General features: G+C 51.0%; 57 protein-coding genes and 1 pseudogene. 8 read left to right on the forward strand and 50 right to left on the reverse strand.

The genetic code is table 11. The features are described from left to right. Positions 1-474: 474 nt before the first annotated feature. Positions 475-1,353 (reverse strand): nucleotidyltransferase-like protein, encoded by an 879-nt coding sequence (locus IEY46_RS35065; RefSeq protein WP_189000710.1) that lies wholly within the window; start codon positions 1,351-1,353, stop codon positions 475-477. Positions 1,354-1,490: 137 nt separating this feature from the next. Here IEY46_RS35065 and IEY46_RS35070 point away from each other — a divergent pair, with 137 nt between their 5' ends. Beyond that, positions 1,491-1,862 carry a YgzB family protein gene (locus tag IEY46_RS35070; protein WP_189000713.1) on the forward strand — a complete coding sequence of 124 codons (372 nt, stop codon included), beginning with the start codon at positions 1,491-1,493 and terminating at the stop codon, positions 1,860-1,862. Positions 1,863-1,938: 76 nt separating this feature from the next. Here the strand turns inward: IEY46_RS35070 and IEY46_RS35075 are convergent, their stop codons facing one another. From IEY46_RS35075 to gatC, 6 genes are all read right to left on the reverse strand, one after another. Then, a complete protein-coding gene (locus IEY46_RS35075) occupies positions 1,939-3,666 on the reverse strand; it encodes a glycosyl hydrolase family 18 protein (RefSeq protein WP_189000715.1) in 1,728 nt (575 codons plus the stop codon). A gap of 190 nt (positions 3,667-3,856) precedes the next feature. Further along, positions 3,857-4,288, reverse strand: a complete 432-nt coding sequence (locus tag IEY46_RS35080; protein ID WP_189000718.1) for a Fur family transcriptional regulator — start codon at positions 4,286-4,288, stop codon at positions 3,857-3,859. 78 nt (positions 4,289-4,366) lie between these two features. Beyond that, positions 4,367-6,376, reverse strand: coding sequence for a DUF4097 family beta strand repeat-containing protein (locus IEY46_RS35085; protein WP_189000721.1), 2,010 nt, complete (start codon positions 6,374-6,376; stop codon positions 4,367-4,369). A gap of 342 nt (positions 6,377-6,718) precedes the next feature. Further along, a complete protein-coding gene (gene gatB, locus IEY46_RS35090) occupies positions 6,719-8,161 on the reverse strand; it encodes an Asp-tRNA(Asn)/Glu-tRNA(Gln) amidotransferase subunit GatB (RefSeq protein WP_189000724.1) in 1,443 nt (480 codons plus the stop codon). A gap of 39 nt (positions 8,162-8,200) precedes the next feature. Next, positions 8,201-9,658: an Asp-tRNA(Asn)/Glu-tRNA(Gln) amidotransferase subunit GatA gene (gene gatA / locus IEY46_RS35095; RefSeq protein ID WP_189000727.1), complete on the reverse strand. Its 1,458-nt coding sequence runs from the start codon at positions 9,656-9,658 to the stop codon at positions 8,201-8,203. Between the two features lie 65 nt (positions 9,659-9,723). Beyond that, positions 9,724-10,011 (reverse strand): Asp-tRNA(Asn)/Glu-tRNA(Gln) amidotransferase subunit GatC, encoded by a 288-nt coding sequence (gene gatC, locus IEY46_RS35100; RefSeq protein WP_189000730.1) that lies wholly within the window; start codon positions 10,009-10,011, stop codon positions 9,724-9,726. A 245-nt stretch (positions 10,012-10,256) separates the two neighbouring features. Here gatC and IEY46_RS35105 point away from each other — a divergent pair, with 245 nt between their 5' ends. Beyond that, on the forward strand, positions 10,257-11,042 hold the full coding sequence (locus tag IEY46_RS35105) for a hypothetical protein (protein WP_189000733.1): 786 nt from the start codon (positions 10,257-10,259) through the stop codon (positions 11,040-11,042). Positions 11,043-11,143: 101 nt separating this feature from the next. On the opposite strand, the gene IEY46_RS35110 is transcribed toward IEY46_RS35105, so the two are convergent. The 28 genes from IEY46_RS35110 to IEY46_RS35245 form a co-directional block, all read right to left on the reverse strand. After that, a complete protein-coding gene (locus IEY46_RS35110) occupies positions 11,144-11,524 on the reverse strand; it encodes an ATPase (RefSeq protein WP_189000736.1) in 381 nt (126 codons plus the stop codon). Positions 11,525-11,626: 102 nt separating this feature from the next. Then, on the reverse strand, positions 11,627-12,469 hold the full coding sequence (locus IEY46_RS35115) for an AraC family transcriptional regulator (protein WP_229750756.1): 843 nt from the start codon (positions 12,467-12,469) through the stop codon (positions 11,627-11,629). A 95-nt stretch (positions 12,470-12,564) separates the two neighbouring features. Next, a complete protein-coding gene (locus IEY46_RS35120; protein ID WP_189000739.1) occupies positions 12,565-13,653 on the reverse strand; it encodes a Gfo/Idh/MocA family protein in 1,089 nt (362 codons plus the stop codon). Positions 13,654-13,665: 12 nt separating this feature from the next. Then, the gene (locus IEY46_RS35125; RefSeq protein WP_189000743.1) at positions 13,666-14,436 is read right to left on the reverse strand and encodes a sugar phosphate isomerase/epimerase family protein; all 771 of its coding nucleotides are present in this window, start codon (positions 14,434-14,436) and stop codon (positions 13,666-13,668) included. An 83-nt stretch (positions 14,437-14,519) separates the two neighbouring features. After that, positions 14,520-15,686: a Gfo/Idh/MocA family protein gene (locus IEY46_RS35130; RefSeq protein WP_189000746.1), complete on the reverse strand. Its 1,167-nt coding sequence runs from the start codon at positions 15,684-15,686 to the stop codon at positions 14,520-14,522. After that, positions 15,683-16,591: a sugar phosphate isomerase/epimerase family protein gene (locus IEY46_RS35135; protein ID WP_189000844.1), complete on the reverse strand. Its 909-nt coding sequence runs from the start codon at positions 16,589-16,591 to the stop codon at positions 15,683-15,685. Before IEY46_RS35135 ends, IEY46_RS35130 begins: the two co-directional genes overlap by 4 nt. Positions 16,592-16,972: 381 nt before the next feature. Further along, a complete protein-coding gene (locus IEY46_RS35140; protein ID WP_189000749.1) occupies positions 16,973-18,196 on the reverse strand; it encodes a M24 family metallopeptidase in 1,224 nt (407 codons plus the stop codon). Positions 18,197-18,325: 129 nt separating this feature from the next. Further along, complete coding sequence (locus tag IEY46_RS35145; RefSeq protein WP_189000752.1) at positions 18,326-18,811, reverse strand: hypothetical protein; 486 nt, start codon at positions 18,809-18,811, stop codon at positions 18,326-18,328. Positions 18,812-18,867: 56 nt separating this feature from the next. Next, the gene (locus IEY46_RS35150) at positions 18,868-19,293 is read right to left on the reverse strand and encodes a hypothetical protein (protein WP_189000755.1); all 426 of its coding nucleotides are present in this window, start codon (positions 19,291-19,293) and stop codon (positions 18,868-18,870) included. Positions 19,294-19,538: 245 nt separating this feature from the next. Further along, entirely contained in the window at positions 19,539-19,691 is a 153-nt protein-coding gene (locus IEY46_RS35155) for a hypothetical protein (RefSeq protein ID WP_189000758.1), read from the reverse strand. 56 nt (positions 19,692-19,747) lie between these two features. Then, on the reverse strand, positions 19,748-20,626 hold the full coding sequence (locus IEY46_RS35160; RefSeq protein WP_189000761.1) for a hypothetical protein: 879 nt from the start codon (positions 20,624-20,626) through the stop codon (positions 19,748-19,750). Further along, positions 20,614-20,841, reverse strand: coding sequence for a hypothetical protein (locus IEY46_RS35165; protein ID WP_189000764.1), 228 nt, complete (start codon positions 20,839-20,841; stop codon positions 20,614-20,616). The genes IEY46_RS35160 and IEY46_RS35165 overlap by 13 nt, the downstream gene beginning before the upstream one ends. Beyond that, positions 20,817-21,752 carry a type II secretion system F family protein gene (locus IEY46_RS35170; RefSeq protein WP_189000767.1) on the reverse strand — a complete coding sequence of 312 codons (936 nt, stop codon included), beginning with the start codon at positions 21,750-21,752 and terminating at the stop codon, positions 20,817-20,819. Before IEY46_RS35170 ends, IEY46_RS35165 begins: the two co-directional genes overlap by 25 nt. A 2-nt stretch (positions 21,753-21,754) precedes the next feature. Next, the gene (locus IEY46_RS35175) at positions 21,755-23,146 is read right to left on the reverse strand and encodes an ATPase, T2SS/T4P/T4SS family (protein ID WP_189000770.1); all 1,392 of its coding nucleotides are present in this window, start codon (positions 23,144-23,146) and stop codon (positions 21,755-21,757) included. After that, positions 23,146-23,976: a CpaE/TadZ family protein gene (locus IEY46_RS35180; RefSeq protein WP_189000847.1), complete on the reverse strand. Its 831-nt coding sequence runs from the start codon at positions 23,974-23,976 to the stop codon at positions 23,146-23,148. Before IEY46_RS35180 ends, IEY46_RS35175 begins: the two co-directional genes overlap by 1 nt. A 2-nt stretch (positions 23,977-23,978) precedes the next feature. Continuing rightward, positions 23,979-24,713 carry an SAF domain-containing protein gene (locus IEY46_RS35185; protein ID WP_189000774.1) on the reverse strand — a complete coding sequence of 245 codons (735 nt, stop codon included), beginning with the start codon at positions 24,711-24,713 and terminating at the stop codon, positions 23,979-23,981. Between the two features lie 172 nt (positions 24,714-24,885). Next, positions 24,886-25,488: a TetR family transcriptional regulator gene (locus IEY46_RS35190; RefSeq protein ID WP_189000777.1), complete on the reverse strand. Its 603-nt coding sequence runs from the start codon at positions 25,486-25,488 to the stop codon at positions 24,886-24,888. 91 nt (positions 25,489-25,579) lie between these two features. Next, positions 25,580-26,752: a YhgE/Pip domain-containing protein gene (locus IEY46_RS35195; RefSeq protein ID WP_189000779.1), complete on the reverse strand. Its 1,173-nt coding sequence runs from the start codon at positions 26,750-26,752 to the stop codon at positions 25,580-25,582. A 187-nt stretch (positions 26,753-26,939) separates the two neighbouring features. After that, on the reverse strand, positions 26,940-28,484 hold the full coding sequence (locus tag IEY46_RS35200) for an MDR family MFS transporter (protein ID WP_189000781.1): 1,545 nt from the start codon (positions 28,482-28,484) through the stop codon (positions 26,940-26,942). A 32-nt stretch (positions 28,485-28,516) separates the two neighbouring features. After that, positions 28,517-29,188 (reverse strand): cell shape determination protein CcmA, encoded by a 672-nt coding sequence (locus IEY46_RS35205; RefSeq protein WP_189000783.1) that lies wholly within the window; start codon positions 29,186-29,188, stop codon positions 28,517-28,519. A 12-nt stretch (positions 29,189-29,200) separates the two neighbouring features. After that, positions 29,201-29,881, reverse strand: a complete 681-nt coding sequence (locus IEY46_RS35210) for a polymer-forming cytoskeletal protein (protein ID WP_189000785.1) — start codon at positions 29,879-29,881, stop codon at positions 29,201-29,203. A gap of 12 nt (positions 29,882-29,893) precedes the next feature. Continuing rightward, positions 29,894-30,517 (reverse strand): YhbD family protein, encoded by a 624-nt coding sequence (locus tag IEY46_RS35215; protein ID WP_189000787.1) that lies wholly within the window; start codon positions 30,515-30,517, stop codon positions 29,894-29,896. A 204-nt stretch (positions 30,518-30,721) separates the two neighbouring features. Then, entirely contained in the window at positions 30,722-31,159 is a 438-nt protein-coding gene (locus IEY46_RS35220) for a GNAT family N-acetyltransferase (protein ID WP_189000850.1), read from the reverse strand. 134 nt (positions 31,160-31,293) lie between these two features. Next, a complete protein-coding gene (locus tag IEY46_RS35225; protein ID WP_189000789.1) occupies positions 31,294-31,644 on the reverse strand; it encodes a type II toxin-antitoxin system PemK/MazF family toxin in 351 nt (116 codons plus the stop codon). 3 nt (positions 31,645-31,647) lie between these two features. Then, positions 31,648-31,929, reverse strand: a complete 282-nt coding sequence (locus tag IEY46_RS35230; RefSeq protein WP_189000792.1) for a CopG family ribbon-helix-helix protein — start codon at positions 31,927-31,929, stop codon at positions 31,648-31,650. A gap of 223 nt (positions 31,930-32,152) precedes the next feature. After that, positions 32,153-33,337, reverse strand: a complete 1,185-nt coding sequence (gene alr, locus IEY46_RS35235) for an alanine racemase (protein WP_189000853.1) — start codon at positions 33,335-33,337, stop codon at positions 32,153-32,155. A gap of 143 nt (positions 33,338-33,480) precedes the next feature. Further along, complete coding sequence (locus IEY46_RS35240) at positions 33,481-34,734, reverse strand: DUF4367 domain-containing protein (protein WP_189000795.1); 1,254 nt, start codon at positions 34,732-34,734, stop codon at positions 33,481-33,483. A gap of 213 nt (positions 34,735-34,947) precedes the next feature. After that, positions 34,948-35,580 (reverse strand): hypothetical protein, encoded by a 633-nt coding sequence (locus IEY46_RS35245; protein WP_189000798.1) that lies wholly within the window; start codon positions 35,578-35,580, stop codon positions 34,948-34,950. Positions 35,581-35,765: 185 nt separating this feature from the next. On the opposite strand from IEY46_RS35245, the gene IEY46_RS35250 reads away from it, so the two are divergent. The 5 genes and pseudogenes from IEY46_RS35250 to IEY46_RS36845 all read left to right on the forward strand — a co-directional run bounded on the left by IEY46_RS35250 (position 35,766) and on the right by IEY46_RS36845 (position 38,182). After that, complete coding sequence (locus IEY46_RS35250) at positions 35,766-36,647, forward strand: SPFH domain-containing protein (protein WP_189000801.1); 882 nt, start codon at positions 35,766-35,768, stop codon at positions 36,645-36,647. A 15-nt stretch (positions 36,648-36,662) separates the two neighbouring features. Beyond that, entirely contained in the window at positions 36,663-36,875 is a 213-nt protein-coding gene (locus tag IEY46_RS35255) for a type II toxin-antitoxin system antitoxin (protein WP_189000804.1), read from the forward strand. A gap of 114 nt (positions 36,876-36,989) precedes the next feature. Beyond that, positions 36,990-37,187, forward strand: a pseudogene (locus IEY46_RS35260) (helix-turn-helix transcriptional regulator); the annotation flags it as partial. Positions 37,188-37,320: 133 nt separating this feature from the next. Further along, a complete protein-coding gene (locus tag IEY46_RS35265; protein ID WP_189000809.1) occupies positions 37,321-37,950 on the forward strand; it encodes an SRPBCC domain-containing protein in 630 nt (209 codons plus the stop codon). 97 nt (positions 37,951-38,047) lie between these two features. Further along, entirely contained in the window at positions 38,048-38,182 is a 135-nt protein-coding gene (locus IEY46_RS36845; RefSeq protein ID WP_268239562.1) for a hypothetical protein, read from the forward strand. 171 nt (positions 38,183-38,353) lie between these two features. Here IEY46_RS36845 and IEY46_RS35270 read toward each other — a convergent pair whose 3' ends face one another. The 11 genes from IEY46_RS35270 to IEY46_RS35320 form a co-directional block, all read right to left on the reverse strand. Continuing rightward, positions 38,354-39,964, reverse strand: coding sequence for an extracellular solute-binding protein (locus IEY46_RS35270; RefSeq protein ID WP_189000812.1), 1,611 nt, complete (start codon positions 39,962-39,964; stop codon positions 38,354-38,356). Positions 39,965-39,987: 23 nt separating this feature from the next. Then, positions 39,988-40,884 carry a carbohydrate ABC transporter permease gene (locus IEY46_RS35275; RefSeq protein WP_189000815.1) on the reverse strand — a complete coding sequence of 299 codons (897 nt, stop codon included), beginning with the start codon at positions 40,882-40,884 and terminating at the stop codon, positions 39,988-39,990. An 18-nt stretch (positions 40,885-40,902) separates the two neighbouring features. Further along, entirely contained in the window at positions 40,903-41,850 is a 948-nt protein-coding gene (locus IEY46_RS35280) for an ABC transporter permease (RefSeq protein ID WP_373288955.1), read from the reverse strand. Positions 41,851-42,252: 402 nt separating this feature from the next. Further along, entirely contained in the window at positions 42,253-44,391 is a 2,139-nt protein-coding gene (locus tag IEY46_RS35285; protein ID WP_189000818.1) for a helix-turn-helix domain-containing protein, read from the reverse strand. Between the two features lie 249 nt (positions 44,392-44,640). Continuing rightward, entirely contained in the window at positions 44,641-45,948 is a 1,308-nt protein-coding gene (locus IEY46_RS35290; protein ID WP_189000821.1) for an ABC transporter substrate-binding protein, read from the reverse strand. 154 nt (positions 45,949-46,102) lie between these two features. Next, positions 46,103-47,305, reverse strand: coding sequence for an AGE family epimerase/isomerase (locus tag IEY46_RS35295; protein WP_189000823.1), 1,203 nt, complete (start codon positions 47,303-47,305; stop codon positions 46,103-46,105). After that, positions 47,305-48,261 carry a glycoside hydrolase family 113 gene (locus IEY46_RS35300; protein ID WP_229750757.1) on the reverse strand — a complete coding sequence of 319 codons (957 nt, stop codon included), beginning with the start codon at positions 48,259-48,261 and terminating at the stop codon, positions 47,305-47,307. The genes IEY46_RS35295 and IEY46_RS35300 overlap by 1 nt, the downstream gene beginning before the upstream one ends. A 73-nt stretch (positions 48,262-48,334) precedes the next feature. Continuing rightward, entirely contained in the window at positions 48,335-49,171 is an 837-nt protein-coding gene (locus IEY46_RS35305; protein ID WP_189000825.1) for a carbohydrate ABC transporter permease, read from the reverse strand. 3 nt (positions 49,172-49,174) lie between these two features. Further along, positions 49,175-50,053 (reverse strand): carbohydrate ABC transporter permease, encoded by an 879-nt coding sequence (locus IEY46_RS35310; protein ID WP_189000827.1) that lies wholly within the window; start codon positions 50,051-50,053, stop codon positions 49,175-49,177. 351 nt (positions 50,054-50,404) lie between these two features. Then, entirely contained in the window at positions 50,405-51,910 is a 1,506-nt protein-coding gene (locus tag IEY46_RS35315) for a response regulator (RefSeq protein WP_189000829.1), read from the reverse strand. Between the two features lie 34 nt (positions 51,911-51,944). Beyond that, positions 51,945-53,021 carry a LacI family DNA-binding transcriptional regulator gene (locus IEY46_RS35320; protein WP_189000831.1) on the reverse strand — a complete coding sequence of 359 codons (1,077 nt, stop codon included), beginning with the start codon at positions 53,019-53,021 and terminating at the stop codon, positions 51,945-51,947. Positions 53,022-53,259: 238 nt separating this feature from the next. Here IEY46_RS35320 and pepT point away from each other — a divergent pair, with 238 nt between their 5' ends. Next, entirely contained in the window at positions 53,260-54,495 is a 1,236-nt protein-coding gene (pepT, locus tag IEY46_RS35325) for a peptidase T (RefSeq protein WP_189000862.1), read from the forward strand. Between the two features lie 125 nt (positions 54,496-54,620). Here pepT and IEY46_RS35330 read toward each other — a convergent pair whose 3' ends face one another. The 4 genes from IEY46_RS35330 to IEY46_RS36665 all read right to left on the reverse strand — a co-directional run. Beyond that, positions 54,621-55,466, reverse strand: a complete 846-nt coding sequence (locus IEY46_RS35330) for an alpha/beta hydrolase family protein (protein WP_189000833.1) — start codon at positions 55,464-55,466, stop codon at positions 54,621-54,623. A gap of 352 nt (positions 55,467-55,818) precedes the next feature. Next, positions 55,819-57,063, reverse strand: a complete 1,245-nt coding sequence (locus tag IEY46_RS35335) for an MFS transporter (RefSeq protein WP_189000835.1) — start codon at positions 57,061-57,063, stop codon at positions 55,819-55,821. A gap of 142 nt (positions 57,064-57,205) precedes the next feature. After that, positions 57,206-57,349 (reverse strand): helix-turn-helix domain-containing protein, encoded by a 144-nt coding sequence (locus IEY46_RS35340; protein WP_189000838.1) that lies wholly within the window; start codon positions 57,347-57,349, stop codon positions 57,206-57,208. 26 nt (positions 57,350-57,375) lie between these two features. Continuing rightward, on the reverse strand, positions 57,376-57,592 hold a 217-nt coding region (locus tag IEY46_RS36665), incomplete at its 5' end, for a transposase (protein WP_505814320.1).

Here is a 57,592-nt window from a genome sequence, read left to right on the forward strand (position 1 = left end):
TAGGCACGCCGCCAGCGTTCGTCCTGAGCCAGGATCAAACTCTCCATAAAAGAGATCCGAGGATCTCATACCTTACAGATAAGCTAAAAACAGCTCATTCTTTAAAACCTGTTTGACAGGTCGCTCATTGTTCAGTTTTCAAAGAACAAATGCTTCTTCTTGCAGGCTCCATAAGGCTTTGCCTGCTTCGTAAGCTGCCGTGCTACGTTTCAGCGGCGACTTGATTAATATATCACATCCGCCTAGCTGATTGCAAGTACTTTTTTTAAATTGTTGTTTCTCCGTTCCGTTCAACCAAAGGGTTGTCCCGGAGGCGGTAATGAGTAATTTATCATAGATGCATTTAAGAAGTCAATAGGTTTCTCAAAAGTTGAAATTTCAGCTATAAAATCATCCGTTATCAATACTGAAATAAAGAAAAGAACGCCCTCCAACAGGACGTTCCGCGTGTTACTCTTGCTCTAACGCATTCAATCAGACCGTTTCGCAGCAGTACCGAAGTTCTAGCGCATTCATATCTCCGGAAGGAGGCAATACAGCGACCTCACGGATATATCCGCGCTTCACTAATTTTTGAAGCAGCAATGATATATCGATATGTAAATCCTTAAGATGGGGATGAAGCTTTAGTTCCATGACACTCCATGGCTCCTTGCGGCTCAATAATATGGCAAACAACAGCTCACAGCAGGATTTCATTTTATTCATTACCGAAAATTCGCAAGCAAGCAGAACGAGCTTGACTCGCTGCTCGAGTGTCTCCGGGCTGACGGTCAATTCTTCGTATAGTTTATAGATACCCGGATTAAACCGCCGCATCTGTTTCCATACTGTCAGCTCGGGATGAATCCCTTCTTCAATGAGTGAAATATGAGCCCAGTGGTGAAGCGCAGTCAGGACATGTCCGTATGCATCAAGCATGTTATTATCTTTAAGATCCTGTTTGGCCTGAAGATAGGTACGAATGAACTCGGCAAATTCGACAAGCTGCTTCTGTTCCCGCATGGATGACGGGAAATCTAGAAGATTTTCGCGAATTTGAAGCAAATAATTGTCTCGATCCAACAGGATATCCCCCCGAACGAGCCATTGTATAATACTGCGATTCTCTCCGCCGCCTAGCCAATGCTCCAGAATTGCCGGACTGACGGCACGAATCTGAACGCGTTCTCCTTCAAATTGAACATGTGACGTTTCTTCCGACAACGTGGCTTCTTCCCTTACCACAAGCAGTAGAAGGTCAAGTCCATCGATCAGCGGGTTATAAGCAAACGGATTCTCAATTGCCATCAGGCCGATCAAATCCTTATCCTGCTCAAACCAGGTTTTAAAATGATATTTAATAGGCTTCACAACTATCCCCCATATAGCTTCAATCTACTATTTGAGCTATAATGATTTCGCACGTTTATTTCTTGTTCGACAATACCTGTCCGGTTTCCTGCCTGTTTAAGAGAAATCGTACCGAAGTGCGAGAAGGGATTTGAAATATGTTTGCAAAATCAAGTAAAATCAACGAGTTTCGGTTGTGGGGATTAGTACTGACACTTGCAGGAATGGGCCTTATGATTTTGGGTACGGCCGGCATTGTTTTCTGGGGACAAGCCGGTAAAATATTCGCTGGTATTTTCATGGTCATCGGTATGATCACTATGCTGGGCAGCGTGGCCATCTACTTCTGGGCCGGCATGCTGTCCACAAGCGCTGTCATCCTTACTTGCCCCGAATGCGGCAGACAGACCAAAATGCTCGGAAAAACCGACCGCTGCATGTTCTGTAAAACCATGATCACTCTTGATCCCGATAAAGCAACACATATGCCAAGCGAGATTGATGAGACTTCCGAGCAGCCCCAACCGTAAAAAAACACAAACGCCCCGCTTGCAGCAGCTGCAAGCGGGGCGTTTGTGCTCGGGTGCCTCCTTGGCATATAAGGAATTAGGGCATTTTGGTTAAAGACTCATGAATAACATTCCAAATATCTTCAGACTGAAAAGCTCTTTGCCATGTCGCCACACCGGCCAATTTATATTTTTTGGCAAGTGCGACACGGGCTTGAATGGAAAAGGAATCTTCGATCCATATTCGTTTCAAAGCTTCATCTTCCTTATACTCCACATAATGCTGCCCCGCTTCTCCATCCAGTACAGGAGTAAGCTTGCGCTCGGCAATAATTTTTTTTACGGATTCCATCCCGAGCGCCTTGGAAGTTACTTTCACAACCCCCTTTTCATCCTTTGCTTCCGTCCACACTCGCGCGTACAAAGGCATTCCCAGCACCACTTTGCCCGGCGGTACCTGGTCCTCCTCAAGAATACGGGTTACCGACTGCTCTACCCATTTCAGAGAAGCTACAGATCCCGATTTGGGACTTGAGGCCCAATGCTCGTCATAGGCCATCACCATCATATAATCTACGACCTTCCCTAGAGCAGCCCGGTCCAGGAATAGCGACCATAACTCGCTGTTGGATTTGGGTGTGACATCGATGGAAACAACCGCTCCCGCTTCATGCAGCATCGGCGTCAATTCCCGGACAAACTGAACAAGGTTGGCCTTGTCGGCCGTTACCACGTTTTCAAAATCGATATTGATGCCCTGCAGCTTGTACAATTGAACATAGGCCACTAGCTGCTGGACCATTTTAAACCGGGTATCGGTGCTGGCCAGAGCTTTGGTCGTCCGTTCCGGTTCAAATCCATTGCTGAACATTGCCCAGACCTGCATATTTTTCTTATGTGCCCAATTCACGTATGCCGGGTCAGCCTTGCTTCTGATTTGACCATCCCCGTTTAACAACTCAAACCAGGAGGGACTCACGACATTCACGCCTGGCATATCCGGTATTTTTGCGGGGTTAGGCGCTTTCTGATAAACTGCCTCCCATGTGAGATTGATTTTGCTGCCGACAACTTTCCAGGCCACGAAGGGATCCTCAGCTTTTACCTGTTCAATCCTCTCCACATCGGTTAAGGTTACATCCTTCTTGGCAACAAAACCGGCGGTTCCATCCGTGCTTTGTACCCGGTACCAGCCTTTCTCCTCATCCCAGATCCGAACGATATCCTGTGCCTGAAGTTTATGCACAATGGGGGCGCGTATCGTTGGCTCGCTGCGGATCTCCGCATCTTCAGGGGCTATCGCACGCTGAACGGCATCACCTGCGCGTATTACCGTAACAATCCCTGTTTCCTTATTTATCTCCGCATAGACCCCGTACAACTCCTGAAGCGGAACGGACGGGATAAATACCTGTTTGTCTTTCACTTCTGCCGCGACTCTCAGTTCGTAAGGCTGGCTGTTAACCGTCGCCGTTAAAATATTGGTTTGAAGCCGCATGACTTTATCCGTATTGGTCAGTACGATGGACCCTGTTTTTTCTTCATAATGGACTGCTTCTTTCAGACCCAGCTTGTCCTGTATGAACGGCAGAGGCAATTTGATGGACTCTCCTTCAGCAACAGCACCCGTTCCCATGGCTTTTCCTTTGTATAGGATCGGATTCGGCGAACCGTAATCCGGCTTGATTTCTTCCCCATTCGGTACAAACCGCTGCCATCCATACCACATGCCAATTCCCATTGCCAGTATTCCACTAAACAGCACAAGCCATTTCAGCGGGCCGCCTTCACGCCGCTTTCGAGGCCGGATTTGAACCGTTTCCACGTTTGATGCCCTCCTGCCGGGATTTTAAAAACCTTTCTCCTGAAATATCATTGTTGCCTTCATCTAAAATGACCTTCTGTAAACAAAAACGTGCAGTGAGGCGATTTCACTCTACCCCTGCACGTTTATCTAACAATTAATAATTGAACGGCTGTCATGGCCGCGCGTAGTGAAATCGTAATCAGCTTCATTAGTTTGCAGGCTTGCTGCATTCGGAACATTGCCCGTAGATTTCCATGCGATGGCCTTCCACCCGAAATCCAGTTTCTTGAGAAGCAACGGTCTCCACCTGTGTTAAAGGTGGATAGTCGAAATCCACGATTTTACCGCAGCTGCGGCAAATAGCGTGATAATGCTCGGATAAATCGGCGTCAAACCGGCTTGAGTCGTCACCGTAAGTCAGCTCCCTTACGAGCCCGGCATCAACAAACAATCGTAAATTATTGTATATTGTCGCTACACTCATACTTGGATAAGCGGGTGAGAGTGATTTGTAAATCTCATCTGCTGTAGGATGTGTAATGGAAGCCATCAGAAAACTCAAGATCGCATGACGCTGGGGAGTCATACGTACGCCGGTGCTTTTTAACTGCTCAAGTGCTTGCTCTACGGTCGTGCCCATGCCCTTCACGTCCTTTCTGCTTCGTTAGAACCATTGTACGTGCTTGCTTTTCATTTTGTCAATGAACGGAGGATCAATTTATGGCGTGTAGTGATTTATTTGTATGCTGCTGTTTGCATCAATATTAATTCGATACGTCGCATCGCCAATATCGCCGGTGACCGTTTTTTCCTTGGCATCCAGCGGAAGATCAGTCGAGACATTCCCGAACGTAACCGATCCGTTTACGGAATAATTGCCATCTGCAGGAATAAAAACATTAATAATACCAATGGAACTATCGATATTCCAATTCCCCCCAACGATTGCGCTGTGAATCACAATATCCCCATTGAGTGTATCTGCTTTGACAGCAGCTTCCGCTTCACGAATGCTGATCCCGCCATTCTTGGTTCCAGCATCAACATACCCGGTTATGTGGCTGAGATCGATGTTGCCGCTAAGCGTCGTACTCTCTACGTCACCATGAATCCGCTCTGCTTTGACTGGACCGTTGTACGTTTGCAGCTGAAGGAAGCCGTAGCTGTCCGTAACGTTGATCCCGCCATTTCTCGTCTCCGCCTTGACCGGGCCGGTCATATCGTCAATTACAATTTCCCCGATCGTCAGCTTGACCTGCAGTCCTCCCGGAAGCACCAGGCCGGTTACATCTACGGAACCATTGCCAACCTGAATATTGACTTCTGTCTTGGCTGCCTCTTTTTTTTCGCTATCGTCTGTATCCGCGTTCTGTTCTCCATCAGAGTTGCCGTCCGACTGCTGATCACCAGAGGAAAGCGGCGTCTCATCCACAGCCTCCTGGCCGACTCCGGTTTCAGAGGCTGCGGTATCATCACCTTCGCCGATTTCCGAGCCGCTGGGATCGTTATCCGATGGTTTCATCATATTCTCTATCTTAGACGAGTCATCCAGCCCTGAGGTTTCAGTTATTTCTTCAGAGGATGGTTCCACAGTCTGGATGGGCAACTGCCCGATATGGGATTCCTCTGGAATCGTGATCGTCATATTCATCCTTGGCGCCAACGTTCCATTATTGCCAAAGGCCTGGCCCTTTGCTTCTATTTTCAGCTTGCTTTCTCCGCTGATCTCAATCTTTGAGTTCTGTGCCACTTGTTCGGCGAGCTGCTTGTCTTCCAAGTCGACCCAAACTACTGTTTCCACGATCAATTCCCTAACATTGCCTTTCTTGAGTGAAACCTTGCCGTTCGGGTTTTGAATGGAGATTGCGGATGTATCTTCATCAATGGGCATCGTGAGGATTTCTTTCTCGTATTTAAAGCCTTTTTCTTCACCATAACCGTTTAAGCCAGAAATATTAACTTTGAAATTGTCCAGCCAGCTGAATGGCATTGCGGAATAATGCGTGATGCCGAATGCTGTAACCGCGATGACAAGAGCCAGAAAGGTGCCACCGATATCAAAGGATAGCCGCTTGCCGCCTGCTCGCTGGATCAGACTGAAGAGAACAACTTCCATACCCAATAACACAAAAACAACCGGCCACCATTGCCCCAGAAGCTCAATATCTTTTCTCCCGAGAAACTGGTCAGACAAGAGCATGGCTCCTACAGCGATTATCACAATAGCTGCGGTAAACCGCCCCATTTTCAACCGCTCATTTCTTTTGAATGCCAACACGGCAGCAAGTACAAACAGGCCGATGCCAGGAGCGAATGTGCCGACTGCGTCCACCCACGGGATAAGCATGGATGGAGCACGTACCAGAGCGAGCAGAAGAAGTCCCATCGTAATAATGGCAACTCCCTGGAACCATGCCAACGCCCCTGCCTGCTGCTGTGTCTCCAGCTGTCCTTCCTCGATGCTTTGAAGCTTGACGGATTGCTGGAGGGTATCGAATACACTGAAGAACCAGAAAATCGGGAGCGCCATTCCCAGATAGACCAGCAGCAGCGCAAATTTGCCGCCACTTTCATCGGCAAAACGTATCATGGCCACTATATCCGTCAATGTGCCCGTCAAAAGCAGCAGTCCCCTCAAATGCAGACCCAGCGCTAAATGACCCGCTCCCGGAATCAGAAAGGCGAATAGCGGCGCCAATTTGCGATAAGGATTCTTCTCTGTTTGCATCTGGCCCCGCTCCTTTCTGTGATTTTTCTACACTGTCTCATACCTTCCGCTTGCGTTTATTCCAGGAGTTAGTTGTGTTCTTTTCCCCGTTACTATCATTTGTCTATTTAATAACCTGTTTTCCGTTTGTTTAATAACCTATATTGTAGCATATTCCATTCGGGATGTCGGATAACAATGATTCCATGGAAAACAAAAACAGCATATTTCCACATGAACACAGGGGAATAATCAAACGTACAGAGGGAAGCGGGCTGCATATTTTTGCTGTATTGGATCAAAAAAGACAGGCCCCGGGGTTCTGCTTGAACCTTAGGACCTGCCTTTGCTTACCTTATGGAATTATTGATTTAACCGCTCCTGCAGCAGCTTGTTGACCAGTGCCGGATTGGCTTTGCCTTTGGTTTCTTTCATCACCTGACCGACGAGGAAACCGATCGCTTTATCTTTGCCTGCCTTGAAATCCTCGACAGATTGCGGATTCGCGTCGACGATCCGGCCTACCACTTCGGCAATGGCACCTTCGTCGCTAATTTGAACAAGCCCTTGCTCTTCCACGATTTGCTGCGGGCGTTTGCCGCTCTCCAGCATGGACTTGAAGACGGTTTTGGCGATTTTGCTGCTGATCGTCCCTTTCTCCATCAGGCCGATCATTTCCCCCAGTCCCTGGCCGGTGATCTTCACACCCGCAAGCTCCAGGCCGTTGGCATTCAGATAGCCCAGCAGATCTCCCATAATCCAGTTGGCGACCGCTTTGGCATCCTTTGTGTAGGACAAACTTTCCTCAAAGAAATCTGCCAGCTTCTTGGAGGAGGTAATCACCTCGGCATCATAGGAGGGAAGACCGTAATCCGCTGTGTAGCGGGCCTTGCGCGCATCCGGAAGCTCCGGAATCGAAGCGCGCACACGTTCTTTCCATTCATCATCGATGTGAATCTGGACCAGGTCCGGGTCCGGAAAATACCTGTAATCATGCGCTTCTTCTTTGCTGCGCATGGTAAACGTTTTTCCCTGGGCCTCATCCCAGCGGCGCGTCTCCTGAACAACAATCCCGCCATTATCCAGCACATCCGCTTGACGCATTTGCTCGTATTCGAGGCCGCGTTGAACGCCGCGGAACGAGTTCATATTCTTGAGCTCCGCACGGGTGCCGAATTCCTTCTGATCGTATGGACGGATACTGATGTTCGCATCGCAGCGCAGCGAGCCTTCCTCCATTTTCACATCGGACACATCGCAATAAAGCATGATGGCCTTCAGTTTTTCCAAATAAGCTTTGGCTTCCTCGGGCGTGCGGATATCCGGCTCGGATACGATCTCCACAAGTGGTGTCCCGACCCGATTAAAGTCGACAAGCGAAGCAAAACCGCCATCCACATGAGTCAGTTTACCGGCGTCCTCTTCTAAATGAAGACGGGTAATGCCGATACGTTTGGTTGTGCCGTTCACTTCAATATCAATCCATCCATGCTCACCGACCGGCTTGTCAAATTGGGAAATCTGATAAGCTTTGGGCGAATCCGGATAGAAATAGTTTTTACGGTCAAACTTGCTGATGTCGGCAATCTGGCAGTTAAGCGCCATCGCCGCTTTCATCGCGTACTCCAATGCCTGGTGGTTGAGCACCGGCAGTACACCGGGATGTCCGAGACAAATCGGACAGGTATGGGTGTTCGGCGGGGCGCCGAATGACGTGGAGCAGCCGCAGAAGATTTTACTCTTCGTATGCAGCTCTACATGCACTTCTAGCCCAACTACCGTTTCATACTTGTTTGGTTCGTACATTCCTTAGCCCCTCCTGCTTCTCCTGTTACTTGCGCTGCTCTATAGCGGCGGACGCTGCTTGTGATGATCCGTATGCTGCTCGTAGGCATGCGCTGCACGGAGCACCGTGCTTTCATCGAACGCTTTGCCTATAATCTGCAATCCGATCGGCAGCCCGCCTGAGAAGCCGCATGGCACGCTGATAGCCGGAATGCCTGCCAGACTGACCGGGATCGTACATATATCGTTCAAATACATCGTCAGCGGATCGCCGACTTGCTCTCCGATGCGGAAGGCCGGGGTCGGAGCCGTTGGTCCGATAATCAAATCATAGCTTTCGAACACGTTGTCAAAATCCTGCTTGATCAGCGTGCGTACCTTCTGCGCCTTCAAATAATAGGCATCGTAATAACCCGAGCTGAGCGCGTAGGTTCCCAGCATAATACGACGCTTCACTTCCGGACCGAAGCCCTGACTGCGCGATTTGCGGTATAACTCCAGCAAATTGTCCGGATTGTCGGCGCGCACGCCATACCGGACGCCGTCAAAACGGGCCAGGTTGGATGAAGCTTCCGAGGAAGCCAACAGGTAATAGGTAGCCACCGCGTACTCTGTATGCGGAAGGGAAACTTCCTCCCAGGTTGCCCCGAGATCCTCAAACTGCTTAAGGGCTGCGAGTACCGCTTCCCTCACCTGCGGATCGATGCCTGCGCCCAGGTATTCCTTGGGAACCCCGATACGCAGGCCTTTAACATCACCGCTCAGCTGCCCGATATAATCAGGCACTTCCACTTTGGCCGAAGTGGAATCGGAAGCATCGTAGCCGGCAATTGCCTGCAGCACATATGCCGAGTCCTCCACGTTTTTCGTCAGCGGTCCGATCTGATCCAGCGAAGAAGCGAAAGCCACCAGGCCAAAACGCGACACCAGCCCGTACGTCGGCTTGAGACCGACTATTCCGCAGTACGCGGCCGGCTGTCGGATAGAGCCGCCAGTGTCGGAGCCCAGTGAGAAATAAACCTGCCCCGCCGCCACCGATGCCGCAGAGCCTCCGCTTGATCCGCCCGGGACATGGTCCAAGCTCCACGGATTGCGCGTCGGATAAAAGCTCGAATTCTCGTTTGAGCCTCCCATGGCGAATTCATCCATGTTCAATTTGCCGATGGTAACCGATTGCGCGGCTTTGAGCTTCTTCACAACGGTCGCGTCGTAAATAGGATCGTAATTGCTTAGGAATTGACTGGCGCAGGTCGTGCGCAGCCCTTCGGTGACAATATTGTCTTTAATCCCTGCAGGCAGTCCGAACAGCAGACCGCGCTCTCCGCCTTCTTGAAGCTGCTTGTCCAGCTCATTTGCAGCCTTCTGCGCCTCTTCTTCGTTTAGCGTCAGAAAGGCCTGTATGGAAGCATCCGTCTGTCCGATCCGCTGGAAGGACGCATCCACCAATTCACGGACAGAAAGCTCTTTACCGGTTAATTGATTATGTATTTCCTGTAGACGTTGATCAAAAAGTGCCAACAGTCTTTCCTCCCTTCTTCATTCGCCGCATCTGTTGCTGCCTTGTATGCGGCGCTTAGGTCATTTTATTCAAGCACAGCCGGAACCTTGAATTGGCCGTCTTCCTCTTCGGGCGCATTTCTCATTGCCGTTTCCACACTTACGGATGGTTTCACTATATCTTCTCTCATCACATTCCGTACAGGAAGCACATGCGTAGTCGGCTCAACATCATCCGTATTTAGCTCCGTCAGCTTATCCGCATATTTCAATATCGCATTCATCTGCTCGGTGAGCTGTGTCTTCTCTTGCGCGGACAACTCCAGCCGGGCCAGATTGGCGACATGCTCGACGTCTTTTAAGGTTATGCTCACGGGGTGTCCCTCCTTCATATCATCCTACTGCTCACATTCTTTCTATTATAGCTTATGGTACATCCCAAACTCAATGAATTTACGAATGCCTCTCCAGGATCCAATATGAAGAAAAGCTTCATTTTGCGCTAAGGTTGCTTTTACATTGTTTTCATTTCCAATTAAGGTTGTTTACCCATACTTGATTTTGTAGCCGGTTCGCGGACAGGGTTACACTCCAAAAAAATCTGTCAGGAGGAAACAACATGAAAAAAGTGATGAAAGCAGTTGGAATAACGGCGGCCCTTGCGGTAATGATTCCGCTCAGCGCCTATGCCGCAACCTCTACCTCGGGAACCACATCAACTGTTAATAGCTCAGAAGCAATATCTCAATCTAGGCCAGCAGGCGATGATTTCGGCAGAGGTCCCGGACATGGATTCAAGGGCGGCGCGCTTGATCAGACCGTACTTGATCTGCTGAAGCTGGATGAGACTACGCTGCAAACGAAAATAAAGGAAGGCAAGACGTTAATTGAAGTGGCGGAAGAGCAGGGGGTAACACGCGAAGCGCTGAAGACGGCGCTTACGGATTCGTTCACGAAAAAGCAGGATGAACAGAAGCAGAAATTCACCGAAAACCTGGACAAGGTGATTGACGGCAAGCTTTCGGATCAAATAGGCGGCCGCGGACATCATGGGGGCAAATTCGGAGGGAAACAGGATCTCAGCGCCATCGCAACCGCGCTTGGCGTAACGGCAGACGAGCTTCGGGAATCTGTAAAAGGCGGTAAATCGATCGCGGATTTGGCTGCTGAGAAAAAAGTGGATGCGCAAACCTTGATAGATGCGCAAAAAACTGCGATTATTGCGCAAGTCAATAAAGAGCTCGCAGCCGGCAATCTCACGCAGGAGCAGGCTGACAAACAAATTGCCAGTGCAGCCGCAAGGGCGGAGGATATCGTTAACGGCACAGGATTCGGCAGAGGTGAAAGAGGCTCACGGCAAGATGACGATACAGCCGAAGATAATAATGCAAGTACAACAGGCTAATCCTTTAACCGTTACCATCTCAGACACAATACATCTGCAACAGCTATAAATTCCGAAAAGCTGCAGAAAGAGCCTCCTTCAGCGGAGGCTCTTTCTGTTCCTTAAATCCAAGCCTTCAAGTTGACCTGACGGATAAAATCATCGGGGCTCTGCGTCTCACTGGCGCCCGCTTCTTCTTCCACCTCGGCTTCCTCGCCATTCATGAGCCGGCGAAACAAGCTTTCATTATGGGTGGCCAGTGCAAAATCAATCAGCGATTCACGTTCAACACGTTCAGCCTCCAGTTGATAGAGCACCTCTTCCAGCTCAATGTCGGCTGCTGGCACAAAAAAATTACGGTTTGCCTTGGGCACCCGGATAATATAATCAAACGCATTATCCACATTCCGGTCATAGGCAATTATATATCCATACTCCCCGACAGGGAGGTTTTGTTCAAACAAGTCTGAAACAATGACAATTTTTACCCCTAGCTTGTGCATCTGCTCCACCTCAATCTCTAGTAGCCTTCAATTACTTTCTATCCTACTAAAAAATACAAGAGAAGTCCAATAGAGACCATACCCAGGGAATGGGATGGAAATTTATGATTGCCTGTTCAGCGCGATTGTTTTGCGGTATGTCTCCGGACTGCTTCCAACTGCTGTCTTGAACAATCGGCTGAAATGCGCCAAATGGGTGAAGCCCACAGCATGGCAGACCTCCGAGACCGAACGGTCAGGCTCAAGCCGAAACAGAATTTTGGCCTGATTAATGCGACGGTTATACAAATACCGGAATACGGTCGTCCCCGTTACTTCCTTGAACAAATTGGACAGATAGGGTTTGGTCAGGTGCAGGGCGCCCGCAATATCATCAAGCGTCAAATCGTTCATGTAGCAATTTTCCAAATACGAAATGACACTCTGTACATGATGCTCTTTGTGCGACCGGTGTCCATAGTCCCTGACCGGTTGGCTGCACCAGCCGCGAATCATATGAAGCAGCTCCAGAAAACGCATGACGAACCGGTCATAGGCTGTGAGGTCACGCTGATCGCCTTTGATTTCATACAGATTATGCATATCGGCGTATAAGCGCTCCACTTCCTTCTGCTGCTGCTCTGTGAGAGAGAGCCGAATATTGCCAAGCTCCTCAAACGGCTTTAGCAGCACCGAGGCGAGCTCAGGCTGCAGCAGCTTGTTCACATACGCCGGATCAAAATGGAGTATGGAACGAATATACGGTTTGCCTTGCACAGGATTTGGCCGATGCAGCGTCATTCCATGCATCAGGATCAAATCCCCTGGCGCAAGCTTCATGATTTTATCGCCGATCAGGTAATGGCATTCGCCTTCCAGAAAATAATAAATTTCATAATAGCTATGGGAATGAAACTGCACATCCGGAATCGACAGGTCTACCCGATAGCCAAAATCAATCGGCAAAAGCCAGGGCGTTAAGGAAAGTGTCAGCGCAAAATCCCCCCTTCATTTAGGACGCCGGTCTAGAAGCATCTTATAGAAGGATTGTATCATGCCTGCTACTCTACGCGCACAGCCATATTTTGCGCGGTGATGCAAAGCTCGGCCGCTTTGAACGCATGCTCCTGGGTCATGGCCGTTTCCGTCCGGTTTATGCAATCAAGAATAAGCTCGCCGAAGAACGGAAATCCAACCTGCCCTGCCACGGCAAAATGTTGTTCGCCTTCCCCGTTGACCAGATAAACATGATCGCCCTGCTTATCGCGAGCGATGTCCGTATATTTGCGAAGCTCAATGAAGCCGTTTGTTCCAAGGATAATCGTTCTTCCATCTCCCCATGTGCCCAGACCGTCCGGCGTAAACCAGTCCACGCGGAAATAATTGGTGGCTCCATTATCACCAATCAGGGTAGCATCGCCGAAGTCCTCCAGCTCCGGAACATCGGAGTTGCCATAATTGGCGACCTTGCTGTGGACGACCTGCGCATTCTTGCAGCCCGCGAAAAAGAGAAACTGCTCAATCTGATGACTGCCGATATCACAAAGGATTCCGCCATATTGCTGCTTGCGGAAAAACCAATCCGGCCGGCTTGCCTTGTTCAGCCTGTGCGGGCCGGTTCCCATTACCTGCAGGACGCGGCCAATCGCGCCCTCCTTGATAAGCTTGCCGGCGTATACGGCGCTTTCAACATGCAGCCGCTCGCTGTAATAGACCATATACTTGCGCCCGGTTTCCGCTGCTTTGGCTCTGGCCGCCGCCAGCTGCTCCAGGGTGGTAAACGGCGTTTTATCTGTAAAATAGTCTTTGCCATGATCCATCACCCGCATCCCGAGCGACGCACGATCGCACGGAATAGCTGCCGCCGCAACCAGTCTTACTTGCGGATCCTCCAATATCGTTTCCGGCGAAGGAGCGGCTTGCGCCTGCGGATAAGTCTTTAGGAACTGCTCCACTTTGGCCGGGTCCGGATCATAGACCCACTTCAGCGTAGCACCTGCTTCAAGCAGACCGTTGGTCTGGCCGTAAATATGCCCATGATCCAGTGCCATGGCGGCAAACACAAACTCTCCCGGCTTGCAGACCGGTTCAGGCTTCGAGCCCGATACCGGGGCGTAATTCATTCCATCGCTGCGATTAGCGGAAATCATTGCGGTTCACTCCTATTCTTCGTTGGCCAGGCCGCTGAGGGCCCGGTAGCTGATAGCCAAACTTTCAAAAGGATCTCCCGGACAGGAATCCTGTTCCACGACATACCATTCAACGCCGGTATCCCTGCAGGCCTGAATGATTGACTGCCAGTCCATATTCCCTTCGCCGATCTCGGCAAATACCTGGGTGTCCTTGACGATCGCCATATCTTTCAAATGAATAACCTTCATCCGCTGCCCGACCTTGCGGATCCATGCCACAGGGTCAGCGCCCCCGGCTTGAACCCAATACGTGTCAAGCTCAAAACCGACATATGCCGCTTGCGATTCATCCAGCAGCCATTCCAGTCCGGCCTTGCCTTCAAATTTCTCAAATTCAAACTTGTGATTATGATAGATCATACCCAGTCCGGCAGCGGAGAGCTTCGTTCCGATTTCAGTCAGAATCCGGGCCATTTCCTTGTAACCCGGCAAACCTGCCCTGAACTCCTGGGGCATTCCTCCAAGTCCCACATAACGGCAGTTCCACGCCTGATGCTCCTTGATAACAGCATCCAGATCATTCCTCAGCCGGTCAAACGATACATGAGTCGCACAAATCGCCAGACCATGACGCTGGCAAATCTCCAGGACCACATCCGGGTCGATTGGGCCGATACCGGATACCTGCACGGCCTGGTAACCGATCGCTTTGACCTTTTTCAGTGAAGCGTCCAGCTCTTCGGCGGTTTTCGTAAAGTCGCGAAGCGTATATAATTGAGCGGCTATCTGGCTTTTTTTCATATCCGGAAACACTCCTCAGCCTTATTTTTGTTTGGCGGGTAAAACGCAAATACAGGTAAATGAGTCCTTGCATGATTAGCAAGTTAGAATGTGCCGCTAAGGTCGGCGGCCTGGCTATTTCCCGCTGGTGCCGTTTTTTGAAAAGTCGATTCTGCGATACGCTTGTTCAGCTCGGCTTCATGCAGATTCTCATCAAAAGGAAGATCGACCCAGCCGTCCAGCCAGGTGGACAGATGCATCGCATTGGAGATCGTCAGCCCGTCAATGCCTTCTTCTCCAGGGGCAACCAGCTCTGCTCCGCGCAGCACGGCATCCGTGAAGTTTTGGATAATGCCGGTATGCTCCGGGCTAGATCCTTGATCAGGCACCTCGAATTTCCAGCACTCCGGCTTTCCGAAGGCACTGGTATTGCGCTTGTTAAACTCGGTTTCCGATTCGCGCAGCCGCCAGAAGGTCATCTGTCCGTCTTCGATGACGATTTTTCCGCGGTCGCCTGATACTTCCAGCCGATTGGTGCCCGGGGCCTCCGACGTTGCCGTAATAAAGACGCCTGTTGCGCCATTGGCATATTCGGCATATGCCGTCACGTCATTTTCGACCTCGATATTGCGGTGCTTGCCCATCTGGCAAAATGCGCGAATCCGCGAGGGCATCATGCCGATCGTCCACTGCCACAGGTCCAGCTGATGGGGACATTGATTAATAAGCACACCGCCGCCTTCACCGCCCCAGGTAGCGCGCCAGGTTCCGGAATCGTAATAGGCCTGTGGACGATACCAATTCGTGATGATCCAGTTCGTCCTGCGTATTTCGCCCAGCTCGCCGGAGCGGACCAATTCGCGCAGCTTCTGATAAAGTGGATTCATCCGCTGATTGTAGACAATGCCAAATTTTTTGCCGCTTAGTGCAGCAGCTTCATTCATTTCGCGTACTTGCTTGACATAGACGCCGGCAGGCTTCTCAATCAGCACATGCATGCCCTTACCGAAAGCTCTGATCGCTTCCGAAGGATGATCATAATGAGGGGTAGCCACAATGACAGCATCCACGAGGCCGGAATCAATCATGGCCATAGAATCCTCGAATACAGCTACACCCTGCAAATGCTCCTTGGCCCACTCGCGTTTGGACTCGAATCCGTCGCATACGGCAGTCACCACAGCCCCTTTAATCTCACCAGCCTGCAGTGATTTGGCATGTGCGGATCCCATGTTCCCGATTCCAATAATTCCGTAACGAACATTGCTCATTCTATTTCCTCCATCCATTGATTCATTTGCTGCGCATATTTGGCAAGCATGGTCACGGTATTGTAAGTACCGCTGAAATCCTCAAGCCCTAACCAGCCATCGTATTTAACAGCCTTCAGATCCGTAAGCACCTGCTTCCAGGGGATAACCCCGCTGGCAATAGGCCTCCAGCTGCAGGTCCAGTCTATTGGCTGGAGTGAGTCTCCTTCTACTGTCCCCTGCACGGCAGCTGCCGCCGAATTCGGATGATCTCCGCCGGCAGGCAGCCAGCCCGCATTCTTCACATGCACATGGGCAAGGTAAGGACCAAGCAGCTCAAGCCCCAACCGAAAATTCTCGTATCCTTCGTGAACCATATTTCCCGGATCATAAATCACTCCGATATGATCGGGGTTAAAACCGCTTACAAGCCTGTGCGCCAGCGATGCGCTCGGCGCGATCGTATAATGATGTGTTTCTACAAGAGCCTTCAGGTTATGCTCCTTCGCTAACACTTCAACTTCCTGCAAATAGACGACGGCTTGATCATACAGCTCGTTATAGCTGCGTGTCCGGTTATAAGCGGGAACGCCCACCCGAACCATTGACGCATCCATCCGGTTCGCGAGCTTGAAGATCCGCTCGGTGGTTTCCAGATCGCCGCACTGAATATAGGGGGCGAGGGCAAGCGTCTTGCGTCCATAATTGTCCACGGCTTGCTTGAAACGGCCGATCTCCTCTTCCGAAGCAAGCGGAGAGAGGGTGGAGTGATTATTGCCCCAGAACGATGGCGCCTCAAGACGTGTTTCTGCTGAAATTTCCTTGCAGCGCCATTCGATCCCTTCAATCCCAGCAGCTGCCGCTTCCCTGCAAAGTTCCTCAGGCGTCACATCTGCAGTGGCAACCGTAAATACCGATAACTTGATCACCAGCTATCTACAACCCTTCTGTATTCATTGACTGTGATTATGGGACATACTTCCGATACAAACGTCGCTTACGTCCCCTCTCCAACCGTTGGCGCAAGTCATGAAGATCATCCGCTCCTGGAGGGGTAAATAAGCGGAACAGCCGGACAGCAGAACAAGTAAAGGTTTTCATTTTATTGCAGCCTGCAAGATCAACCCCATTGTAGCACATCAAAAGCGGCCCGACGGTTCCGTCCCAAACTACATTAACCAGAGTCAAATGATTATAGAAAGTCAGATACCTCAGTTAACTCCCGCGCAGCGATCCGCATCCTAACGGACATCCAAAAAAAGTCTTAAAGGCCGATGGCCTTCAAGACTTCATTCTTCTTCCCTGTTTTATGTCAGAACAATCAAGCCCTCAGGCGATTTGGTAAGCTGGCGCGGGCCCTTGTCCGTGATTAAATAACTATTCTCGATGCCCACCACGCCGCGTCCGGGAAAGGTGAATTTCGGCTCTACAGCAAGCACCATGCCTGTTTCAAGCGGAGCGGTAAATCCGCGGGCCAGAACCGGCCATTCATCCACTTCCAGTCCAATCCCATGTCCGAGGAAGCGCACCTGATCAGCGCCATAGCCCATAAAATGAGCCGACAATCCGAAATCCGCCGCCTGTTTCAACGCGCGGTCATAGAGGACTTCACAGCTTGTGCCAGGCTGCAGCATTTCTTCGGCTTCCCGGATCAGGGATTCCGAATGAAAATACGCAGCAGCCATGTCATCCGGTAATGAACCGATGACAGCCGTGCGTGTCTGATCGATAATATAACCGTCGATGCAGCAGCCGACATCAATTAAAATCGGCTCATTGCGTTCGATGGCCCGGCGGCTGACGCTTTGCGGTGCGGCGGGTCCCAGACCGCGTCCGCCGGCCGGCCCATCGAATGCGCTCGGTTCAGCAGCCGCTTCTCCGGAGCCCAGCATCCCGGTCATGACCTCCATATTGTAGCTCCTTGTCCTCATCATGCCCATATGTCCCCTGATGCGAATTTCATATTCGATCCGGGCTATCAGCTCAAGCTCGCTCATCCCTTCCCGCAGCATGCCTACTGTAGCATGAAGCGACTCTGCAACCGCATCCGCAGCCGCTTCAATCCGGCTGATCTCCCAAGCCGATTTGATCATGCGGATCTGCCGGATCAGCGAAGAACCGTCCACCAGCGAGACATGTCCGGCTGCCGCTTCCAGTTGAGCCGCCAGCCTGGCAAAAGTTTGCGCAGGCAGCACGTCCATTTCCGTAGCGATCTTCACAGGAGCGGCCGTACCAAATATAGAGGAATAACGCTCACGCAGAGCTGTACCAAATACACGCATAGAAGGCATGGGCTCAACAGGAATCACGGACTCCTTCCGTGCCCGCTCGATACTTCTTTTGACATAAAATACCGCTGCACCGGCAGCAGGAATAAATGCCATACCAGCCTGCATGGAACCGGTCAAATAATATAAATCCACATGCTGTGTCACTAGAAAACCCGCGATATCCTGTCCTTGCATCCGCTGCTGCAGCTTTATGATCCGTTCATGAAATTCCACGGGCCTTAATATAGCTTCCGCTGTCATCTGATGCCACTCCCCGCTTATTATGGTCTTCCTTCATTATAAGAAGAAATACCGGCAAACGCCAAGTTTCAGATGGTCAGCCCCATAGGCAGGTAAAGATCGACTAGAGATGTAAGCGTGCTTCAGGCCTCAGCGTGCAACAAGCTCGGCCGTCCCTTTAATCGTCCATTCAATAGGTTCTATAATATTGAATATGCGCGGGTAGATCATTCTAACAATAAGCACGACACCCGGGCGCTTCAACGTCACCGTGTAGCCGTAATATGAATTGCGGTATGTATAAGGAAAAACATGATCATCATTAATAACCTCAAAAACAAGCACCTCGACCCGGTCACGCAGCATGCTTTCAGGCAAAGGCTCGCCATCTCCATTTAATTGCAGATTGGTCTGCAAATAACGCCCCGCGTTTCTGTAGGCTGCCGCTTCATCAATATGCAATCTGCCATCCGCCAGGGCAACGCGGTCGACCTGCTGTGCGGCGGCATGGGCTGCCCGATTGACGGCATGTTTCCCCTGGTATAAGGCGGTCATCGCAATTTCCTCATCCGTCTGCAGTGCGTGCATCGCCATCCAAACGGCCATCATAAGCATGATCAGCACCATTTTGTACATATCACTTCACCGCTCCTTCCTTCGTATAGGCATGAAGCGGCAAAGGACCTGCTTCGTTACGGGACGTATTCACTCATCTTCATTCCGACCGCCCTTAGCTTCGTCGAAGTCTGGGACGGCGCAAGCCCGATCAGCCTGTCAATTTCAAACAAGCCTTCAACCGGATAGCTGATCGCAAGCGATAGACCAACCCCGCGGGGCAAGGGATTCGCGGAATTCGCTGCATCACTGCCGTTCGTGGAGCCCACTTCGAAAGTGATGTCAGCCGTCTGCAAACCATACGCGGCCAGACGCTGACGTGATTGCTGCATCATCGCATTGTCGATATAGCCATGGTCGCCGTTGGAACCGATCTCAAGCATATAATCGACTTCCTGCTGCAAAACAGCCTGCCGGACAATCAGAACATGCTTGTAGATTGGAGAAAACATGAACCAGCAGAGCATCGCGGCAAAAAGAATAAACACAAGCAAGCTTTTCACGGACTCAACCTCCGAATCGAATCACTCATATGGCTGCCGTTTCGGTACAACTGGGACTTCGTCCCCTGCTCGCCTTCTGTAATGTTTGTATACAGGATAATCACGACAACAATGAGCAGCAACGACATCAATATTGCCCGTATATCAGCCACCTCCTTACAATTCGGACATCATGAGCGCTGAACTGTTTATTCGTCATGCGCCCTGCACAAGACCAATAATCGGCTATAGATGGCGTTCGCCGCTTATTGTGGATTAATTGCTCCAATTTTTGTGTTTGCTGCATCACCCTGCGTTTTTATTTGCGCCTGGGTTCCAGTTGTATCTTTCGCAATGATGGCATTGAACAGCAGGACCACGACAACCAGCATCATAACCGTCATAAGAATATTACGCATCCTCTCACCTCCTTGTCAGACTGTACGCCTTGTCTTTCGCTTAGGGCTACTATCCGTTAATTTAAGGAACTGAACAGCTTCTGACCTTCCCTTACCCAAGGGTAGATGAAGATTTGAAAAGTATACAGAATCGGAATGCCGGCAAGGACAAATAAAATGTAAGAGGTTGATTCCTTGCGGCTTTCTTTGGCCAGCTCCAGCTTCTCCTTATAGTCGTTGATGCGGTCGCGGAGCAAATCATAATAATGCTCGCTCTCGTGCAGCCGGAGGGAGTCGATCGTTTCCACAAAGCTGAGCCCCTCTTCCGTGCCGAGCCGCAGCTTGAATCGCCTGAGCGCGCCCTCGGCATCGTGATACCATTCCCCAAGCATCACCTGCATATCAGCTCGCATGGTCCGGGTAAACGGCAGGCAGCGCATCAGCTTGGTGTGAATATGCAGCGAGGATCCAGCCAAATATAATAGCTGATTGCTGACGACATAGATTTCTTTGGTCATTCTCTCCGAACGCGATTTACGAAAAGTCTCCAGCAAAGGCAGATCCCACAGGACGAGAAGCACTGCTGCAACCAGCAACAAAGGTGCGAAATAACGCGGCAGGAATGGCAGCGGCCAGCAGGAAATCCCGTAAGCGGCGGCAGCCCAGAGCGGCAGGGCGGCCAGAAACAACCGTCTTGTCAGGACATATAACGCCGGATCGCCGGAGTAGCCGCATCCTGCGAGTACACGCTCCCGCTCCTTGAAGGAAGGGGAGGTTCGGCTGAGACGCACTATTTCAAGCCATTTCTCCGAAATCCGTTTGTGCTGCCACTTGAAAGCGGCGATATAAGCAAACCGCGGTTTGCGCACAAGTAAAGCACGGAGCAGCGTATAAAGGAAAATAAATCCCAGCACATACTGCCCCGCCAAAGCCCCCCAAACCACTAAACGTTCCATCCTTCATCTCCTAAGGTGTTTGCGTTAGCAAACACAGCATCGTAAGCATCCACTTTGGTGTTTGCGTTAGCAAACACAGCATCGGAAGCATCCACTTTGGTGTTTGCGTCAGCAAACACAGCATCGTAAGCATCCACTTTGGTGTTTGCGTCAGCAAACACAGCATCGTAAGCATCCGCTTTGACAGCGGTCACATTTTTTTGCGTGATAGCCATAAGCCCATAACAAATGAAACAAAGATGAGGACAATGGCATTGAGCAGCAAGTCCCGCCCTTTAGGGTCGGCAATATAGTAGAGATAAGCGGTTTCCGGCGTATAATGAAAGTTGATAGCCAGGAACAATCCCAGGAACAGCACCGGCGAGAAGTTAGCCATCCGGATTTCCAGCAGTTTGTTCCGCTCCTGCTGGTTGGCTCGGCGGGCTTTGCGCATATCCGTTATCAGATCTTTCAGGTTGTCGGCGATGGGATGTCCTTCAGCCAACCCGGCCCGGACAATATTGACAAAATAGTCCGCCCACACATGTCCGAGCGAAGCTGCAAAAATCCGCAAGCTGGCCTCATCATCCCCGCGAACCGAGACATTCCGGTAAAGCTGCTCAAATACCGCCTGCATGGGGCCGAGCAGCCTTTTCTCTTCTACCGTACGCTGCAAAGCAGTACGAATTTGCTTTCCCCCGCTGACCAGACAACACTGGTAGAACAGCTCCACAGCCGGCAGAAAATCAATTCGCGTCTTCATCTGTTGATGAATAAGCAGCATCCGCAGCAGCGTATACGGCAATGCTCCCATTACGGTTCCCAGCAGAATCGTACCTTTAAGACTTTGAAAAAGCAGCAGGCCGGCACTCGACCCGCCCAGCAGCAGACTAAGAGTCAGAATAAAAATGGTGCCGGGGTCCGCTCCCAGACGCAGTGATTCCAGCAGTTCGCACATATGCCGGTACAGCCGTTCATAGCGCCCGAGAAACCGGTCCAGCCGCTGCTTCAGCTGACGGCGCTGGCGGTATTGCAGCCGGCTTTGCTGCTGATGACGGACAAACCAGGCTTGCAGCAGCTGGCGGAAGCAGATAAACAGCATGATAAACAGCGTCGCTACAAATGCCAGCAAGGCTAGCTTCATCATTATCACCTTGTGACCTCCTTGCCTGAATATCCGCTTCCCGCGAAGGAGGCTTCGGCGGTTTTAATCCGGGCAGCCGTCTTGGGTGACAAGGCGGAAGGATATTCCCAATCGCCGGAAGCCTCATTGAAGACCGCCCAATCCCGCACGGTAACCTCGCCATCCGCCCAGCCGAGCTCGGCAAGCCGGACTACACGGCGCTTGCCTGCCACAAACCGCATCTCAATTCCGATTTGGGTTACATATTCGGCGATCCGTTTCGTCAGACGCTCCGGGTTCATTCCCCGTCCATCCAACATGCACATATCCGCAATCGCTTCCGGAACATCCTCCAGAGCATTGGCGTGCACCGTCGTCATACTGCCGGAATGTCCACGCGTACACGCCCGAACGTAAATATTGGCGTCCTCATCGCGAATTTCCGCATGGATGATGCGCTGCGGAGATTGCCGGAGAGCCAACTTGAAGGCTTGAGTAGCTTGATGCTGCGGATCTTCCTCATCCGCTTCGTATTCCACTGTATTCTTGTCCGGAAAATCCCGTCTGAGCATCATTTCATGACGCCCTTCAATGGTAATAATCCGTTCCTCGTCAGGAATTTCACCAATCATAGCTTTGATGAAATGCGTTTTGCCCGAGTTGGTGGGTCCGATTACGACAATATTGAAGCGAGCTTTCAAAATGCTCACCACCATGTCCCGTATGCGGCCGCTCATTGTTCCGTACTCCGGTTCGCACAAAGCGTGCAAGTGGAATTTACGCACCGTGTAGAATCGCAAAGTCAATGTGGGCTGCGACGTGTAGCCAAACCCTGTCATGGTGACGCGAGTGCCGTCACGGAGCATAACCTCTGCCCATCGTTTGCGGGGATTGAACCGGTCGTTGTTGTAAAGCACCAGATTTTGCTGGATCCGCTCCACCTCCCGCAGCGATTCGAAAGCATAAGCCGAAGGCCGGCTGCTGCCATCCCTGACCTCGAATATCCGCGTGCCGACAACCTGAATTTCTTCGAGTCCTTCCCTGTGGAGCAAAACCAGTTCCAGCACGCTAAGGCCAATGACCTCTGCAAACAAAGCTTCGGCCAGCGAGGAATACAGGTGCGGGTAGCCCGGAATTTCATGAATCCGCTGGCGCAGCAGCCGCTCGGCAATAACGGCCAGGATCTGCTCTCGCTCTGCGGAATAGCCGATGACCGCCCGATTCAGCTTTTCGTTGTACAGCCGCCGCTCCTCCTCCGTAGCGCCGCGGGGCATTGCGAGATAACTGCGGATATCCTCCGCAAGTCGGACAAAATCCTCCTCGCCTCCCTGTTTCATCTCCTCCATACCGCCTTGTACCTGTTCAAGCGCACGGAGCCGGGAGGAAAAAGCTGCAGGGGAGAAACGCCCTTCACTCATTATGTGCTCACCCCGTCCCGATGGGTCATCAGCTTCCTGTACCACGGCTGTGCATGCAAGCCCGGCCGCCTGGGAAGACCGTACCGCTGAATAATATGCTGCACCGGCTGCGCCATAGCCTGCTTGCCCTGCTCATCCGATACCAGCCATTGGTCAAGCGTCCCGCTATCCAGTTGGGAAAGCATCGGCTCGGATAATTTCAATTCGCCCAATAAAGGCACACCTAGCTCATTGCATATCTCTTTCACGTGAAATCCTCCGTTTCTCCATGTTGTCTGTATAATGATGGCCTCATATTGATCGCCCGGAATTCCGAACAAAGGAGAAAGCTGCTTCAGCCAACGTTGGCCATCCTCCTGGAAATGCGATAGCGCACCGGTCGTTACCACCAACCGGAGGCTTGCGCCGCGCAGTGCGCATAAGGTAGCCGCATTATCCCAGTAAGCGCCGACGTCGGCAATAACAATATCGAATGTTTGCCGTGCTACATCAAGCAGATGATCCACTTCTTCCGAGGTGAAGAATTCCGCTTGGTCCCGCAGCACGTTGCCGAACAATACATGCAACCCTTCTATGACGCTATGCGTTGCTAATAGAAGCTTCTCGGGATGAAGGGACAATGAGCGCAGCTCCGGACGCAGGGAATCCAGGGTTTCCAAAGGATTGTCCACGCCGAGATAGCGGTGAGACTTGGCGCTTTTCAGGTTCAGGCACAGGTAGCCGACTTTGGCATTCGTATCCTGGGCTATCCGGCAAGCGGCTGCAAGAGCGGCTATCGACGTTCCGATATTTGGCGTTGTTCCCATAAAAGTGACTAGCGGCGAGTGCATGCTCACGACCCCGCCTCCGTCTGCGTATAGGCAGCATCCATGATATCAAGCGACTGGGAGGAATAAGCGATCACGATCCGCGCTTTCCCGGCCTTGCAAAGTGAATCCAGTTCCAGCCACTGCTCCTCCTGCAGATTGAGATTAATGTAATCGATCATCCCGTTGGCATCCCGCCTGGAGGCATACATTTTCTCTTTATCTCCGCTTGCCAGCGACATTAAATTGGGATTGGTCGTATCATCGATTTCGATATTGGCCGAGCTTTTGACCGATGCGACCGTCACCGGCTGTTCGAACAGACGCTCAGAGACGATTTCCTCCCCCGTCAGGTAGAGGACGACCTTGTCGCCTGCACGGATACCGTTGGAGACCGATAACACATAATCGCGCGGGATTTGGAAAGTCGACTGGGTACGGCTTGGCAGAAGCCTGAATTTATCCACCTTCCACTGCAGCAGCGGCTCGCCTTGTCCAAGCGGGACAACGGCCTCCATTCCGTTTACGGCCTCGACGTCAAGCACCATTTCCGAATTGTAGGAAGCTTTGGCTACCTGCTTCACACCCAGCATGTCCTTGGTGATCCGTTCCCCCGCCGGTACAAACCTGTTGGGTACGATGACGGCCACTGTTTCCTGGAACTCCACTTGGCGCAGCTGGAGCAAATATACACCGTAAACAAGCAATGCGGACAAAACAGCTGCTGCGGCACTGATCCATACATTCCGTCTTCTGTTCATCGCGAGTTCCTTCCCGCAGCCTGATAGCGAACAAAAAAAGAACGCAGCAAGGGCATAATGCCCAAGCATGCGTTCTTCGCATAGTCGTCGCTATTGATCTGCTGTATATAATGACATCATAATAGCAAACAAGCTTCCTACTGTCTACACAAAATTGGAAAATTGTCGGATATTAACCATTTTTGTCGAGTTTGTAATGAAGTCCCGAGAGAACAAAATCATTCATATCCGCAATTAATGCTTCTATGTCCATGACTTCCGGCTCCAGTATAGGAGCGAAATATTCTGTTTGCTTATGGAACATAATGACGCCCAGAACTGTCATCAGCGTGTTGTTCAGGGAACGGAATCGAAATAAACCCTGTTCTCTTCCCTGTTGAAGCATTTCCCGCAAATGCTTCCATAACGGGAACGACATTTTGCGCAGCACATCAATACGCGGCGTATTAAATAAAATTTCCTGCTGGAGCAGCTGCACCATATAGGGCTCCAACATCCGAAACTCCGTAACGCCGCGAATAATATCTTTGACGCCCTGTACAGGATCGGAAGGTTTTTTTGCCAATTCTTCAATCTGTCCGATCGGAAAGAAATTCTCAAATAAGGCGAGGAACACATTTTCCTTACCGCCGAAATAGTAGGATACCAACGCAACGTTCGCGCCCGCTTCATCGCATATTTGGCGCACGCTTGTTCCGTCATACCCTTGTTTGGCGAATAACTTCTTGGCCGCCTGCAGCAGCCGTATCTTCACGTCTGGCTCTTCAGAATGCATGCGTACCTCAGCCTCCTCTATGCCGATCCATGACTGACTTTGCTATAATTATGAACGCACATTGGAGAAGAAGCAAGCGTCTCATGTCCGATTACGCGGACCGTGAACCCACCACAGCCTGAGCCTGAGGCTGCGCCGCACGCTGTCTGCGCAAACTGACGACAAGCACGCTGATCGCAATGGCAGCCAACATAATAATCAACAGACTGCCTGCCTGGGAACCGATCCCCGGACCTCCGAACAGCAGGTTCATGCTCCCTTCCACAGCGTAAGTGGCCGGCAGGAAATGGCCCAGATTCCCGTAAAAGCCGGAAAGCAGCTCCCGCGGCAGCATTGCCCCCGAGGTTACAAGCTGGGCAGACAGCAGAATGATGTTAAACAGCATTCCAGCCATACCGAATGCAATCAGGAACAGCTGTGCAACGAACATAAATGTCAGAATAAATAGGGCCTGGAACCCCCACATGGCCAGAAACCCATGTTCCGCCTGACCGCCCAGGGCCAGAACCAGCGACGAGCCAACAAGCGAAACAATGATAGCTGCGGCGACATTTATAATGCCCCGTGCCCCGAACTGCTTGTATCGGCTAACGGTTGCGCCGATTGCCATGGAAGACTGCTGAACGTTCATACCCATAATCATGGCACCTACATAAGAAGCAAGCACCAGCATCATCGGCACCATTTGATTGTTCATCCCGTCCACAGGATTCGAATAACGGATATCAGAAGTAACTCTCTCAGACAACGCAGCCGCAGCCGCTCCTGCCTGTTCCCCGGGAAGCTTCACCTGCGTCAGCACCGATTTGACGCCCTGCCCGATCGCTTCTTTATTGACAGCTGCCGTAATTTGCGATGCTATGGAGCTCATCATGCTTTTGATCAGCGCTGGATTAGACTCATTAATGCTGTACTGCAAGGCCGCGCTCCCGTCCTGCTTCATCAGCGACGCGCTGAATTCCGCCGGGATGGTCAGCACCATCTGCAGCTTGCGCTCATTCAACTGCCGCTGGGCCTCCTCCGCATTCCCTACCGTTTCGATATGAACGGGCAGCGATTGACTAAGCTGGTCCACGATAGCCGGTCCCATTTGGCTGTCCTCAGCCACGATTCCTATCGTCAGCTGGTCCAGCCGGTCTACATTGGTAACTCCATTGTAACCCGTCATCCAAATGACGGAAAAAATAACCTGAAACATGATCGCCGTAATAATGCCGATCAGTGTAGTCGGTCTTTTCAGAAATGCAAATATCGCCTGCTTCATTTTCCCAGCTCCTATATCTCTCAATTAATCAACCGTTTTAAACAATTGTTTTAAACGTATGTTTAGAATATAACGCAGCTCTTATTCCGCTGTCAATAACGTTTTATTTGCAGACAAAAAGTACCGCCAAACTCCCAGAGGAGTCCGCGGTACGGAACTTCATATCTCAATTGGTCGAGCTTCGGCGCTAATGGATGCCCGAATCCGCCGATGCCGGTTTTGCTTCTTTGCCTCTTTCTCTGCCTGTGACTGTCAGCCGTGAATTGCCCATAAACATAACGGTCATCAGCGCCAGCCCCGCCGGAATAAGCCCCCACATGAACATTCTGGAGATGGAGCTTGAAAGGGCGTCGACAATTTTGTCCATGATATCCTGCGGAATGGCTGCCCGTTTCTCCGGCGACAGCAGCTCGCGGATATTGCCCAGGGATTCTCCGCTGCCTGAGGCTCCTGCAAAGGAATCCTTCATCGTACCGGTCAACAAATTGCGCTGGAGGATCCCAAAAACCGTCAGCCCCACGGTCATACCCAGGGAGCGGATGAAAGCAAGCGTTGAATTAGCCGAGCCTCTTTGCCGCATATCGAAGGCATGAATGCCTGCCATCCCGAGTACCGAAAAAGAGAAACCGACCCCGAGCCCGGCTACAACCATATACACCGACAGCAGAAATTTGGAAGTTTCCGGAGTGATCGTACTGAGCAAAAACGTGCCCAGGACGAACAGCAGCGCAGAGAAAATCATCACATTGCGGTAGGTCGTTCTGGTCGCCCCAAAGCCGCCGATCTGGGCCGAAACAACGGATCCCAGCGTCATAGGAAGCAGGATTAATCCAGAATTTGTCGCCGTACCTCCTGTCACTCCTTGCACGTAAATCGGAATATACATGGCAAAGGTAATAAACACCGCTCCATAAAACAAGCTTGCCAGCGTGCTGGCCGCAAACAGCTGCTGACGGAACATGGAATAGGAAATAATCGGCTCCTCCGCCTTGGTTTCAACATACAGAAATACCGCAAGCAGCACAGCCGCAATCCCGAATAGAGCAAGGATGGTGGCGGAGCCCCAGGCATACTCCTGGCCGCCCAGCTCCAGGGCAAACATTAATGCGACAATCGAGCCGACAAGCGTTGCCGCTCCCCACCAATCAATCCGCTGCCTGGAATGCTCCATCGATTCCTTGTAGAACATCAGGATCAGCGCAAGCGCGATGAATCCGACAGGCAGATTGATATAAAATATCCAGCGCCAATGGATATGGTCGGTAATATAAGCACCCAGCAGCGGACCGAACAGACTGGATGTGCCGAATACGGCGCCGAAAAGTCCGCCCATGCCGCCTCTTTTTTCTGCCGGAATAATGTCAAACATAATGGTAAACGCAATCGGCACAAGAGCCCCGCCGCCGATGCCCTGAATGGCTCGGTAAATACTCAGCTCTACAATGTTGTGGGCTGTACCGCACAGGACCGAGCCCAATAAAAACAGGAAAATGCCCAGAACGAAAAACCTTTTGCGTCCGTACATGTCGGACAACTTGCCGAATATGGGCATTGCGGCCATTTCCGTGACCAAATATGCGGAAGTCACCCATACAAACTTGTCGACGCCGCCAAGATCGGAAACAATCGTCCCCATTGCCGTAGCAACGATCGTATTGTCAATGGCGGCTACCAGAATGCCGAGCAGCAGGCCGGCGACGACCAATCCCAACCTGCTTTGCTGCTGTGTCATCTATCATTCATCTCCTTTTCTTTGTACATGAATTATTTGATCTGCCTCCGGTCATGGGCCACTGAATCTTTATGGAGAGTAAGCGAACTGCGGTACTCCACAAGTCCAATATCGCAAGCGGGACCAATCACCACGTTATTGCCGCGGATCACATCCGCCTTCGTATATTCGACATAAACGCTGTCGCCTTCAATCGTCTCGGTTCTCATCTGAACCGCACCCGCTCTTGTAAAAAGCTCTTTGATTCCCTGCCATTTGGCCCGCTTCACCTTGATCCGCTCACCGCCGACTTCCTTTGCATAACAAGGGCCGTACATACCGACCTCAACCTGATCCGCAGACAACAGGCCGTTTATTTGGAAAGCCCCGTCAATCCGAAAACCTTCCGCTTCGCATTCCCCTCCGACATCAAGCTGCCCTTTGATTTTAAAGAGCCCGCCTTTGGCGTTTCCCGTTATTTTGAGCTGCCCAAGCAAGGACAGACGGGAAGCTCTCAGATCGCCATTGACCACGATTTCACCTACCATTCTTGCGCTGCGTGCGGTGAAAGAGCCGCTGATTACGGAATTACCGGTACAAACCAGCGAGTCGCTTTCCGTATCCCCGTGGATTTCGGCTTCTCCAGTAATCCGGATGCTGTCGAATACACCGCCGGACGCAGAACCTGTGCCGGTGATTTTTAATTTAGGCTGCGTATTTTTCACACTGTTCCCCCCTTATCCTTTGATACGATGGTTTACCTTGGCATCCGGATGAACGATCAGCTCGGTACGGTATTCCGCCCGATCGATGATGCAGCCTGGACCGATAAATATCCGACTGCCGCGGACGATTGCCGCCTTGGTCCCTTCCAGTTGAATGTCGTCCCCTTCAATAAGACCTGTTGTCAAATGCGGGTCAAATACAGGAATGAGCCATTGGAACAGCTTTGACCACAAGCTGCGCTCGGATTTCTTAATCTCGATGTTTTCTCCGCCGATTTCCTTCACCCGGCATCGCCCGTAAAGCTGAATATCGATCCTGTCGGCATTGAGCATGCCGTTTATCGTGAATCCTCCGCGGGAGGTGAATTGCTCAGCCTCGCAATCGCCTCGGAGCTTGAGCAAGCCCTCCACATGAATTTCGTCGGCGGTCATCCGTCCATAAACACTTACATCACCGTCAAGCTGAATGTCAGGCGCATGAATGCCGCCCTCCGCACTCATTTTCCCTTTGACCTCCAGATGCGCGGCACGGATGCTGCCCCTGATTGTCGCAACCCCGTTGACCCGGAAATTTTCGCAGCTCAGATCCCCTTCCACTTTCCCCACTCCATCTATATTAACGGAGCGGTATTCTCCACCCGATGCCGTCCCCAAACCACTGAGATTCAGATTCCTGTCTATACTCTTCGCCATCCTTATCCCCTCCTAGGCAAGCCTCATTCTCAACTCTTCTATGCAATCCGCTGCCGACAGCCGGAGCACCTGCTTCACTCCATGATCAAAGTGGACGGTCTCGGCATGGCCCAGCAGGAAAAATATCGATACGCCCATCTTCCGGATGAATACAATTTCGCACCCCTTATCGCCAAAATCCGCGAAATGCTTTTCCAGCGTCGAGATCAGCAGATTGCCTTCCTCCAGACTCATTTCACCGGTTTGCAGCATTTTATCGGCCATAAACAGAAATAGAATCTTTTGAAAAGACAGTACGGCTTGCTCGGGAAGCTCGCCTGCGAAACGCCTGACGACAACCTCCGAAACAATGTTACGCTTCCAGCAGTCACCTTTGCTCAATGTGAAATCATTCAGGTCCGGAGACAGCTTCCCTACCAATTCATCCAATGACACATCGTCCTTCAAATGAAGAATCTTGTCGATCCGCGGCAAGATCAGATCCCTTGGGAAAAAGGTCTCCTGTCCCGTAAATACGGACTTTCGGATGAACCATTCTTCCGGAATCAGCTGTTTTCGTTTCCACCGGTAAAGCTGGCCGTAAGAAATACCGGTCTGCTCAAGCAGTTCCTTCTTGGAAATCAATTCACGCTCCATGTTGATCATCTCTCCTATGGTCGTAACATAACATTGTTACGATGAAAAGACAAATTATTTCTTCGCAGCTCTTATTGTATCGGAGTATGCAGCTGGCAAATAGCGTCGCTGGACCGAAAATCATCTCCGTCTGCAGACTGACGCCGGCTCGTCCAGATCTTACCCTGCCGGACGCTCAACCGGCTATCTCCCTGCCTTGTTCCCCTATCCCTCTAATTCCGGAAAGGTTTTAACCATCCGTACATGTGGGATGCCCTCTTCCATGAACATTCCGGAAACTGGGTGGTAACCCATCTTCAGATAAAAAGCTTCGGCATGCATTTGCCCATGCAGTTTGGCGCCGGCAGCCCCCAATTCTCTTGCGATTTCCTCCATCGCCGCGACCAGCTCTCTTCCCAATCCATACTTGCGATGGGAAGCAAGCACACAGATACGCTCCAGCTTCGCGGTATCGCCGATCATTCTGACCCGCCCCGCGCCGACAGGCTGATCCCCATCCATAATGACCACATGCTGCGCCATCTCATCATGCTCGTCAATTTCGATTCCAATCGGTACGCCCTGCTCATCCACGAAAACCGTTTTTCGGACCTCAAAAGCTCTCTGTCTATCTTCCGGTGTTAACGCTCTTCTGAGCTCCATCTGATTCATTCCTCTCCATAGGCCCGTTACAATAATCGGATGCCCCTATTACTGACAGCTCAACGGTCTGAAAATTAAAAAAACAGGGCGGTTACCGCCCTGTTTCAAGTCTGATACGATTAGAAACGCACCGCTTAAAAATCGATCAGGCCGACACTGATTTGCAAGGATTCATCCACCTTGCGCATCGTTTCGTCGTCCAGATGCGTAATTTTATCCGTCAACCTTTGTTTGTCGATTGTCCGGATCTGTTCCAGTAAAATGACCGAATCCCGGTCAAACCCATGTGACGCCGCATCTATTTCCACATGCGTAGGCAGTTTCGCCTTTTGAATCTGTGCCGTAATGGCCGCTACAATAACCGTCGGACTGAAACGGTTGCCAATATCGTTCTGAATGACCAGTACAGGACGCACACCGCCCTGTTCCGATCCCACTACAGGAGACAAATCTGCAAAAAACACATCGCCGCGTTTCACAATCAACCTCTACACCCCGCTTACGAGTCGGCCAAGCGTATCGCCGGCATCTTCCTCCGCTTGAAAAGCTTCCGATGCCATAACCAGGTTGATTTTCGCCATTTCTAAATATCCGCGCTGCATCGACTCGCGGATTTGACGCTTCTTGCGTTCAACTAAATACAACTTCATCGCCTGACGAATAAATTCGCTGCGGTTTGAGTTTTCTTTGGCAACGATCCCGTCAACTTCTTCTAACAAATGATCCGGCAAGCTGATCATTATCCTCTTGGTGTTTTGCAAATTGGCCACCAAAGTCGCACCCCCAAAACATTTCCAGCAAAAGCGCACTATCAGTATTGCATTGTTGTGATCGTATTATACACCATCATATCTATGCGCACGATATATCAAGTATGCTGCATCCTAGAATAGATGCCGAGTATGCCAATTAACTCTTGTTCTACACTAATTCGAGGCAAATCGTCAATATCCTCTTAATCCGGCACATTTTTTGAAAGGAAATATTTATGCGCTAGTCGAGCAGCGGATTTTCTACCGCTGCCTGCCTGTCGCCGCGTATATAAATACGCGGAACCCGTGAAGCAATCATGCACGTAACCTCATAATTGATTGTTCCCAAAATCGCTGCTACTTCGTCAGCCGTTATCGTCTCGCCGTCCTGAGTGCCGATAAGCACGACCTCTTCTCCCGCCACAACCGGCTGCTGGTCTGCCGAATCCACCCCGTTCAAAGCAATCATGCACTGATCCATGCAAATCGTCCCCAAAACCGGGACCCGCCTGCCGCGCACAAGCGCTATAGCTTTGCCGCTCATCATCCGGCTGAAGCCGTCGGCATATCCGATCGGAAGCGTGCCGATCCGTTCTCCATCCGCTACGGTCACGTAACGGGAACCATAGCTGATTCCCCAGCCTTCCGGCACGGCTTTCACCATCGCAATCTGTGTCTTCAGCGATAAGACCGGCTTAAGCCGGATGCGGCTGCGGTTCACTTCGAGGGACGGATACATGCCGTACATGCTGATTCCAAGCCGCAGCATCCCGCAGCCAAGCTCAGGCGTATCAATCCCAGCGGCACTGTTGGCCGCATGAACCAAGGGAATATCCAGGCCGGCATGTTTAACCTCGCGCACAAAAGCGGTGAATCGTTCATACTGAAGCTGCGTGTAGGATTTATCCGCTTCATCCGCGCGGGCATAATGGGTGAACATCCCCTCAACGAACAAACGCGGTTCAACCGCCGCCCGCTTAACGAAAGAAAGCGCCTCAGCTCCCGGAAGCAGACCCAGCCGCCCCATCCCGGTATCCACTTTCACATGGACCGTCAGCCGTTTGCCGTTGTCGGACAGCCTTGATGCCGCCTCCAGGATATCCTCGCGGAACAGGGCAACAGCAATATTGCAATCTCTTGCTACTGCAAGCCCTTCCGGCGGCACATAGCCAAGAACGAGAATGGGGGTTTGAATACCGCCCTTTCTAAGCTCTATCGCTTCATCCAGAAAAGCGACCCCCAGATAATCGATGCCGCAGGCTTCCGCTTCTCTGGCAACCTCTACGGCTCCATGCCCGTATGCATTTGCTTTGACGGATGCCATCATCCGCATTCCTTCCGGTATCGCCTTGCGAAAGGCATGCAGATTATGCGCCAGCGCATCCAGCGATATTTCAGCCCTGGTAGGGCGGTAATACGCGTCCAAAACCTTCCACCTTCTTCTCATTCTAAACACTGCAAACGCCCGCTGTAAGGAGAGACCCCTTACACACGGGCGTTTGCTTATTTATACCCTAGCCCTATGTTAAACGTTTGGGCTTAAGGCTGTCAATGAAACGGACCATTCCTTTATTTACTCATTTCGCCTTGAACGGACTGGGCCACCTTCACCATCTCAATATCCGGCAGCGTAGCGCTGGTGATCCGGAATTCAATTCCATTGTAGGTCCAGGTCAGCGTCTTCTGCTCGTCGCCGCTCATTTGTCCGAGGGTGAAGCCCAGATCCACCATTTCCCCCTTCATCAAGGAAACAGACTGATCATGGGGCTGTGTTTCAATCAGCGTATAATCATAATCGCCCGTGTAGCGGATCATAAAGCCCGGATTGCCGCCAAAGACAATCTCTTGCTGATCCTTCTCCGAGACGCCTTCCGGCAGGTAAGAAGGCTCCATGGCGGTAAAGGTTTGACCGCCGGCCTGTGTACCGGCATTTTCAGCTGGCGCCAACGTATCATCCGCTTTCTCATCAGGTGAAGACGGGCCGCCGCTTGCTCCATCATCCTCCGCCTTCGCACCGTCAGCTTCATCGTCCGGCTTGGTATGGGCGCTGTCATCTTGCGTGTCCTTCGGCTGCTTGTCGCCGGAGTTCTGTTCCACGACGCCGTCAGGCGTAAGCGCGGCATCATTCTCGATGTCCGTATTCGAGCCGTCTTCTTCGGGATGAGCCATCGTCGGTTGATTGCCCGTGCTGCTCTCCATATTGCGCTGGGTATCGAAGACGCTCTTGTCGAGCTTGGAGCCAAACTCAAATGTGTTGAATTTGACCTCTACCATCACGGAAGCATTGGTGTCGCTCACTTCCACTTTGCTCGGGGCGTAATCCGCTTTATTGAGCCAAATCTTCTGCCGCGCCAGCGAACCGTTCTGATAATTGGCCATCACATCAAATACGTAGTTGTCCTTGTCAACGGTAAATTGCCGGGAATTGTCGAGCAAAATACTGGATACCAGCGTCTGGTACAAGTAAACCTGGCCTTGATTGGCCGGCCAGTCGCTCTGAAAACGGAATACCTTGTTCAGACGGGGCGTCAGAACAAACACGCCTTCGTCGTTACGCAGCACGATCTGGGAAATATCCTTTTTCGCATTGGTTAGCTCGATTCTGTAGTACTGGGGCTTCTGGTAGGAAACATCAACCTGGTACTCCAGCGGCTGCTGGCCGGTATGCAACGTCATCGTGCCCGAACCGTGATAACTTTCCATTTTGTTCACTGTCTGGTCCAAATCCTTGACAACCGAATTCGCGTCCTTAGTCCCGCAACCGGCGAGCACCGCCGTGGCGCACAGCAAGATGGCTGCGATGAAACTGATTCGACGACGCATGAGATCAACCCCTCATCACAAGTTTTTTAAACGTATCCGGAGCTGTACGTGACCAACAGGAGAGGTTCTCTCCATGGCTCGTACGGGACAAGGCCGTTTACGCTTGACTTGTACATATCTATGAGGGGACTTGGACAATTATGCGGACTAGTTTGACAAGCATGACAAGCAAATGAGCCGGCACGCGGCCGGCTCATCAATCAGGTTATGAATTTACCGGCTGGCCTGATACTTGCTTCTCTCCGGCTGATAACTGCTTAACGCTTGATGAAAGCGGTGAAAGGGATCCGCCAGACGATCGATATTCCTCTTGATGTTTTTGTGGATCGGCTCACTGGTATAATAATAGAACTGATCGATATTTTTATCCAGCTTGTCTCTAAGGGATAGTATAAAGTCAGGATTGCCCTGCTTCTGTGCAAGCAGGTCCAGATCCTCCGCCAGCGCTGCGCTTAGCTCCTGCATATCCGGGATATCCAAGCCCTTCTTCATAAAGAACATTTCCGGCGTAAAATCCTCGCGGTAATCCTGTCCTGGAACCTGGTCCCAGAAATCATTCCATTCCTCCAGCAGGCCTGTTTTGTACAGCATATATTTCAGGAACCCGCACAACCACGCCGTACAGCTCGTATTCCGCAGCTGGCAACCGACCTGATCAGAGAGATTGCGGCAGCCGCTGCAGCAGGATCCGCCATGAAAGATGCACACTTTGCAAATGTGACTGATACCGATCTCCTGCAAGGCGTTTAGCCCCGTATCGATAACCTGCTCTCTCGTAACCAGCTTCATTTCCCGGTGGGACTGAGATTTTGCGCTTGCCAGGCCGTTGTTGGTTGATCCGGACATCAGCACCTTCTCCAATCTCATCTGTAGTTAATCAAGGTACATTTCATAATTTGTTGCTGTTAGTATACCCCACCATACAGACTTAGCTCAAATATTTGAGCGTTCACCCCCTTATCGACTTGAATTATTTGTAATAAGTGATATCATTATTATATCACTATGATATTAAATTTGGAGGGGTTCACATGCAGGAACGTAAAGCCTGGCACGCAAACGGTTTTCTGGCTCTGCTCTTGTCGCTTATTTTGGTTGGCGGAGCCATTGTTCTGTTCATTGTCGGCGGAACACAGGAGAATTCCGGGGATTCCGGTGCATTATCCATCATTCTTGGCATTGTGGCGATGATGCTTGGATTTGTGATCATGACTTCACTTACGGTCGTGCAGCCTAATCAAGCCAAAATCATTACTTTCTTCGGCAAATACAAGGGAACTGTTGTGGACAGCGGACTTTGGATTGTCATTCCGTTCACCGGCAAAAGCCGCGTATCCCTGAAGGTTCGCAACTTTAACAGCCAGAAGCTAAAGGTAAATGACGCTTCAGGCAACCCTGTCGAAATTGCTGCTGTTATTGTTTTCAAAGTCACGGACACGGCCAAAGCTTCTTTTGATGTGGACAATTACGAGAAATTCGTCGAAATTCAAAGCGAAACTGCAGTTCGGCATATTGCCGCCCAATATCCGTACGATTCCTATGAAGATGACGGTTCCTTCTCCCTTCGCGGCAATGCCGACGAAGTATCTTCGCAGCTGATGGCAGAGCTGCAAACCCGGCTGATGGTCGCCGGTGTCCAGGTACTTGAGACCCGTCTTTCCCATTTGGCTTATGCCCCGGAAATCGCCAATGCGATGCTGCAGCGCCAGCAGGCAGCGGCTATCGTATCTGCAAGACATAAAATTGTAGACGGCGCTGTAGGGATGGTGGAATCAGCCCTTCAGCAGTTGGAGCTTCGCGGCATCGTACTCGATGACGAGCGTCGTGCGGCCATGATTAACAACCTGATGGTGGCCATTGTGTCCGAACGCGGCATGACACCGGTCATCAATGCAGGCACGCTTTACTCCTAGAGCTGGATCAACCCTATGGCTAAAGAACGCAAGGCGTTCCCGCTCCGTCTCGATGTCGAGCTGCACCAGGCTCTTGAGAAGTGGGCTGCAGATGAGTTTCGCAGCGTGAACGCGCATATTGAGTTTCTGCTGCGCGATGCCCTGCGCAAAGCAGGGCGTCTGAAGCGGATCGCTCCGCCACAAACGCCTGAGGAAGAACAGGATACGAATGAAACGAAGGATGCATGATTGATTTCCTCAAAGTCATGGGTTAATTCATCCGGGTTATTGATCAGAAGAGTGCAGCCGGAAGCTTCGGCCGCGCTCTTTTACCATTCAGATTCGAAAAAGGCGGGTTGCAGCGTGTCCAACGCCGATCATATGCTGTCCATTCTATGGCTGCTCAAAACCCGCAGGAAAGTGACTGCGGCTGCGATTGCCGACGAATTGGAAATTCATGTCCGCAGCGTCTACCGCTATATCGATGCCCTCTGCGTCAGCGGCGTTCCCATTCTATCGGACACAGGTCGCTCCGGCGGTTACCATATAGCCGAACATTTCGCTCTCCGGATGAGGCTTGAACCCTGCGGATAGCAACATCAGATTATTTGGAGTCACTTGGAGAAACTCTGACCGTCATTGTCAGTGTTTCTGTTTTATAATACAACTATAAACACGTCAGGAGGCGGGCTGTATGGCAAGTAACCTATTCAAAACAGATATTAAAGCAGAAACTGGCATGGAATGGGAGGAATGGATTCAGACGCTGGATGAGGATCATGCCACCTCATATTCCCATGACGGGTTGACCGCTTATTTGCAAGAGGTTCATGCCGCGAGCGACAAATGGGCGCCTCTTATTGCGGCAATGTACGGGCAGAAGCTGGGACGCAAGCCCGTCGGGCAAACGGCAGCGGTCGGATTTAATATCGGGGTCCGGAAAACCGTGGCCATTCCCAGGGAACAAATTTGGTCCTATTTGCTTTCACCTGCCGGCCTGAAGCTGTGGATTGGCGATATTTCCTCGCTGCCGCTTGCCGTCGGAAGCGAATTCAAGTCCAATGACGGGACAACCGGCAAGCTTGGCGTGGTCAAGCCATATGAGAAACTGCGAATGAGCTGGCAGAGAAAAGACTGGGACACCCCTTCGACGCTGCAGATTTATTTGTTGTCCTCCTCCAAGGGAAAAACAACCGTCAGCTTCCATCAGGAGAAGCTGGAGGACCTGTATATGAGAGAAATGATGCGGCTGCACTGGGAGAAAACATTGGATATCCTGATACAGGACAATACAAAGGAGCGTGACTTGCATTCGCATCCATGATCTGTCATGTTGGACTCAATATAATGCCGGCGAATTCACGCAAATCAGCGTATGAAAACGGGGGCGGGCGTTCATGTTACTAATGGAGGTGAACGTCATGACTGGAAGAAATAATAAGCCAAAGAACGATGGACCCGCTTCTTCTCCCGGACGGCTTGATCAGTTCGGCGAGAAGCTGACAGAGGATGTAGGAAACAAGCCAATGAAATCAGAAAAGGAAAAAGGCTGCTGATTCAAAAGCGCCGCTTTTCTTACGAGAGTGACTTACACTCGTTTATCCAGACGTTCAGCTAAAGACCTTGGAGACACGCGGATAACTCGTCTCTTCTATCCCCCTAAAGAAAAGAAACGTCCGCCCTATACAGGCAGCCGTTTCTTTTCTCTATGCTCATTCTTAACCCTGTCAGTTCGATCCGGACCAGCGGTCGTAGGCTGCCTGATACACTTCGAGCAGCTTGTCTACGCGCATATCCTCAATCGTTTTCAGAAAAGCATCCCATTTCTCCAGCGGAGCTTCACCGGTTACCAACTTGGCTTCCATACTCTCCATATACGTATTCAGATCCGTTTCAATACCCTGAATCTGCTGCCGTTCTTCCGGCAGCAAATAGATTTCGGGAAACACAGGCTCGCCATACGGGGCCAGCTTCTCGTCCACCTCTTTGATCCGGTATTGATGCATCGTATCTTTCCAGTTGGCTTCTACTTCATCAGGAGTGAACATCGGCACCGCTACGCCGACAGCCGGTGTAATGCTGCCGCCGCGATACTCCTCAAGGTTCATGCCTTCGGGCGGATTCCTGTATTTGCGCAGCTTCTTCTCCGCATCGGCCCATTCCCACAGGTCGCCTTCCTTCCCATAGTGGACTAATATTTCACCTTCGGGACTGTACAAGTAATCGACCCAACGGATCAATGCTTCCGGATCTTTGCTTTTGTTCGTGATGGCAAACGTACCCCTCGCCATGCCGGACCCTTGGGTAATCATCGGCTTCCGGTCGGCGGAACTGGACAAGGCCGGGAGTACCGGATGAATGATGGAACTCTCTGCATCTCCGCCTAATGTAAGGTAAGGGAGTGAATCCGTGAACATCCCGATCTGTCCAGCGTTGCCCTTGGCGGATTTCTGCTCCATGGTTTGAGAGAATGTACCCGGATCCAGCAGCTTCTCTTTCCACAGCTTGTTCATAAACGTCACATACTCTTTGTATTCTGGCTGAATGGCCCCATAAATGACTTTGCCATCCTTGACAAGATGCGCTCTCCCCACAATGCCGAAGGCAGGCAGAAGGACGCTGCGGATATCGCCAAGATTAATGGACGTAAGCGGGATTTCGTCCTGCTTGCCGTTGCCGTTCGGATCCTGCTCTTTAAAGGCAGTCAGCAGTTCGTATAGCTCGTCTGTCGTATGGGGAAGCTCCGTTATTCCCAGTTTTTTGAGCCAGTTCCCGTTGATCCAGGTAGCCGGCAGCTTGGCGATCGGTGCCATGTTAATGGAGGGCAGCGCGTATATATGTCCGTCCGGCGCGGTAACCGATTTTTTAATTTCGGGATACTCGTCAAACATTTTCTGTATATTTGGCGCATATTTCTCAACCAGACCTTCAAGCGGGATAAGAACGCCTTGCTTGCCGTACGTAATTTCATCATCCGGGGTTAACTGGCCGCCGAAGAAGACATCGGGAAGCTCCCCGCTGGCAAAAGCCAGGTTCTTCTTCTCGGCATAATTTGCCGCCGGAGGCGTGTTGAAATCAAACTGCAAGTTGGTCATCTCTTCCATTTCTTTGAAGAAGGCCAGGCTCTTCCATTCGCCGACCAGCGCGTGCCGGGCACCCATCATCGATACCTTGATTGGTTCTTTCACAATAGGAAATCCCGTTTGATTGAAATTGCTGCGTGGTTCCTGATTGCCCTGCCCTGTCTCGGGCTTATTGTTCCCGCCATTCGAGCATCCGCCGAGCAGCATCGACCCGGCAATTGTACATGTCAGACCATAGGTGAGCCATTTTTTCATTGCTTCCAATCCCCTTTGACTATTTATTCTTTAATGGAACCGACCAGAGCGCCCTTCAGAAAGAATCGCTGCAGAAATGGATAGGCGACAAGCAGCGGAAGCGTGGACACGATAATGACGCCATATTTCAGGATTGATGCGATACGGGCCTGCGCAGCCAGGGCTTCCCCCTGAATGGCGCTGCTCGATACATTCTCGGAGCTCATCTCCTGGGCGACGAGAATTTTACGCAGCACCATTTGCAGCGGGTACATGCTGTCATCATTCAAATAAATCAGCGCATTGAAATACTGATTCCATAAGCCTACCCCGTGAAAAAGCGACATGACCGCAATGATAGGCAAGGAAAGCGGCAGCGCGACCCGCCAAAACGTGTAGAAATGGGAAGCCCCGTCCACCTTGGCCGCCTCCACGAGCGGATCAGGCACATTTTGCTGGAAGAAGGTTTTCGCCACCAGGATGTCCCATGCTCCCACCACACCGGGAATAATCATGGCCCATACCGAATTCAGCATGCCCAGCTGCTTCACCAGCAGGTAAGTCGGAATCAGTCCGCCACTAATCATCATGGTCAAAAGAAAATACCACATGATCAGCTTTTTACCCATCAATTCTTTTCTCGACAGCGCATAAGCGCATGGCAGCAGCACGATCAGATGCAGCAGGGTCCCAAGAACCGTGTATACGATACTATTGAAATACCCCACCCATATTTCGTTGTTATGCAGGATGCGCTGGTAGCCTTCAAAGGTGATGCCCCGGGGCCATATCCACACCTGCCCGCTGTTCACAAGAAGGGGATCGCTAATGGATGCGGACACGACGAACAGGAGGGGAAACAGTATAATTCCGATGACAATCAGCAGCAGTCCGTTGTTGATCCAATCAAATAGCCGGTCAGAGGATAGACTCCGATTCATGATGTTGGTTCCCCTCCTTTACCATAAGCTGTTATCTGTTGATCTTCTGGCAATCTGATTGGCCAGGACCAGCAGGGTGACATTAATAAGCGAGTCGAACAGCCCGACTGCGGCCGAGAAGCTGTACTGCGACTGCAGCAGACCGCTGCGGTACACAAAGGTCTGAATGACGTCGGATGACGACATATTCAACGGGTTCTGAAGCAGCAATACTTTCTCGAAGCCGATTGACATGAAGCTGCCCATCGTCAAAATAAACAAAATGATCACCGTCGGCATAATTGCGGGAATGTTAATATGCCAGATACGGCGGAGCCGCGATGCTCCATCGACGGATGCCGCATCATGCTGATCGGGATTTACTCCCGCCAGCGCTGCCAGATAAATGATCGCCCCCCATCCAAGGCCCTGCCATTGCCCCGACCATACAAAGATGTGCTTAAACCATTGCGGCATGATCAGGAAAGGGGTCGGATTGCCTCCAAAAACTTTGATGATGCTGTTGATCAAGCCCGTCTCAGGATCAAGAAAAGCGATAATCATCCCTGCCATGACAACGGTCGAAATGAAATGGGGGGCATAGGTAATGGTTTGCGCCCATTTCTTGAACGATGCGTTCTTCACTTCATTGAAGGAAAGCGCAAGAATAATCGGCAAGGGGAATAACAGCAAGCCATACACATTGAGAACAAGCGTGTTTCGAATAAGGTCCTTGAAATAATAGGAGCTGAAGAATCGCTCAAAGTGATCCAGACCGATCCACGGGCTCCCCCAGATTCCCTTCGTGGCTATGTAGTCCTTGAATGCAATCTGTACACCGTAAAGCGGAATATAATGCAGAATAAAAAAATAAAGCAGCGCGGGAAGAAGCAGTACATACAACTGCCAGGTTTTTCCCAAGTTTCTTAGAATCGTGCCGGCCGCTGACGGCGTTGGCCTGATAGAACCCCGGCCGGCTTGATCCAAGGCTTCCTCCGCATTGGACAAATGGATCTCCTCCCCCATTGTGATGATGTGCAAACCCTTAAACACCGGTGTTTGGATACGCTTTCATTGTAGGTGCATTTGAATATCGGCGTAAATATGTCATTCTTGCTGATGACAATGCGAATAGCCGGAAACCCGGCGGCTGTATGGGGTTTGCCGTTTAAGCGATGTGTTATTTTTGACCTTATAAACGCCATCCATGCCAAATGACAACGCCTGTAGCGGCAAGAAGAAACAGCTCATACCGTCGTTTGCGGCGATGCAAGTTTCTTCTATTCGAATGATAGAGAAAGGATAATTGAAATCTATATACGTTCCCTTTATTTTAAATAAAAGAGCATTTTCCGCTTTGGAAAATGCCCTCCCATTTTCATTTCATGATCAGGTTGCTCTTTGCTTGCGGTATTCGCCTGGGGTCAATCCCACAGCCTTCTTGAATTTACGGATGAAATTCGGCGTATCGATATAACCAACCTCCTGAACGATGGTTCTGATCGGCTTGTCGGTAAGCTCAAGCTCCTTCTTGACCGCATCGAGCCGCAGCTCCCACAAATACTGCATAAACGTGATGTCGGTCTTCTCTTTGATGAACCGGCTGAGATAAGAATCGGATAATTTGAAGTGCGCTGCCGTCCCCTCCAGACTGCAATCACCCTCCCGGAAATGCTCCTGGATATAGAGGACGATCTGCTCGCTGAGCTGCAGCGTTTCCATCTCCTTATTCTGTACCGCTTGCCGGCAGATTGTATCGCTCCACCTGTACAACTGTGCCTCTAAATCTACAATGGACGTAAAGTTGACGATCTTTTCTTCCCATTCTGCATTCGCATAGTCCATGCTTGCCGCCGCCCGGAAGACGATGTTGATGATATCGAAGCAATAACAGCGAAGCATATCAATCGGTACACGCAGCGTCTTGAGGTCTTGCATCATCGTTCCAAGCGTTTCCGCCGCCGCCTGTTTATTTCCCTTCCTCAGACTTTGCGTGAGCTTGAGGTGAAGATCGCTTTGATACCAGCCGCTTGTACCCACCCGGTCTCCAGCCGGCTTGAAATAAACGACGGCATCGGCTCCGCTGCTGCTGGCAAGCTTGTAATCGGTTGCCGCCGAGGCCTCGATGTACGAATTGTGAACTCTCGTGATATCATCATATATGCCCCCGACCCCCATCGTTAAACCGCGGTCCGAATCGGTCTTCTGCTGCCTGAGGGAGCGGACCGTATTCTCTACGGACTCCGCATCATCCGCAAGGCAATTAATCAGAACAGCAACCGCATGGTCATGAATAAGCTCCACGCCAAAGCCAACCGCTTCCTCCAAGTCCCAGCCTTCCAGCTTCTTCAGCAGCGCGCTCCTCACCTTCGTTTCCTGCGAGAGCATCACATCACCGGAGACATAGATCACATAAAAATAAGGGTATGGAAATACAATGCCAGACATCGCGCAAACCTCGCGAATATTGTCCGGGTCTTCCCAGCTTCCGCCCAGAAGCTTCAATAAACTTTGATCACGCACATACGGCTTCTGTACCGACATCCTCTCCTGCATTCGGTTGACCGGCCGATATTGGCGTATGGCAAAAAACAGCGCAAGAATCAATCCCGTGAGGATGAGCCATACCGCGATGATCAGCAGCAGAATCGGAAAATGGAACGCTTTTTTGAAGAATTGAGCGGTTGGCATGGCAGTTACGAATGTCCAGCCGATTTCGTCCGAATGCACCGTAACCACTGAATATTTCGTATGGCGGACAGTTGCTTGAGACACACCGGTGACGGACAGATCCACGGAGTCCAGGTCTTTGAATTCGAGTTCCCCGTCCTTGCTCCGGGATAAAATCATATCGTTATTGGCATTGGTAATATAAACATTGCCTTCAAAATCGCCAAGTGTCCCCTGGATCATGTTCTGAAACACATCGTTTTTGACAAAAAAAATCACAGTTCCGTGTTTATTTGTGTCATGCGGCGGAATGGGGCAAAGGAACAGCATGGTACCCGGCCTCTTGTTGCCTGCCGCTCCGAAATAGTCCGCAGGCAAAACCGTGGTGGTCTTGAGCCCCTTGATCAGGTTGAGAAAACGCTCCTTCTGTGCGTCGTCCGCCCCCAATACCCGCTTCAGCATGGTATCGACAGAGTAGTAGCCCCGATCCGAATACATATTTTGCGAGTCCCGGTAGAAGAGCAGAATTTCATCGATAATAGCCGTAGAAGACTTGTAAATCCCCAATTTCTCGATCGCATCCCGGCTGCTGTACGGATGACTGACCATATAGGGCGTTAGATCCGAATCATAGGTTATCCGGGCCGCGATCTGGTTCATTTCCTTGATCCGGCTATAGGTCTGCTCACTGGCTTGCAGCAATTTATTCTTATTGGCCTGCTCGATCTCAACATTCCATCTCTGTTCGGTCTGATGATAAATAAACAGGATCATGACGATAAACGGGACGAAGAAAATAATAAGATACGAGTAGACGTAGCGTTGAAACACTTTGGACTTAATAAATGACCTGAACACAGCATCCATCCTCAATCCAATATATAACGCTTTCATTCCGGTGTATGCGAGCACACACTTGAAACCTGGGAAGGATACTCTTTCGGTTTGCTCCTTACAATCTCCTTCTTGCATTTGTAGAAATGTACCATCGAGCGGATTCCCACTGTGAATGCGTAACGGATAGCAGCACAAAAAACCAGGCTGCCCCTCTGCCGCTTGCGCGGTTTTTGGAACAGCCTGGTTTGGTTCAAACAAAGTTATTGCAGCTTAGTAGCCAAGCGCTTTTTTGGCTTCCGCCCATTTTTTGTTCAGCGTGTCAAAACCGGCTTTAAGGTCTTTGGCTGTAACCAGGTCTTGAATATAGTTGCCTGATCCAATGCCAATTTGAGCTTTATTGGCGATTTCACTGAACTTCGGATCATTCGGCAGCCCCTCGATAAATGTCGGGTTGGCAGCCTGGAACTCGGACAATTGAGGCGTTTCGGCTTTTTGCGATTTGTCGATCGGCATAAAGCCGGAATCGGCTACATAACCGGATTCTTTAACGAAGAAGTCGACCCATGCGGTTGCCAGCTCTTTGTTTTTGCTGTTCTTGCTGACAGCCACCAAATAATCGGAGCCCAGCGGAGCGTTATATTTGCCGCTGTTGTCGTAAGGAAGCGGAACGAATCCGATATCATCCGAAGAAGCGCCAGCTGTTACCAGCTGTGGAATGACCCAGTTGCCCAGGAAATACATGCCGGCTTTGCCTGCAGCGAGTTCCCCTTTGGACATTTCCCAGTTATTCGTATTCAGATCGTTTTCAACCCAGCCCTTTTCCACGAAAGTACGGGCGATGGTCAGCAATGTACCCCAAGCATTATCCAGCTGGAACGGCGCGTTATCGGCTGCCATTTTGCTTGTGAGATCCGGTTGTCCGGCTACATAGAAAGCCGAGCCGTCTCCCCAGCTGCCCATAGGCCATTGCGCGCCATAATTCATGTAAAGGGGAATAATTCCGGCATCTTTAAGTTTTTGCGCGTCCGCATACAGCTCATCAAGCGTAGTTGGCGCTTTATCGATGCCAGCTTTTTTGAAAGCGGCTTTGTTGTATACCAGACCCGATGTATTCACACCGCTGGAAATTCCGTAGCGTTTGCCTTCAAAAGCCGCTTGATCCGGGAAATAAACATTTTCAAACATGGTATCAGGAAGCGGTTCGAAATATTTGCTGTATTCGGACGAAGCGATGCTAGGCGGGATCATCAGCACATCACCAGTCTCCCCGGTTGTCATACGCGTTAGGATATCCGTAGCATAGTTGGTCAGGCCTTCAAATTCGACCTTGGCATCCGGGTATGTCTCCTGGAATTTCTTGACGTATTTGTCCATCGTGCCGTCACTGATGAAATCGGTACGGTGTGTAAGAACCTTGAGCGTGCCGCTAAGCTTTTCCCCGCCTGTATTTCCGGCTGTCTCGCCAGGCGTGTTCGTGCCAGTGTTGGCCCCGTTGTTTGCATTGTTGTTACTGCCGCAGCCAGCAAGCATGGTAATGGTCAACATAGCAGCGATGAGAACAAGCGCCATTTTTTTCATGATTCACTTTACCCCTTTTAATTGATTTCTGCTTTCTTCAGCTGTTTGTGAAAAAGCAGTCTGTTATCGCTTACATGTACTATTTTAACGAGTGTTGGAGCCAAAAAATATGAACTGCGTTTGTTTTTGTTGTCATCAGTTATGCTAACACGGACTATTCTGTTAGCTTCTTTAACCGCTCAAGCACTTCGAAACATGCTCTGCTGTTATGATAGGGACATTTCCATGCATCGATCTTGGAGTGTCCGGAAACCGGCACGCCTTCACGCGATACGCGCCAATGCCACTCTCCGCCCTCCCGGTCGCTCATCCTGGATGCGATGAACGCCCAGCTGCTTTTGGCTGCTTCCATATAGACTGCATCGCCGGAGATCTGGTATGCGTTAAGGAAGCCAACCATCGCCTCGGCCTGCGGCCACCAATCCTTAGTATCATCCAAATGTCCATTTTCATGCAATTCATTGAACATACCGCCATCTTGATCCACGCCTTCTTCCAGCGCCGCTTTGGCCATGGCCAGCGCCTCAGCCTTTACCCGCTCCGCAAGCTCCGGATTGCCCAGCACCTCGGCCGCTTCACATAGCAGCCAACTGCCTTCAATATCGTGTCCGTAGGAAATATCGGCGGACTGCGATTCCCATTCATCGTTAAAGAACAGCAAGAAATGATGGTTAGCGGGATCGATAATACGCTCCAGATGAACCTCGATCAGCTCCTGCAGCTTGCCCCGCAGCCCATCCGGCTTCCACACCCGGAATAAATTCGTATAGGCCTCAAGGATATGCAGATGCGTGTTCATCGATTTGCGTTCGTTCAAATCCGTGCCGCTCAAGCTCATATCGTCCGTTGCGCTCCAGTCTCGGGCGAGTGCTTCCACATAACCCCGCTCAACCGGATCGTAGGCATGCTTCTCCAGGAGCCGGTAAATCTGCTCAGCCAGCTTCAGCGGTTCACGGTCCCCGGTAGCCCACACATATTCAGCCAGCGCATAAATGACGAAGGCTTGTCCGTAGACTTGTTTCTTGTCCTGGGCGGGTTCGCCATGCGCGGTTGTCATCCAATAGAAGCCCCCATGCTCTTGGTCCAGAAAAGTCGTCTCCAGCACGCGAAGGGCCCGCTGGGCCATCCTCAAATCCTCATCTTCCCCGTAAATCCGGTAAGCGGAAGCGAAGGTCCAGAGAATCCGCGCATTCAGAACAAGTCCTTTGTCGGCATCAGGATCGATCCTCCCGCTGCTTTCCATCCTCCCGATAAATCCGCCCCGCTCCTCATCCACTGCACGGCGTTTCCAGAAACCGAGGATATTGTCCCTGACCTCACGCTCCAGTTCTTCGCTCCACTGCGATAAGGTCAGCATTATACCTCGCCTCCTCTGCCGTAATAATCGTGGACTACTGACTCCGCCGGCTTGGCGTACATGCAATAATCGTCATTGCTGCCTGCGTCCTGTGGCGCATACAGCCTGGCCGGCCAATCCCATAGCATAAATCCCTGCATCCAGGAACGGCGGGAGCAGGCTTCGAACATGGCCTTATAATAACGCTCCTGCTCTTCTCCTGAAGGGGCACCCGGAAGCGACCAGTCATTGGGACGCTGCGGCGAGCCTTCGCGGCTCGGACAGCCCGCCTCCATAAAGAAGAACGGCTTGTTGTAGCCGGCTATACTGGATTCGACGCGGTCAAGCTGCTGCTCCCATTCATCGATCGGATAATAGCCGCTCGAGGATATGATGTCCACCGCATCCCACCAGGTGACATAGCCCTCCTGATACTTATCGCAGTTATAGGTTATCAGCCCGCTGTATACGGTACGGACCTTGACAATAAGCGCCCGCCATTCTTTATCGCGTTTGTCCGTCTGCACCATCTCGCAGCCGATGCACAGCATCTCGCAGCCTTCCTCTTCGGCGATAACCGCGTAATGCAGCATAAATTCCTCATAAGAGGCAAACCACTGCGCCCAGCTGGGCTCGCCCGGGACTTCATGATCGAAGAAATTGATATGGGCGCGCCAGGTGCCGTCGGCACAATTGACAACGGGCTTCAGACAAACCTTCAAGCCCAAACCCTTGGCCCGCCGGATTGCGCCCCTCACTTCGGCATCGGTAACGGTCGGTTCGTCCTGATAGGGAATACTTGTGGACTGGGCAGTAGCCTGCTCTGCGCCAAGCCCCAACGCCACCCAATTGACATTTAGCTTGGTCATAGCCTCCATGGAGAATTCCGCATCCGGACCTTCCCATGTGCCGCGTACGCCTGTCCAGCCCCAGGTCATTCCATTTATCTTTTCCTTGTTGAACTGCTCCATCTTCATCGTATGGTTAACCCCTTCCCTGTCTTGCAGAAATATGTCTTTAAATGGAGAAAGGCGGCTTTCGCCGCCATTCTTATTTGACCGCTCCGTTCGTGACCCCTGCGAATATAAACCGCTGCAAGAACAGGAACAGGAGCACTGTCGGAATAAATATAATCAGTATACCTGCCGAGATGACGTTTATCTGAGCAGCGTTGGGCCCTACGAAGGAATAAATCGCGGTGGATACAACCTTCAGCTTTTGGCTCGGCATATACAGATAAGGCGTGTAAAAATCATTATAGATGGAAATGGTCTTCAAGATGACCAGCGTCGCCGTTGCCGGCTGCAGCAGCGGGAAAATAATCGATCGGTATATCTTGAACAGTGATGCCCCTTCCATCATGGCGCTTTCGTCGAGATCCTTGGGGATGCTGTTGACAAACTGCAGATAGATGACGATTTGCAGCACATCCGCACCGAGATAAATCAGAATTGGAGCTCCCATCGTGTTGTAGAGACCCAAATTCTGAATGACCGAGAACGTGGCGACTTGTGTGGTAACCATCGGAATAACCTGGGCAACCAGATACATGCCCATAATCGGCTTTTTCATGGCGAAATCAAACCGTCCCAGCGCAAAAGCCACCATCGTACCGATCAGGACGTTGCCGGCCACCGCACTGACCAGAATGATCAACGTATTGCGGAAACCAAGCCCTAGGTCTCCCACTTCATAGACCTTTTTGAAATTATCGAAGTTAAAGAAATTCTCAGGCAGCGAAAGGACCGGCGACTGATAATATTCCATTTGCGTCTTGAACGCGCCGACCACCACCGAATAGATCGGGAAGAAGACGACGAACAGCGCAATGGCAATTGTGACGTACTTCAGGGTGGTAAACAGCGCTGATTGCTTCTCATTATCCATCGCTTATTTCTCCTCCCGGAACAGAACTTTGCGCTGAATGACGATGAAGATCAGCACAATGGCGAGCAGCACAACCGCCATCGCGGATGCCAGACCGAAGTTCTGGTATTTAAATGCGGTATCGACTGTTTTGATGACAAAGGTTGAAGTACCATTCGCCCCAAGCAGCATGACATACGGGATATCAAACGCCTCGAGTGCTCCGGTAAGCGTCAGGATGAGCATGAGAGACAGAACGCTCTTGATGCTTGGCATCGTGATGAAACGGAATTTCTGCCAGGCCGTTGCACCGTCAATGGAAGCCGCCTCGTATACATCGCCCGGTATGGATTGAAGCGCGCCAATGAAGATAACCATGTTCAGTCCCATGTACTTCCACATCGAGATGAAGGCGAGCGAGAAATTGACCAGAACCGGATTGCCAAGCCATTTCTGCTGCCAGGATTCCAGCCCGATTCCGCGCAGCAGCGCATTAAGCGAGCCATAGTCAAGATGGTACACATTCTTGAACATGATAACCGTCGCAACACTGTGAAGCACATACGGGAGAAACAATGCCGAGCGGAAGATATTTCGTCCCTTGAGCCGGCTTGTTAGAATAACGGCGAACCATAAGGATAGAACTGTCTGGATCAAGCCTCCAACGAAATAATAGGCATTGTTCTTCAGCGACATAAACACATCGGGCTTGGTGAAGATCTCCTTGTAGTTGGCGAGTCCGACCCAATTCATATTCCATCCCAGACCCGTCCAATCCGTGAAGCTGTAATAGATCAGCGACAACGCCGGATAATAGGAAAAGGTCAGCGACAGCAGCACGGGAATGGTCAAAAACCCGAAAAGGATGAACATTCGCTGCGTTTTATAGCTAAATCGTTGCAAGAGGCCTCCCTCCCTTTCTGCAATGCTGATAAAAATACCGGTTTCAGCCTTAAGTTCGTGTTCAAAAAGTCTGCTTTTCAGGATCGAGAAGGTTGGAAGAAGCGAGGGAATGAGGAGCGCAGCGTAGGCTAAACTTACGTGAGCACCTGAGGGTTTTCATAAGAAAACCTGCCTCGGAAGCATGCCCTTAGTCCCGGCTGAATCCAAGATTCTTGTGTGAGTTACTTCCTGATTGGCTTCGTCATCAAAAGGGGACTTTTTGAACATCCTCTAATAGCATTATTATAGCGTCCGGGAAAGGAGTGGATAATGGACCCTGTTTCTTTTTGTTGTCCTGTATTATGCTAACGCTCACCTAACAGAATCACGAAACTCCTTCGGCGTTTTGCCGGTCATCCGCTTAAATACCTTGGTAAAGTAAGCGGGGTCCGGATAACCAACCTGCTCCCCAACTTCATACGTCTTGAGCCCATACGCCTCCCGCAGCAGGCGCTTGGCGTGATGGATCCGCACAGAGATGGCGAAATCAGTTATCGTCTCGCCTGTCTCGCCTTTGAAAAGCTTGCTCAGATAGCTCGGGGTCAGATGGACATGCTCAGCTAGCTTATGCAAATCCAATTCCTCTTTATATTGTTCATGCAGGTACAATTTAATGCGTTCCACCGCTCTGCTCGCATGACGGGCTTCCTTTGCGTGCTGAAGCCGCTGCTCCATGACGAGGGACAGTCCGGCGGCATACGCCTGGAAATCGGCATATTGGTCCGGCTTCGGTTCCGGTCCTTCGTGAAACGGGCCAGACTGATCCTCCTCCGAAACCGTATCAATTTTAAGGATCAGCTCTTCGGCTGCCGATTCCAGCACCTCCCATCGCAAACGCAGCAGCTGCGCCTCTTTCAGCCACAGCTGCAAAGCGGCCTCGGCGCCTTCCTGATCGCCGCCGGCAAGTGCCGGGATCAGCTCGTTTCGAAGTAGGCGCTTCAGGTTTTTTTCATCCGGATGGTGGGCAAATCCTGGCGAATAGGCCGCGACCGGATGGGAGTCTGCCTCATACCAGGCATACTGGCATGCATCCGATGCTTCCCGGTAGGCCTTATGCAGCTGGCTCCCGCCCGTATATATGCCGCTTGTGCCGATCCGCACACGTGATGCGATCGGAAGCTTCCCCAGCATGGTCATGGCAAGCTCTCTGGGTGTATCGGCATGATCGCCGGGGCGGATAGCCAGGATAACCGCCGCAAGCTTCCCCTCCCGGATTAGAATGCGATGCTCTCTTTTCCAAGCGGCTACAATGGTTCCGATCCGCTGCTCCCCGCATTCCGGTTCGCTGTGCAGCAGGATAACCGTATACAGATTGCGGAACAGGTGAAGTTCGTCAAGCTGGTCGCAGGCTCCCTGCCAGACCGTCTTGGCGATCCGCTCCTTATTGGCGCCTAGAATCAGCTCAATCAGCGATTCCGAGTCGAAAGGTTGACGGGACTGCTCCTCTTCCACTTTCTCAGCTACACGGGCCAGCAGCCTCATTAATTCATCCTGATTCACCGGCTTCAGCAAATAATCCTCCACATTATGACGGAGCGCCTCGCGGGCATAGCTGAAGTCGCTATATCCGCTGAGAATGGCAACCCGTGCTGTGCTGCCCCGCCGCCTGAGCTCTGCGATCATCTCCAGGCCATCCATCTGCGGCATCCGGATGTCCGTCAGTATCAAGTCCACCTCAGTCTCCTCCAGATGACCGAGCGCTTCCCGTCCGCTGCTCCAGACGCCTACGACCTGATAGGCCGGATCAATCCGTCCGATAATTTTCGCCAGCCCCAGCCGGATTAGCTCTTCGTCATCGATGACTGCGATTCGTATCATTCCTTCCCCTCCTTAGGGTTAAAGATCACAGGCTTCAAGATCGTTCTGCTTTGGCTGCAGCAGGTCCCGTGGATTGGCGCACGACCAGTTCCCCTGTCAGCAGTACCTTCTCCTTCGGACTATCCGGATGCGCAAGGCGCCGCAGGAGCGCCTCCACGGCCCGTGCTCCCAATCCCCGTTTATGAACATGTACCGTTGTCAGCGTAGGGCTGGATACCGCAGCGTCCTTGATATCGTCAAAGCCGGTTACGGAAACATCTTCAGGCACCCGGATATTCATCCGGGCAAGGATCGTCATCACGCACATAGCAATCGAGTCATTGGCGCAAGCGAAAGCAGTCGGCATGTTGGATTCACGGAGCAGCTCCTTCAGAATAGTCTCCAGCGCTTCAGTCATCTCCGAGCGGTTATCCCCTCTGATCGTCAGCAGCATCTCATGCTGGTTGACCGGCAATCCATGTTCTTCTGTCATCGCGCGATAGCCGAACCAGCGGTCATAGAAGCTTCGCGAATAGCGGACATTTCCGACAAACTGCAGATTGCGATGGCCCATTCCGACCAGATAATGCGTTATCCTGCGCATCCATTCAAAGTTATTCATCGACAGCACATCCGAGGGAATAAGCGGGTCCTCATGATCGATCAGCACAAACGGAATACCCAGGTTGCGGATTTCCAGCAGGATCTGATAGGACACGACTCCGATCCCAATGATCCCCCTCACGCCTCGGGGATTGATCATATTCGCGAACTGGTTCGTTATATGCTCTGTAACCAGTATCATGCCGATACCGCGCTCCTCCAGCTCCAGCTGGACACCTTCAATAATGCGGCCCCAATAATACGAGTGCCGGGTCTGATAGCGTACATTCGGCACGAGTACAATCACCTGCCGATGGTCCGTCTCGCCAAATCCGGCTGCTCTGGGCAGCTCTTCCACAGCGGGTTCATCCTTGGACTGGAAACGGTAGCCAAGCTGCGCTGCCGCCTGGACGATCCGGTCCCTCGTCTCCGGCTTGATCCCGCTCTTTCCCGACAATGCCTTGGAAACGGCAAATTTGGAAACTCCCACATGATCAGCTATATCCTGCATGGTGATTTTTTTGGTCATCCAGCTCTCAACCCCATTAGACATAATATAGAAACTAACAACAATGATAACACAGTTTAATTTGTTAGCTAACGGTCAGCGGTATGCAGGCAGCCTTTTCCTCCCCGGTGCGCGGGGGCAGGAAAAGCATCGATGAATTTTTCAAAACCAGCACTGGCAGTATATAATGGAAGCAACGGAAAAGCTAAACCCGAACAACGCCATAACGCCATAGATAATGAAAGGATTTGAGAAAAAAGTGAAAAACGAAATCATTGAACGTTTCATTTCTTATGCCGTAATCGACACCCAATCCAATGACGCCAATGAAAATTGCCCTTCCACGCCAGGCCAGCTCACGCTGGCTAATCAGCTTGTGCAAGAACTGCAAGCCATCGGCATGAGCGAAGTGACTATCGACGACAATGGATACGTTATGGCCACTCTCCCGTCAAACACGGATAAAGAGGTACCGACCATCGGATTTCTGGCGCATCTGGACACGGCGACGGATTTTACCGGCACGAACGTCAAACCACGGGTGATTGATTCTTACGATGGCCGGGATATTGTTCTGAATGAAGTAGTCCCAGTTATTCTCACCACCCGGGATTTTCCCGAAATCAGCCAATATCAGGGACATACGTTGATTACGACCGATGGAACGACGCTGCTGGGCGCAGACAATAAGGCGGGCATAGCCGAAATCATGACGGCCATGGCTTACCTGATCCAACATCCGGAAATCAGGCATGGGCGTGTGCGGGTCGCATTTACACCTGATGAAGAAATCGGCCGCGGCCCGCACCGCTTCGATGTTGCCGCATTTGATGCCCGTTATGCCTACACGGTGGATGGAGGTCCCCTGGGCGAGCTGGAGTACGAGAGCTTCAATGCGGCCGCAGCTACCATTATTTGCAAAGGGACGAATGTTCATCCCGGAACGGCAAAAGGCAAAATGGTGAATTCCGCCAAAATCGCCATGGAGCTCCAAAGCAGGCTGCCGCAGCAGGAAGCTCCAGAGTATACGGAAGGTTATGAAGGGTTCTATCACCTGCTTTCCATTAATGGCAATACCGAGCTGACCCAGCTCCATTACATTATCCGCGATTTCGATTCCGCTGCCTTTGAAGCACGGAAAGAAAATCTGACCGGAATCGTAAATGAGCTCCGCAAGCAATATGGCGAAGGGAGCATCAGCCTGACTTTGAAGGACCAGTATTACAATATGAGAACAAAAATCGAACCCGTCTTCCAAATCGTTGAAATCGCCCGGCAGGCGATGCTGGATCTTGAGATCGAACCTATTATTAAACCGATCCGCGGCGGTACGGACGGCTCCCAGCTGTCCTATATGGGACTGCCGACACCGAATATTTTTACAGGCGGCGAAAATTACCACAGCAAATACGAATATATTTCAGTGGACAATATGGTGAAAGCCGTACAGGTCATCACCTCGATTGTCAGCTTGTTCGAGCAGCAGGCGGAATAACACTGCACCGGCACAGCCAAAATTTATGCAATGACCTACAAGGAGTAGAAAAAAGCCGTGAATCCCAACTTGCGTTGAAGGTTCACGGCTTTTTGACGTTGTTCTTGTTTGGGATGCGTTGAAGCTTATCCGGGCGCTAAATGCTGCTGGAGAAAATGATCCGTTACAGCGATAGCCTGCTCCAGCTCATCGGTTGTGCCCGCAAAGGGATGCACCGCTCCGAAGGTGTGGTTGCCTCCTTCAACGGTGGCGTAATGATGCTGGGGAGCGGCTTGCTGCAGCTTCCTGAAGCCTGTAAGCAAACGAGCCGCATCCTGTTCCCCCTGCAAAATCAGCACCGGAATGGTCAGCTCAGCTAATACCGCAGGAATATCAAACCGCTCCCGGTTCGTATCCAGGTCATGAAAAAAACCGGCACTAACCGGCATCTGCTGCCTGGTCCGGGCATTGGTCACGTAGCCAATCCCCTGTTCCAACACCTCCGCACGGAACGCCCCATCGAATAAATCCGCTTGAGCGATGCCGTTCCAGGTCACAACCGCGCCGATGCGCTTATCCTCAGCCGCATAAATAATGCTGTTCCCCCCGCCCCTGCTATGTCCAAGCAGACTGATCCGCGACAAATCGCAAGCTTGCGACAATGGCAGCCTTCCGCTCACCAGCTCGTCAAGCAGTGCTTTCAGATCGTTCTGTTCCCTGGAGTAGGTATTGAGCGGATATTTGTCCAGCTCGTCGAAATCCGTTTCACCCACCCCGTTGCAGGAGAAGTTGAAGGATACCGCCGCGAACCCTCTATCCGCCAATTGCCCGCAAAGATAAGGGAAGAACCCCCAGTCCTTGAATCCCTTAAAACCATGGGCGACAACCACTACCGGCTTCTTCCGCCCGTCCACTATCACTCTAACCTCTCCGTGTACAAATAAATCCTCCCCCAGTGACAGGGTAAATGATTGTGTGGTCAGCTCACTCAATGATTATCAGCTCCTTGCCCGGGTTATTCAACTTGTTGGATGGGAAAACGCTATAGACTTCGTTAATCTCAACACCGTACTCCATTGAGATACCATCATATAACTCGATTATATTTCCTGTAGATCTGTGAAAATTACATTCCGGTAAAAATAAAACATTCCTTAAAGCAATCCACAAGCAAGCGAGTGTGAGTTAGCTCCATACAAATGTCCTCTCACTTTCTTTATTCAATAAGAAGAGGTCGATTTCCTGTTAGATCCATTAGCGTAACCTGCCCTTTCGGATTGAGGCTGCTGCTCGATCCCGCGGATGCTTCATTGAGCTCTTGTAATCCTTTACCTTAACCACTAATCATGAAGAGGCATGTTCGTCAATTTGAGCGTCACGCATCGGTGAGAGGCTGAACCAAATCCCAACAAGAGCCAATCCAACAATGGCAACCCACAACGCCGTGCGGAATCCATACACATCGGCGATTATCCCACCCAAAGGTGCTCCAATGACAATCATGCTTCGATTGATTGACCTCATGGTAGCATTCATACGGCCTTGCAATCTCGCTGGTGTAATGGATTGTCGATATCCCATTTCAAGCGGGCCTTCAACTCCTAAAGCAAAACCGTAAAGGAATTGCCCTAGAACAACTATGAGTAATGTGCTGCTTAGAAAAACACCTTGATGAGGTGATGGTGCTAGAACCATCAATATGCACGCTGGGCAATATAGAATTCGCGAGTAGGCCATGCTGCGTCCGATTCCAAAGCGCCGGCCAGCACGGGTAGAAAACGAAGTTCCAAGTACAGCACCAATACCGGCTGATGTCAGCACCAGACCCAGGGTCGATACCTTGAAACCTAGCTCGGTGAGGGCGAAATTCACGAGCACAGCGCCTATCATGCTGTTGAATAGAAACCAGACATGTGTATTGAAAGCCAAAGGACCAAGGTAGCGATGCCGGTACACCCAGCGCAAACCTTCCTTGATCTGTTCACTCCAGCTTTCTTCCAATGCTTTTTCCCGTAAGGGCTGATACTTAATAGTAGCCATTATTAATCCCGAAAACACATAAGACACTGCATCGATCAAGATCGCGAACGGAGCACCTATTAAAGAGACAAATGCACCAGCGACAGCTGGACCGCCAGTTTGGGCGACGGCTGCGCTTTGCTCCAATCGTGCATTCGCCCGCGTCAACAATCTTCTCGGTACTAATTGAGGTACAAAGGACTGATATGCTGCATCATTGAATAACGACATAGAACCAAAAAGCGTCATGATGATAATTAACCAACCTATATTGATTATATGGAAAGATGCCATCAAGAAAATGATTACTAGCAGCATACCCCGGCCAATATCGGTTATTACCAAAACGGGCCGACGACTAACACGATCAAGAAGTACACCCGCAACCAACCCAAGCAGCACGTACGGCAACCACCTAGACGCATTAATCCACCCCACATCGACTGAGCTGCCCTGCATGTTTATCACTACCAGAACCTGGAGAGCGAGCGTGGTAATATAAGTGCCAAAGTCCGATGTAGTTGAGGCAATCCAAAAACGTATAAAACCCTTATAATCGGTTAGTTTCATCTTTCAACCCCCACTCTGCAAGAGCTGTATCAATCCTTATGTAAGTAATTCGCCTCATTTATGATACGGTTCTCCGCGCTGTCTGTAACGACAAGTTTTAAGGCCATCCCTTCATGAACTGCACCCCGTCAAGTAGATAGTTTTAAAATTTCCTTACCCATCCGTAAACATGCTGATAAGAAACCTGAAATTGCTTTGCTGCCTTCGTGTAGTCTTGTCCATTTGCAAGGCAGTACAGGACAATGTCGATCCTCTCCTGCCATGTTGTCGAGCGTTCCTTGGTCATAGCTGGCGTTCCCCCTGTATAAGCTTTTAAGCTGCTATGACCATTATACTTCTTAATCCAACGGTAAGTTGGGTTCGGCTGGCGATCTTATACTTCTCGATAATTTGGTACTGCGACAATCCCCCACCCAGATAATCCTTAACCGCTTGATGTTTAAGCTCTTCAGAATAACTACGATTATGAATGCGGATCTCTAATCCTTCATTACCGTATAAATGATATCGACGTTGCCATTTCGCTAAA

The organism is Paenibacillus nasutitermitis, from assembly GCF_014641075.1.
Classification (GTDB): Bacteria; Bacillota; Bacilli; order Paenibacillales; family Paenibacillaceae; genus Paenibacillus_Z; species Paenibacillus_Z nasutitermitis.

Bases quoted from the DNA above. Each gene is read 5' to 3' on its own strand.
- IEY46_RS35070 (WP_189000713.1), top strand. From the start codon at position 1,491: ATGTTTGCAAAATCAAGTAAAATCAACGAGTTTCGGTTGTGGGGATTA.
- IEY46_RS35080 (WP_189000718.1), bottom strand. From the start codon at position 4,288: ATGGGCACGACCGTAGAGCAAGCACTTGAGCAGTTAAAAAGCACCGGC.
- IEY46_RS35085 (WP_189000721.1), bottom strand. From the start codon at position 6,376: ATGCAAACAGAGAAGAATCCTTATCGCAAATTGGCGCCGCTATTCGCC.
- gatB (WP_189000724.1), bottom strand. From the start codon at position 8,161: ATGTACGAACCAAACAAGTATGAAACGGTAGTTGGGCTAGAAGTGCAT.
- IEY46_RS35105 (WP_189000733.1), top strand. From the start codon at position 10,257: ATGAAAAAAGTGATGAAAGCAGTTGGAATAACGGCGGCCCTTGCGGTA.
- IEY46_RS35110 (WP_189000736.1), bottom strand. From the start codon at position 11,524: ATGCACAAGCTAGGGGTAAAAATTGTCATTGTTTCAGACTTGTTTGAA.
- IEY46_RS35120 (WP_189000739.1), bottom strand. From the start codon at position 13,653: ATGATTTCCGCTAATCGCAGCGATGGAATGAATTACGCCCCGGTATCG.
- IEY46_RS35125 (WP_189000743.1), bottom strand. From the start codon at position 14,436: ATGAAAAAAAGCCAGATAGCCGCTCAATTATATACGCTTCGCGACTTT.
- IEY46_RS35130 (WP_189000746.1), bottom strand. From the start codon at position 15,686: ATGAGCAATGTTCGTTACGGAATTATTGGAATCGGGAACATGGGATCC.
- IEY46_RS35140 (WP_189000749.1), bottom strand. From the start codon at position 18,196: ATGACAGCGGAAGCTATATTAAGGCCCGTGGAATTTCATGAACGGATC.
- IEY46_RS35145 (WP_189000752.1), bottom strand. From the start codon at position 18,811: ATGTACAAAATGGTGCTGATCATGCTTATGATGGCCGTTTGGATGGCG.
- IEY46_RS35155 (WP_189000758.1), bottom strand. From the start codon at position 19,691: ATGCGTAATATTCTTATGACGGTTATGATGCTGGTTGTCGTGGTCCTG.
- IEY46_RS35160 (WP_189000761.1), bottom strand. From the start codon at position 20,626: ATGGAACGTTTAGTGGTTTGGGGGGCTTTGGCGGGGCAGTATGTGCTG.
- IEY46_RS35165 (WP_189000764.1), bottom strand. From the start codon at position 20,841: ATGGCTATCACGCAAAAAAATGTGACCGCTGTCAAAGCGGATGCTTAC.
- IEY46_RS35170 (WP_189000767.1), bottom strand. From the start codon at position 21,752: ATGATGAAGCTAGCCTTGCTGGCATTTGTAGCGACGCTGTTTATCATG.
- IEY46_RS35175 (WP_189000770.1), bottom strand. From the start codon at position 23,146: ATGAGTGAAGGGCGTTTCTCCCCTGCAGCTTTTTCCTCCCGGCTCCGT.
- IEY46_RS35180 (WP_189000847.1), bottom strand. From the start codon at position 23,976: ATGCACTCGCCGCTAGTCACTTTTATGGGAACAACGCCAAATATCGGA.
- IEY46_RS35185 (WP_189000774.1), bottom strand. From the start codon at position 24,713: ATGAACAGAAGACGGAATGTATGGATCAGTGCCGCAGCAGCTGTTTTG.
- IEY46_RS35190 (WP_189000777.1), bottom strand. From the start codon at position 25,488: ATGCATTCTGAAGAGCCAGACGTGAAGATACGGCTGCTGCAGGCGGCC.
- IEY46_RS35195 (WP_189000779.1), bottom strand. From the start codon at position 26,752: ATGAAGCAGGCGATATTTGCATTTCTGAAAAGACCGACTACACTGATC.
- IEY46_RS35200 (WP_189000781.1), bottom strand. From the start codon at position 28,484: ATGACACAGCAGCAAAGCAGGTTGGGATTGGTCGTCGCCGGCCTGCTG.
- IEY46_RS35210 (WP_189000785.1), bottom strand. From the start codon at position 29,881: ATGGCGAAGAGTATAGACAGGAATCTGAATCTCAGTGGTTTGGGGACG.
- IEY46_RS35215 (WP_189000787.1), bottom strand. From the start codon at position 30,517: ATGGAGCGTGAATTGATTTCCAAGAAGGAACTGCTTGAGCAGACCGGT.
- IEY46_RS35220 (WP_189000850.1), bottom strand. From the start codon at position 31,159: ATGGAGCTCAGAAGAGCGTTAACACCGGAAGATAGACAGAGAGCTTTT.
- IEY46_RS35240 (WP_189000795.1), bottom strand. From the start codon at position 34,734: ATGCGTCGTCGAATCAGTTTCATCGCAGCCATCTTGCTGTGCGCCACG.
- IEY46_RS35245 (WP_189000798.1), bottom strand. From the start codon at position 35,580: ATGTCCGGATCAACCAACAACGGCCTGGCAAGCGCAAAATCTCAGTCC.
- IEY46_RS35250 (WP_189000801.1), top strand. From the start codon at position 35,766: ATGCAGGAACGTAAAGCCTGGCACGCAAACGGTTTTCTGGCTCTGCTC.
- IEY46_RS35255 (WP_189000804.1), top strand. From the start codon at position 36,663: ATGGCTAAAGAACGCAAGGCGTTCCCGCTCCGTCTCGATGTCGAGCTG.
- IEY46_RS35265 (WP_189000809.1), top strand. From the start codon at position 37,321: ATGGCAAGTAACCTATTCAAAACAGATATTAAAGCAGAAACTGGCATG.
- IEY46_RS36845 (WP_268239562.1), top strand. From the start codon at position 38,048: ATGACTGGAAGAAATAATAAGCCAAAGAACGATGGACCCGCTTCTTCT.
- IEY46_RS35270 (WP_189000812.1), bottom strand. From the start codon at position 39,964: ATGAAAAAATGGCTCACCTATGGTCTGACATGTACAATTGCCGGGTCG.
- IEY46_RS35275 (WP_189000815.1), bottom strand. From the start codon at position 40,884: ATGAATCGGAGTCTATCCTCTGACCGGCTATTTGATTGGATCAACAAC.
- IEY46_RS35290 (WP_189000821.1), bottom strand. From the start codon at position 45,948: ATGAAAAAAATGGCGCTTGTTCTCATCGCTGCTATGTTGACCATTACC.
- IEY46_RS35295 (WP_189000823.1), bottom strand. From the start codon at position 47,305: ATGCTGACCTTATCGCAGTGGAGCGAAGAACTGGAGCGTGAGGTCAGG.
- IEY46_RS35300 (WP_229750757.1), bottom strand. From the start codon at position 48,261: ATGAAGATGGAGCAGTTCAACAAGGAAAAGATAAATGGAATGACCTGG.
- IEY46_RS35305 (WP_189000825.1), bottom strand. From the start codon at position 49,171: ATGGATAATGAGAAGCAATCAGCGCTGTTTACCACCCTGAAGTACGTC.
- IEY46_RS35315 (WP_189000829.1), bottom strand. From the start codon at position 51,910: ATGATACGAATCGCAGTCATCGATGACGAAGAGCTAATCCGGCTGGGG.
- IEY46_RS35320 (WP_189000831.1), bottom strand. From the start codon at position 53,021: ATGACCAAAAAAATCACCATGCAGGATATAGCTGATCATGTGGGAGTT.
- IEY46_RS35335 (WP_189000835.1), bottom strand. From the start codon at position 57,063: ATGAAACTAACCGATTATAAGGGTTTTATACGTTTTTGGATTGCCTCA.
- IEY46_RS35340 (WP_189000838.1), bottom strand. From the start codon at position 57,349: ATGACCAAGGAACGCTCGACAACATGGCAGGAGAGGATCGACATTGTC.